Origin of the sequence: Jeotgalibaca sp. A127, from assembly GCF_052266745.1 — a bacterium.
Lineage (GTDB): Bacteria > Bacillota > Bacilli > Lactobacillales > Aerococcaceae > Jeotgalibaca.
In genome coordinates, this window is record NZ_JBQPRC010000001.1 from 115,343 (window position 1) to 173,013 (window position 57,671).

General features: G+C 40.0%; 55 protein-coding genes, 1 tRNA gene and 1 other RNA gene (2 of these 57 running past the window's edge). 4 read left to right on the plus strand and 53 right to left on the minus strand.

What is annotated here, in order from left to right:
• The 4 genes in view from ACTVAI_RS00605 to ACTVAI_RS00620 are tightly spaced (at most 41 nt apart) and all read right to left on the minus strand, a layout consistent with a single transcriptional unit that may run on beyond the window.
• Positions 1-193, minus strand: the 5' portion of a protein-coding gene (locus ACTVAI_RS00605) for a hypothetical protein (RefSeq protein WP_443474025.1). It extends 182 nt beyond the left edge of the window; only the first 193 of its 375 coding nucleotides appear in the window; it begins with the start codon at positions 191-193; the stop codon falls past the left edge of the window.
• A gap of 41 nt (positions 194-234) precedes the next feature.
• Positions 235-1,431, minus strand: coding sequence for a CaiB/BaiF CoA transferase family protein (locus ACTVAI_RS00610; protein WP_443474024.1), 1,197 nt, complete (start codon positions 1,429-1,431; stop codon positions 235-237).
• A gap of 8 nt (positions 1,432-1,439) precedes the next feature.
• On the minus strand, positions 1,440-2,618 hold the full coding sequence (locus ACTVAI_RS00615) for an acetyl-CoA acetyltransferase (RefSeq protein ID WP_443474023.1): 1,179 nt from the start codon (positions 2,616-2,618) through the stop codon (positions 1,440-1,442).
• A complete protein-coding gene (locus ACTVAI_RS00620) occupies positions 2,608-4,056 on the minus strand; it encodes a zinc ribbon domain-containing protein (protein WP_443474022.1) in 1,449 nt (482 codons plus the stop codon). Before ACTVAI_RS00620 ends, ACTVAI_RS00615 begins: the two co-directional genes overlap by 11 nt.
• Positions 4,057-4,191: 135 nt before the next feature.
• Between ACTVAI_RS00620 and ACTVAI_RS00625 the strand changes: the two genes are divergently transcribed.
• Positions 4,192-5,802, plus strand: coding sequence for a PucR family transcriptional regulator (locus tag ACTVAI_RS00625; RefSeq protein WP_443474021.1), 1,611 nt, complete (start codon positions 4,192-4,194; stop codon positions 5,800-5,802).
• A gap of 50 nt (positions 5,803-5,852) precedes the next feature.
• Here the strand turns inward: ACTVAI_RS00625 and ACTVAI_RS00630 are convergent, their stop codons facing one another.
• From ACTVAI_RS00630 to ACTVAI_RS00670, 9 genes are all read right to left on the minus strand, one after another.
• Complete coding sequence (locus ACTVAI_RS00630) at positions 5,853-7,055, minus strand: FtsW/RodA/SpoVE family cell cycle protein (RefSeq protein WP_443474020.1); 1,203 nt, start codon at positions 7,053-7,055, stop codon at positions 5,853-5,855.
• Between the two features lie 147 nt (positions 7,056-7,202).
• On the minus strand, positions 7,203-8,204 hold the full coding sequence (locus ACTVAI_RS00635; RefSeq protein WP_443474019.1) for a YihY/virulence factor BrkB family protein: 1,002 nt from the start codon (positions 8,202-8,204) through the stop codon (positions 7,203-7,205).
• A 69-nt stretch (positions 8,205-8,273) separates the two neighbouring features.
• Positions 8,274-9,308 carry a branched-chain amino acid aminotransferase gene (locus tag ACTVAI_RS00640; protein ID WP_443485670.1) on the minus strand — a complete coding sequence of 345 codons (1,035 nt, stop codon included), beginning with the start codon at positions 9,306-9,308 and terminating at the stop codon, positions 8,274-8,276.
• 15 nt (positions 9,309-9,323) lie between these two features.
• Positions 9,324-10,349, minus strand: a complete 1,026-nt coding sequence (locus tag ACTVAI_RS00645) for a PTS transporter subunit IIC (RefSeq protein WP_443485671.1) — start codon at positions 10,347-10,349, stop codon at positions 9,324-9,326.
• A gap of 472 nt (positions 10,350-10,821) precedes the next feature.
• Positions 10,822-11,340, minus strand: a complete 519-nt coding sequence (locus ACTVAI_RS00650) for a DUF2179 domain-containing protein (protein ID WP_443474016.1) — start codon at positions 11,338-11,340, stop codon at positions 10,822-10,824.
• 11 nt (positions 11,341-11,351) lie between these two features.
• Complete coding sequence (locus ACTVAI_RS00655) at positions 11,352-11,837, minus strand: hypothetical protein (RefSeq protein ID WP_443474015.1); 486 nt, start codon at positions 11,835-11,837, stop codon at positions 11,352-11,354.
• A 43-nt stretch (positions 11,838-11,880) separates the two neighbouring features.
• Complete coding sequence (locus ACTVAI_RS00660; RefSeq protein WP_443474014.1) at positions 11,881-12,792, minus strand: metallophosphoesterase; 912 nt, start codon at positions 12,790-12,792, stop codon at positions 11,881-11,883.
• Between the two features lie 170 nt (positions 12,793-12,962).
• Positions 12,963-13,727, minus strand: coding sequence for an ABC transporter permease (locus ACTVAI_RS00665; RefSeq protein ID WP_443474013.1), 765 nt, complete (start codon positions 13,725-13,727; stop codon positions 12,963-12,965).
• The gene (locus tag ACTVAI_RS00670) at positions 13,724-14,419 is read right to left on the minus strand and encodes an ABC transporter ATP-binding protein (RefSeq protein WP_443474012.1); all 696 of its coding nucleotides are present in this window, start codon (positions 14,417-14,419) and stop codon (positions 13,724-13,726) included. The genes ACTVAI_RS00665 and ACTVAI_RS00670 overlap by 4 nt, the downstream gene beginning before the upstream one ends.
• 121 nt (positions 14,420-14,540) lie before the next feature.
• Between ACTVAI_RS00670 and ACTVAI_RS00675 the strand changes: the two genes are divergently transcribed.
• Positions 14,541-14,906, plus strand: coding sequence for a PH domain-containing protein (locus ACTVAI_RS00675; RefSeq protein ID WP_443474011.1), 366 nt, complete (start codon positions 14,541-14,543; stop codon positions 14,904-14,906).
• A 264-nt stretch (positions 14,907-15,170) separates the two neighbouring features.
• Here ACTVAI_RS00675 and ssrA read toward each other — a convergent pair.
• From ssrA to ACTVAI_RS00855, 36 genes are all read right to left on the minus strand, one after another.
• Positions 15,171-15,537, minus strand: a transfer-messenger RNA (tmRNA) gene (ssrA, locus tag ACTVAI_RS00680).
• A gap of 62 nt (positions 15,538-15,599) precedes the next feature.
• Positions 15,600-16,370 carry a histidine phosphatase family protein gene (locus ACTVAI_RS00685; RefSeq protein WP_443474010.1) on the minus strand — a complete coding sequence of 257 codons (771 nt, stop codon included), beginning with the start codon at positions 16,368-16,370 and terminating at the stop codon, positions 15,600-15,602.
• A gap of 18 nt (positions 16,371-16,388) precedes the next feature.
• The gene (locus tag ACTVAI_RS00690) at positions 16,389-18,371 is read right to left on the minus strand and encodes a fructose-1,6-bisphosphatase (RefSeq protein WP_443474009.1); all 1,983 of its coding nucleotides are present in this window, start codon (positions 18,369-18,371) and stop codon (positions 16,389-16,391) included.
• A 160-nt stretch (positions 18,372-18,531) separates the two neighbouring features.
• Positions 18,532-18,990, minus strand: a complete 459-nt coding sequence (gene smpB / locus ACTVAI_RS00695) for an SsrA-binding protein SmpB (RefSeq protein WP_443474008.1) — start codon at positions 18,988-18,990, stop codon at positions 18,532-18,534.
• Positions 18,991-19,007: 17 nt separating this feature from the next.
• On the minus strand, positions 19,008-21,347 hold the full coding sequence (gene rnr, locus ACTVAI_RS00700; protein ID WP_443485672.1) for a ribonuclease R: 2,340 nt from the start codon (positions 21,345-21,347) through the stop codon (positions 19,008-19,010).
• 2 nt (positions 21,348-21,349) lie between these two features.
• A complete protein-coding gene (locus ACTVAI_RS00705) occupies positions 21,350-22,111 on the minus strand; it encodes an alpha/beta hydrolase (protein ID WP_443474006.1) in 762 nt (253 codons plus the stop codon).
• A gap of 116 nt (positions 22,112-22,227) precedes the next feature.
• Positions 22,228-22,461, minus strand: coding sequence for a preprotein translocase subunit SecG (gene secG, locus ACTVAI_RS00710; RefSeq protein WP_443474005.1), 234 nt, complete (start codon positions 22,459-22,461; stop codon positions 22,228-22,230).
• 50 nt (positions 22,462-22,511) lie between these two features.
• Positions 22,512-23,774, minus strand: coding sequence for a DUF1015 domain-containing protein (locus ACTVAI_RS00715; RefSeq protein ID WP_443474004.1), 1,263 nt, complete (start codon positions 23,772-23,774; stop codon positions 22,512-22,514).
• 1 nt (position 23,775) lies between these two features.
• On the minus strand, positions 23,776-24,954 hold the full coding sequence (locus ACTVAI_RS00720) for a phosphoglycerate dehydrogenase (protein ID WP_443474003.1): 1,179 nt from the start codon (positions 24,952-24,954) through the stop codon (positions 23,776-23,778).
• A complete protein-coding gene (serC, locus tag ACTVAI_RS00725; protein WP_443474002.1) occupies positions 24,951-26,039 on the minus strand; it encodes a 3-phosphoserine/phosphohydroxythreonine transaminase in 1,089 nt (362 codons plus the stop codon). Before serC ends, ACTVAI_RS00720 begins: the two co-directional genes overlap by 4 nt.
• Positions 26,040-26,529: 490 nt before the next feature.
• Positions 26,530-27,828: a phosphopyruvate hydratase gene (gene eno, locus ACTVAI_RS00730; RefSeq protein ID WP_443474001.1), complete on the minus strand. Its 1,299-nt coding sequence runs from the start codon at positions 27,826-27,828 to the stop codon at positions 26,530-26,532.
• A gap of 91 nt (positions 27,829-27,919) precedes the next feature.
• Positions 27,920-29,452: a 2,3-bisphosphoglycerate-independent phosphoglycerate mutase gene (gene gpmI / locus ACTVAI_RS00735; protein ID WP_443474000.1), complete on the minus strand. Its 1,533-nt coding sequence runs from the start codon at positions 29,450-29,452 to the stop codon at positions 27,920-27,922.
• Positions 29,452-30,207 carry a triose-phosphate isomerase gene (tpiA, locus tag ACTVAI_RS00740; protein ID WP_443473999.1) on the minus strand — a complete coding sequence of 252 codons (756 nt, stop codon included), beginning with the start codon at positions 30,205-30,207 and terminating at the stop codon, positions 29,452-29,454. Before tpiA ends, gpmI begins: the two co-directional genes overlap by 1 nt.
• Positions 30,208-30,236: 29 nt before the next feature.
• Positions 30,237-31,427, minus strand: a complete 1,191-nt coding sequence (locus ACTVAI_RS00745) for a phosphoglycerate kinase (protein ID WP_443473998.1) — start codon at positions 31,425-31,427, stop codon at positions 30,237-30,239.
• Between the two features lie 81 nt (positions 31,428-31,508).
• Positions 31,509-32,501: a type I glyceraldehyde-3-phosphate dehydrogenase gene (gap, locus tag ACTVAI_RS00750; protein WP_443473997.1), complete on the minus strand. Its 993-nt coding sequence runs from the start codon at positions 32,499-32,501 to the stop codon at positions 31,509-31,511.
• A 35-nt stretch (positions 32,502-32,536) separates the two neighbouring features.
• Entirely contained in the window at positions 32,537-33,574 is a 1,038-nt protein-coding gene (locus tag ACTVAI_RS00755) for a sugar-binding transcriptional regulator (RefSeq protein WP_443485673.1), read from the minus strand.
• Positions 33,575-33,903: 329 nt separating this feature from the next.
• Entirely contained in the window at positions 33,904-34,497 is a 594-nt protein-coding gene (clpP, locus tag ACTVAI_RS00760) for an ATP-dependent Clp endopeptidase proteolytic subunit ClpP (protein WP_443473995.1), read from the minus strand.
• A 174-nt stretch (positions 34,498-34,671) separates the two neighbouring features.
• A tRNA-Arg gene (locus ACTVAI_RS00765) sits at positions 34,672-34,743 on the minus strand.
• 121 nt (positions 34,744-34,864) lie between these two features.
• Positions 34,865-35,044, minus strand: a complete 180-nt coding sequence (locus ACTVAI_RS00770; RefSeq protein ID WP_443473994.1) for a DNA-directed RNA polymerase subunit beta — start codon at positions 35,042-35,044, stop codon at positions 34,865-34,867.
• A gap of 18 nt (positions 35,045-35,062) precedes the next feature.
• Positions 35,063-36,088 (minus strand): rod shape-determining protein, encoded by a 1,026-nt coding sequence (locus tag ACTVAI_RS00775; protein WP_443485674.1) that lies wholly within the window; start codon positions 36,086-36,088, stop codon positions 35,063-35,065.
• Between the two features lie 37 nt (positions 36,089-36,125).
• On the minus strand, positions 36,126-37,436 hold the full coding sequence (gene murA, locus ACTVAI_RS00780) for a UDP-N-acetylglucosamine 1-carboxyvinyltransferase (protein ID WP_443473992.1): 1,311 nt from the start codon (positions 37,434-37,436) through the stop codon (positions 36,126-36,128).
• 116 nt (positions 37,437-37,552) lie between these two features.
• Positions 37,553-37,789 carry a DUF1146 family protein gene (locus ACTVAI_RS00785; RefSeq protein WP_443473991.1) on the minus strand — a complete coding sequence of 79 codons (237 nt, stop codon included), beginning with the start codon at positions 37,787-37,789 and terminating at the stop codon, positions 37,553-37,555.
• Between the two features lie 332 nt (positions 37,790-38,121).
• On the minus strand, positions 38,122-38,547 hold the full coding sequence (locus ACTVAI_RS00790; RefSeq protein ID WP_443473990.1) for a F0F1 ATP synthase subunit epsilon: 426 nt from the start codon (positions 38,545-38,547) through the stop codon (positions 38,122-38,124).
• A 1-nt stretch (position 38,548) separates the two neighbouring features.
• Positions 38,549-39,973 carry a F0F1 ATP synthase subunit beta gene (gene atpD / locus ACTVAI_RS00795; protein WP_443473989.1) on the minus strand — a complete coding sequence of 475 codons (1,425 nt, stop codon included), beginning with the start codon at positions 39,971-39,973 and terminating at the stop codon, positions 38,549-38,551.
• Positions 39,974-39,990: 17 nt separating this feature from the next.
• Positions 39,991-40,911: a F0F1 ATP synthase subunit gamma gene (locus ACTVAI_RS00800; RefSeq protein ID WP_443473988.1), complete on the minus strand. Its 921-nt coding sequence runs from the start codon at positions 40,909-40,911 to the stop codon at positions 39,991-39,993.
• An 11-nt stretch (positions 40,912-40,922) separates the two neighbouring features.
• Positions 40,923-42,434, minus strand: a complete 1,512-nt coding sequence (gene atpA / locus ACTVAI_RS00805; protein ID WP_443473987.1) for a F0F1 ATP synthase subunit alpha — start codon at positions 42,432-42,434, stop codon at positions 40,923-40,925.
• A gap of 19 nt (positions 42,435-42,453) precedes the next feature.
• Positions 42,454-42,747 (minus strand): F0F1 ATP synthase subunit delta, encoded by a 294-nt coding sequence (locus ACTVAI_RS00810; protein ID WP_443473986.1) that lies wholly within the window; start codon positions 42,745-42,747, stop codon positions 42,454-42,456.
• A 1-nt stretch (position 42,748) separates the two neighbouring features.
• Positions 42,749-43,255 (minus strand): F0F1 ATP synthase subunit B, encoded by a 507-nt coding sequence (atpF, locus tag ACTVAI_RS00815; RefSeq protein ID WP_443473985.1) that lies wholly within the window; start codon positions 43,253-43,255, stop codon positions 42,749-42,751.
• 35 nt (positions 43,256-43,290) lie between these two features.
• Entirely contained in the window at positions 43,291-43,503 is a 213-nt protein-coding gene (gene atpE / locus ACTVAI_RS00820) for a F0F1 ATP synthase subunit C (protein WP_076765617.1), read from the minus strand.
• A gap of 21 nt (positions 43,504-43,524) precedes the next feature.
• Positions 43,525-44,235 carry a F0F1 ATP synthase subunit A gene (gene atpB / locus ACTVAI_RS00825; RefSeq protein WP_443473984.1) on the minus strand — a complete coding sequence of 237 codons (711 nt, stop codon included), beginning with the start codon at positions 44,233-44,235 and terminating at the stop codon, positions 43,525-43,527.
• A gap of 274 nt (positions 44,236-44,509) precedes the next feature.
• Entirely contained in the window at positions 44,510-45,145 is a 636-nt protein-coding gene (gene upp / locus ACTVAI_RS00830; protein WP_443473983.1) for a uracil phosphoribosyltransferase, read from the minus strand.
• 77 nt (positions 45,146-45,222) lie between these two features.
• Positions 45,223-46,443, minus strand: a complete 1,221-nt coding sequence (glyA, locus tag ACTVAI_RS00835; RefSeq protein ID WP_443473982.1) for a serine hydroxymethyltransferase — start codon at positions 46,441-46,443, stop codon at positions 45,223-45,225.
• 69 nt (positions 46,444-46,512) lie between these two features.
• A complete protein-coding gene (locus ACTVAI_RS00840; protein WP_443485675.1) occupies positions 46,513-47,532 on the minus strand; it encodes an L-threonylcarbamoyladenylate synthase in 1,020 nt (339 codons plus the stop codon).
• A 206-nt stretch (positions 47,533-47,738) separates the two neighbouring features.
• A complete protein-coding gene (gene prmC, locus ACTVAI_RS00845; RefSeq protein WP_443473980.1) occupies positions 47,739-48,596 on the minus strand; it encodes a peptide chain release factor N(5)-glutamine methyltransferase in 858 nt (285 codons plus the stop codon).
• Positions 48,583-49,662: a peptide chain release factor 1 gene (prfA, locus tag ACTVAI_RS00850; RefSeq protein ID WP_443473979.1), complete on the minus strand. Its 1,080-nt coding sequence runs from the start codon at positions 49,660-49,662 to the stop codon at positions 48,583-48,585. Before prfA ends, prmC begins: the two co-directional genes overlap by 14 nt.
• A 48-nt stretch (positions 49,663-49,710) precedes the next feature.
• The gene (locus ACTVAI_RS00855) at positions 49,711-50,283 is read right to left on the minus strand and encodes a thymidine kinase (RefSeq protein WP_443473978.1); all 573 of its coding nucleotides are present in this window, start codon (positions 50,281-50,283) and stop codon (positions 49,711-49,713) included.
• Positions 50,284-50,507: 224 nt separating this feature from the next.
• Between ACTVAI_RS00855 and ACTVAI_RS00860 the strand changes: the two genes are divergently transcribed.
• Together ACTVAI_RS00860 and ACTVAI_RS00865 are read left to right on the plus strand one after the other, a co-directional pair.
• Positions 50,508-51,851, plus strand: a complete 1,344-nt coding sequence (locus ACTVAI_RS00860; protein ID WP_443485676.1) for a MurT ligase domain-containing protein — start codon at positions 50,508-50,510, stop codon at positions 51,849-51,851.
• A gap of 2 nt (positions 51,852-51,853) precedes the next feature.
• Positions 51,854-52,519, plus strand: coding sequence for a type 1 glutamine amidotransferase (locus ACTVAI_RS00865; protein WP_443473976.1), 666 nt, complete (start codon positions 51,854-51,856; stop codon positions 52,517-52,519).
• 51 nt (positions 52,520-52,570) lie between these two features.
• Here the strand turns inward: ACTVAI_RS00865 and ACTVAI_RS00870 are convergent, their stop codons facing one another.
• The 4 genes from ACTVAI_RS00870 to ACTVAI_RS00885 form a co-directional block, all read right to left on the minus strand.
• A complete protein-coding gene (locus tag ACTVAI_RS00870) occupies positions 52,571-53,704 on the minus strand; it encodes a DUF1648 domain-containing protein (protein ID WP_443485677.1) in 1,134 nt (377 codons plus the stop codon).
• Positions 53,691-54,092 (minus strand): GntR family transcriptional regulator, encoded by a 402-nt coding sequence (locus ACTVAI_RS00875; RefSeq protein ID WP_443473974.1) that lies wholly within the window; start codon positions 54,090-54,092, stop codon positions 53,691-53,693. The genes ACTVAI_RS00870 and ACTVAI_RS00875 overlap by 14 nt, the downstream gene beginning before the upstream one ends.
• 336 nt (positions 54,093-54,428) lie before the next feature.
• On the minus strand, positions 54,429-56,234 hold the full coding sequence (locus tag ACTVAI_RS00880) for an ABC transporter ATP-binding protein (RefSeq protein WP_443473973.1): 1,806 nt from the start codon (positions 56,232-56,234) through the stop codon (positions 54,429-54,431).
• A protein-coding gene (locus ACTVAI_RS00885; RefSeq protein WP_443473972.1) for an ABC transporter ATP-binding protein crosses the window boundary here: on the minus strand, positions 56,231-57,671 show its 3' portion. It continues 293 nt past the right edge of the window; only the last 1,441 of its 1,734 coding nucleotides appear in the window; the start codon falls outside the window, past its right edge — the gene reads right to left on this strand; its stop codon occupies positions 56,231-56,233. Before ACTVAI_RS00885 ends, ACTVAI_RS00880 begins: the two co-directional genes overlap by 4 nt.

Sequence of the window (57,671 nt, forward strand, 5' to 3'; positions counted from 1 at the left end):
AACCTGTATTTGGCATGCCTTCTTCTATGTCAATTAATTTCCCCTTATGGAATGATAAAGTGTAGGTTTTGTCATCTTCAGTTAAGGAAATATCGCCACTGAAAAACTTCCCATAATAAAAATTCAAAAATTTGTCGGCTTCCTCACCGTTGATTAGTTCTTGCAATTGTTGCATTTTTTCTAATGTTAGCATGTGCTTTTTCCTCCTCAGTGCTTTTTTGTTTATCTTCCCTGTTAAATAATCCCTTCTTGTGTAAACCTTTCAATCTCCTCCTTTGAGAATCCGAATTCCTTAAGTACTTCCGTATTATGTTGTCCCAACGTCGGGGAAGAACTTCTGACATAAGGTGATGTTGCAGACATCTTGATACCTTGATTTGTAATTTCAACTTCGCCCACAACTGGGTGGTCAATTTTAGTAAACATCTCCCGGGCATCTCGGACATGAGAATCATTGTAAACTTGCTCCATATTCAAGATTGGTCCAGCTGGTAATCCTGAAGCCAGTAGTGTTTCAACTGCTTCATCCACTGTTAATGTTGCTGCCCAAGCATCAACTAAGCTATCAAGTTCTTGATAATTATTTACACGATCATTATTTGTTTTAAATTGGCCCATCTCACGTAAATCTTCTCTACCCATTACCTCAGTAATTTTTAGCCAAGCACGCTCGCCTAATGCTAGAGTCACAACATAGCCATCTTTACATTTGTATGCTCCTCCTGGTGCGCCTGCTACATATCCGTTCCCTCTACGGTTAGGCACTTGTGAATGGTCGGTCAAGTATACTTGGGAAACAGAAGCCAAACTCACGATTGCGGAATCAATCAAGGCAACATCTACCCACTGGCCTTCGCCTGTTCGATCGCGATGTTGAAGCGCTGCCAAAATTCCGATGACTGCATTTTGGCCAGCCATGATATCTGCAATTGATGCACCTGCACGAACGGGAGGCTGGTCTGGGTATCCAGTAACACTCATAATCCCACTCATAGCTTGTGCCAATGGATCGTAGCCTGCACGGTTTTTATACGGCCCGTTTTGACCGAAACCGGAAACAGAAGCCATGATAATTCTAGGGTTAACTTGCTTCAGTTCTTCATAGCTATATCCCAGTTTATCCATAACGCCTGGTCGGAAGTTTTCTAAAACCACGTCTGCTTCTTTGACCATTTTTAGGAAAATGTCTTTTCCTTTTTTCATATCTAGCGTGATACCACGTTTACTTCGGTTAAAATTCATGTAATACGTGGATTCACCATCTTTCATTGGAAGGTTATCCCGTGCATTATCACCTGCACCAGGCATTTCAACCTTTATGACATCTGCGCCTAGGTCAGCCAAGATTGCTGCTGCGAAAGGAGCAGCAATCACGCGACCAAGGTCCAATACTTTCAAGCCTGCTAAAGCTGAACCTTTTTGAAATTCCATTTGTCTACCTATCCTTTCTCATTACCTAGTATCAATGCTGCACTGATTTGTGGTGGTCCACCAAACGTGTGACTCAAACCGATATTCGCGTTTTTAACCTGACGCTTTGGATTATCCACTTCATGCAGAACTTGCTTGTAGATTTCATATGTCATACGGATACCACTCGCACCGACTGGATGTCCAAATGATTTCAAACCACCATCAACGTTCACTGGTAAACCACCATCAATTTCGAAGAATCCGTTATCTATGTCGACTTTAGCCCTTCCGCGATCCGAGAATCCAAAATCTTCATATATCAACATCTCTGTAATCGTGAAGCAATCATGTACTTCTGCCAAGTCAATCTCGTTACGCGGGTTCTTGATGCCTGCCATATCATACGCTTGTTGCGAAGAAGAGCGAAGTGCATTGAAGCTGGTCCATGAGAAATTCGGACGATATAGTGGTGAAACAGCATCCATTGCTACACCATAACCTTTTACATAAGCAAACTTATCTTTGATTGTTTTTGCGATTTCTTCTGTCGTAATAATTGCGCAAGCAGAACCGTCACTATTACCAGCACAGTCATATAATCCAAGTGGATCTGCAATAATCGGAGCGTTAAGAACTTGTTCCAATGTCACTTCTTTTTGGAAATGTGCTTTTTTGGATAACGTACCATTTTTATGGTTTTTAACTGCAATTTTCCCGATTGTTTCGCGCCCTTCTTGGTGTGAAAGACCGAATTCGTGGAAATAACGTGTTCCAATTAGAGCAAAGGAACCTGGAGCAGTTCGCCTTGCTTCTAAAACTGGACTTTGTCCACGACCCACGCCTAAACCCGGATAACCTGTATCTTTAAGCTTTTCAGCTCCCAAGGCCATAACAATCTTGTGTCGTCCACTTGCAACATCCTGAATAGCTTCAATTAAAGCAATGTGACCAGATGTACAGTAGTTTTCGTTTCGAACAATAGGAATGCCTTCAACTTTTAATGTATCTGCAACCGCAGTCGCTGCAATATTATTCTCAAATCCATTTCCATAATAAATAGCTTCGATTTGGGAAACGTCTACTTTAGCGTCATCAAGAGCTTCGGTTGTTGATTCGATGATCAAATCTGATATTGATGCATCCCAACGCTCACCAAACTTTGAACAACCCATTCCTAATATGACAATTTTATCTTTAATTTCCAAAGTTATTCACCTTCCTTCTTATCGGTCTAACTTTCCAATAGTAATTCGGAAAATCCGCAAGATCATGTATTTTCCTGAATGTGAACTCTAAATCCATGCCTACACTTACATTATCCTTATCAAAATCCGTCATATTCAGATAATATCTTGTTCCATCTTTATCTTCTGTTATGGATTGCACAATCACAGGGTCGTCACTCCGACCAGCAAGGTTATCAATAGAATAAGTAAAGAGCTGAGATATTTCTTCCGATTTATTTACTTTCGTATAATGATCCAGTGATTTACAATTCGGACAAATTCGATTTTGAGGGAATATATGTTGTCCACAATCATCACATTTACTTGCATAGAGCTTTAAATAGGTTTCTTGTTCGCGCCATGATTGTGATGTCGATGCTGGAATTTTATAATCTTCCCCAGGATTCGCTTCAATTATGCCTCTAAAAGATAAGAAACGACCATATTCTTTAAATTCTGATCGATTATTTAAATATTTTTCAACTGAATTTTCTTTGATCACTTTGTTTTTCTGTTCGGTGACTGTAAGAACTACAGCGTCTGCGCCATTCCCATAATTGATTAATAAAATTCGATCATTCGTTTCGGCTTTCTCAATTGCCTCAACCAACCCGAATAGAGGTTGCGAAACACCGAGCACGCCAGTGTGGCTAAAGTTAGCATTTACGATTTTTTCGGTAGGGATTTTCAATTTTCTAGCTGCTTTTAAATGACTCTTTTCGTCCACAGAGACCAGTACTACTCCGTTAAAGTCATCAATTGTCAGACCTGTTTCGCTTAAAACATTTCCATAAACTTCTTTAACCGATTCCAAGTAACCCTCTTCATAAGCAAAACGTCCTTCTGCATTGCGAACGTAGACATCTTCTGTGTTTCGCCACATATCTACAATTTCAGTTTGTACACTTGAGAATGCATCGATGGTAGCGATTACATTTCCTTTACCAACAACGACTGCCGCGGATCCATCACCAAAATATTGTTCTTGACCTGATTTCGGATAGCCATTTCTTGTATCAGATGCAACGACCAATACGTTATCTGATCCACCTGATTTAACTTCTGAGTAGGCAGCTCGTAACGCACTTGTTGCTGATCTCATGGAGGAAGTGAAATCAGAAGTTATGATATTTTTCTTTAAATCTAAAACTGTTCCTATTAAAGTAGCATGCGATTTTTCTGCATAAGGAACTGTCGTTGAGGAAAAGTGTAACCCATCTATATCTTTACGATCAATATATCTAAAACAGTCCATGGCTGCTTCAACTGCCATAGTGACAGAATCTTCATCGGAATTTCCAAAACTTTTCATTCCTTTACCACGAATTCCCCATGCTGCTCCTAGGTTTGAGCGATCAAAATAGTAATAAGGAAGGTATGCACCTAATGATGTGATTCCGATCTTATTATTTTCCAAATCTATTCCCTCGTTTCTATTTTGCAAATTGTATTTTGTTTACGCTTTCAGTATAATGAATATTAGCTTACAACGAAATACTAAAAAAAAATGAAAATATTCAATTATTTTACTACTTTTATAGGAAGTGAGACTATGAACCTTGTCCCAGTGACAATTAAAGAAACTTTAGAACAAACATTTTTCAAAAACGGGTTCAAAGTTGTAGCCGGCAAATCTGGAATTAACAATCTAATCCAATCAGTATCTGTCATGGAAGTCGTAGATTTTGTGAAATTCGATTTGGGAAAAGATTTGTTGATTCTTACCACTTTTTCGTTCTGTGAAAAAGGCGGTGAGGGAACAGTAGCCATTTTTCGAGCATTGGCGGAAAAAGGAATTTCAGCTATTGTGGTCAAATTAAATCGATTTGTTGAAAAGCTACCGGATGAATTTTTTGATATCGGTAATGAATTTGGGATTCCTGTTATAATTTGCGATTCTACAATTCCCTTTCGTGAAATTATTAATGAAGTTTCCAAAAAAATAATAAACTCGCAGTTAGATACAATTGTGTCAATGAATCAGATGTATAAAAATCTCTATCGGTCCTTAATAAGTAATCATACTACCGAAAAATTTATCGAGTCACTCCAAATATCGGATGAAATTCACTTCTATGTTAAATTAGAAGGCTCGATTGTTTATGATTCAAAAAGTAATACGAAAATTGAAATAAGTGAAATGACTAAAAAAATCGAACGTATTGATACTTCTACTCAAGCATCTAGTGAATCCTATGACGACTATTATGAGGTCCAAAAAGAGGATCGTGTTTTACTTGTTTATCCAATAGGTGGTGCAAATCATACTTTCGGTAAAATAATTGTAGATACAAAAGATGTTTGTATCACTTCATTAATAAAGATTGCCTTTACACAAATGGCCAGTTATTTGACGATTAAGTTAACTGAACATCGACTATCTCAAGAAGAAAAGATTAACAATAATAGTCGCATTTACAACGATTTATTGGATAATACTAACTTTTCAAATCAACGCGCCTTGAATTTACTTCACCTTGGTGGTTTCGGTAATTATTCTGCTTATCATCTTATTTATGTTTCAATAGATATTTCTTCATATTCTTCTTTTGAAGTATTAAAGAATACTTATACTTCGATTTTCTATGAAGAAGCACCAAACCATTTTATTTCTCTGCACTCAAATGGTTTTTGTATAATCTATGGAATGAAAAATAACTTACAAACTAACAATTCGGATTTCGAAAAGTTCATTAGTCGTCTAAAAGAATTATTCGACAGCGAAGATTATCCCTATAAGATTGGGATTAGTAATATTTTCACTGATTATTCTAAAATTTCATCAGCCCACCGCCAAGCTAAAAGGACAACATTCATTAGTCAAAAGGTTAAACAATACAGTGAAACAATTTTCTACAATGAAATCTGGGAAGTAGATATGCTTCGTAATCTACATAATTCGCCGCAAATAAATAATTTACGAGAACAAGTCATTCAACCACTGATAGAATATGATCAGACCCACCAATTGGATTTAATCGGGACATTGGCAGAATGTATTCAGACTGACTCGTTAAAAGAAATCGCTGATAACCTATTTATCCATACTACAACATTGCGTTATCGTCTAGACCGCATAGACAAAATTACGGGATACAATTACCTCACAAATAAAGGTAAATTTGTACTGACTTGTGCCTATTTTCTATATATGTTGGACTAATAAAAAAGCCCTAGAGCAATGTTTCTTTGCTTTAGGGCTTTCAAGTTATTTTAGCGTATCCCATAATGCTCTTCTTCATCAGAGAACATATAACTCTTGTAATGATAACGCATGGACATAACCAGTCCGATTGCCATCATATTTCCCAATAGTGCAGAACCACCTTGCGAAATAAAAGGAAGTGGGATACCGGTGATCGGTAGTAAGCCGATTGTCATGCCTACGTTCTCAAGTACGTGGAAGAGAATCATCATGATAACTCCTGTACTCATGTATGCATAAAATTCGTTTTTAGTGTCGAAGCAAATGCGTACCATTTGATAAATCAGCAGGAAGTAAACAAAAATCAGGAAACATCCTCCCACAAATCCAAAGTTTTCACCAATCGTTGAGAATATCATGTCCGATTCTCGTACAGGCACATACACTTCGGATGCTCCCAAACCTTTCCCGAACAAACGGCCAGAACCGATGGCTTTCATACTTTGTGCAAGTTGGAAAGCATCTCCCCGGCTATCTTCGAATGGATTCAGCCAGGAATCAATACGGGCAAATTGATAAGGCATAAATCCCAGGTTCAGAAGGATGTCCCGGTTATAAACAACTAAATAAATCAATATACCACCGATTAAACCGATAGCCCCAAAGACTGGTAACAGGATTTTCCAACTCACACCAGACAACAACGTCATTCCGATGATAATAGCCATATAGACGAGCACGGTACCCAAGTCATTTTGGGCCATAATCAAAACGAGCAAAGGCAAGGACCATAAAGCGATTTGAAGCAGCAGCTTCCAGTCAGTGTTAACCGTTCGTTCGGAAGTTTCCATATTGTGTTTCGTTATCACTCTGCCAAGCATCATGATAAGCGAAATTTTTACAACTTCGGAAGGCTGAAATGAAACCGGCCCAACGACAAACCAACTTTTAGCACCTTGAAGCTGATAACTGGTACGGTCATAAAAAATCAGGACAAGGACTAATAATAAAATCCCTAATCCATAAGCTATCGGAGCAAGTTTCCAAAGTTGTTCAGAATCAAACTGCATAAGCACGATGACTGCGATGCCACCAATAATATACCAGAGGACTTGCATGATGGTGGGTCGTAATGATGGCATGCTACTCATCATATAAGTTGTTGAATAAATTGTTACAATACTAATAATTGCCAATAAAAAGACGGATAATATAATTCCATAATCAATTTTGGATACGTCTGAGGCAGGTTGTTTTGATTGATTTCTCATGCTTCTTTCCTTTCTTATAACAGAGACATGTTCAAGTATACATTATATAGAAAAAAGAGCCATAAAAAAAGGGCAAGTCATTTAAGATTTGGTTAGTTCGGTCCGAACAAAAAGGCAACCTCGAAAACGAAGCTGCCCTTTTGTTCTTTATTCACCAATCCAATCGTTAGGATCCGTTTGGCCCGGTAAATAGTTCATTTTAATTTTATTATTTTCTTTCGTCAACGTTCTTCGAAGAGGTTGCTTCTTGAGCATCAATTGCTTGCCACGTTCAGAAAAAATATGGGATACGTATGGAAAATCCTCATCAACTACTAGCTCATCTTGATGCGTATAATCATAGTAGATAACATTGACGGCGCCACCGATAATAAAGACATTACCGAGTAAGAATAGCCAAATCATGAGAACAATGAATACTCCAATTGTACCGGTTCCGATTGATGCGCCACCTGCTATACTGATGTATAGGGAGAATAGCTGGGAAATCAACAAGAAGCCCACTGTCGCAAAAACGGCGCCTGGTAAAGCATACTTTATGCCCCATTTGACATTTGGTATAAAGTAATACACAAAAGCCAAGATCATTATTAATGTAGCAAACGCAATAATCCAACGTACTTGTTCAAATGCTGTGATGACTCCCAGTATGTCAACGGGAAGCAACGATTGGACAAGTTCCAGAATTTCACGCCCGAATACAAAGATAAATGCGACAACCGCCATTAACGATACCATAAGAACTGCCGTCAAGAATGAAAAAATCCGCGTGATAATGAAGTTTTTTCGTGGCTCAGTATCATACACTTGATTTAAAACCCTTTGAAAGACGGAAAAAGCTTTAGATGCTGGCCACAATGAAATGATGACCCCTAACGAAATAGCTCCCCCACTTCCCCCACTTAGATACCCTTCCAAGATTGGCAGAATCACTGTACCCACTTCATCCGGTACAGCCATTTGAACATATTCCAAAATCTGTTCTGTCGGCAACGGCAACAAAGGAATTACATTTGCCAGTGCTAAGAGAACAGGAAACAAAGCCAGTAAGGTATAGTAGGCTAGCTCCGCTGATTGTCTTCCAACTTCAGCCCTTTTAAAATGTTTCTGCGCAATCTTGATGGTCTCCGAAAAAGTATAATTTTTCATAGATACCACCTCTTCTTACTTTTCTACGCTAATCATATCAAAGTAAGAAGCTGGAAAAAAGCAAAACGATTATTCGGTAACTTTTACAATCCAGCCTTCAGGACCTTCAAGATCCCCGAATTGAATGGCAGTCAGCGTATTATACAATTGACGTGTTACTGGGCCAACTTCTGTTTCTGAATAGAACACATGGAAATCGTCGCCGTTCTGAATGCCACCAATTGGAGAAATAACTGCAGCAGTTCCACAAGCGCCCGCTTCTTTGAATTCATCCAAACCATTCAAATAAACATCTCGTTCGGATACTTTCAGACCGAGATTGTGCTCAGCCAAGTGAAGTAAAGAATATTTCGTGATACTTGGCAAAATAGATGGTGAGTACGGTGTCACAAATTCATCATCATGGGTGATAGCAAAGAAGTTAGCTGAGCCTACCTCTTCAATTTTTGTATGTGTGGCTGGATCGAGATAGATACAGTCACTGAACTGACGCTCATGAGCTAAATGCCCCGGTAATAAACTGGACGCATAATTACCACCTACTTTAGCTGCACCAGTTCCATGCGGAGCAGCGCGGTCATAGTCGGAAACAATGAAGTTTGTTGGAGTCAGACCACCTTTGAAATAGGGACCAACCGGCATCACGAAAATCGAGAAAATATATTCTGAAGCAGGTTTTACTCCGATATTTTCGCCAACACCAATCATGTAGGGACGAATATAAAGAGTAGAGCCAGATTCGTAAGGTGGTACCCATGATTCATTGGCTTTAACGACTGCTTTTACAGCTTCTACAAACTTGTCAACTGGGTATTCCGGCATCATCAAACGTTCGCAACTTTTTGTCATGCGCTTGCCATTTTCATCAGGACGGAACAATTGAATGCTTCCATCTTTTGTACGATAGGCTTTCATGCCTTCAAATACTTGTTGACCATAATGTAGAGCTGGTGAGCCTTGGTTAATCGTAACAGTATTGCCGGTATCCAACGTACCCTCATCCCATTTTCCGTCTTTCCAGTAACTGATGAAACGATAATCTGTATCCATATATGAAAATCCTAAATTTGCCCAATCAAGATTTTGTAATGTTTTTTCAACCATTTTAATATCCCCCTATTAATTAACTGAAAGTGCCATATCTCCAACTGCAATTTTCTTTTTGGCATATAGAACTTTATTAACTGCCATAGTGATTAGAATCGGTAGAACTGCACCACATAGCAAGTATACTCCTAATGCATACCAACCATTATTATTAATGATAAACAGCGGCGCAACCAAGGAACAGAATCCCATACCGCCCATCGCAGGGATTGTTGTAAACCCAAATCCAATTGTCGCTAAAGGACCTACGATTGCTGATGATAATGTTGGACCAATCAAAATTGCTGGATTCTTAATGATATTTGGAAGTTGAACTTTCGGCGTACAGATCCCTTGAGCCAAATAGCCACCTAAGTCATTTTCTTTAGCCGAAACAACAGAGTAAGCGAAATATTGTGCCGTGGTTCCAATTAACATAGCACCATTTGATACCGGATCAAGTGCCAATGCAACGGACAAAGCTGCTGAGGAAGCTGGTGACATTAATAACAGTCCCCATACAACGGAAAGAACGACTGATCCAACAAGAGGATTACTGGCAACAGCACCCGAAATAGCTGTACTTATTGTCAACACCAAAGGTCCCATGAACTGTGCCAAGAAAATGGCTGCAACACCACCAACTGTTAAAGTTACAACTGGAATTGCCATCATGTCAAGAGGTGTTTTCCCTGTTACTTTCTTACCAATCCAGGTTGCGATTGTACCGGCTAACAAAGCTCCGATAGGTTCTCCCCCAATAATCGTCATCATGCCTTCCGATCCCATTTGAATCGCACCACCACCGATAGCAGCTACTGCCATGGCACTAAAAATCGTTAATGTATTTCCACCCTCCATGACTGCGATACCTGCACCTAGCGCCGGAGCCAAAAGTACTTTTGCAACGCCACCAATCGTTACCAATAAAGGAATATTGGCCATATTACCAATTGTTTCTAAGAGGAAACCAACCCCAATAGTCAGAAAGACAGCATTTGCAATCCCCGATGATACTTTCAATGAATGTGTCTTGATATACTCTGTTGTTTTACTCATAATAATTTCTCCCATGATAACTATTTTTAATCGCATCTCGTAAATTTAGCATCTTTATCCTGCTCTAGCGCTAGAAAAAACAGGATAAAAAAAGATGAGCCTCTCAATTGAGAAGGGCTCATCCGTAAAAGAGCCCTAAACAACAGTAAATAGGACTCTTAATTTTGCTGGTTGGCAAATTAGAATCCTAGGGCTCGACTAAAATAATGACGAAAGAAGGTGTTGAAAATGCAGTTAGATCTTGAAGTGATGGTATCATTGCCTGAGTCGAAGTTTTCTTCATTTTCATTACCTCCTTTGTCGTACTTGATTTTGATTATGTTGTTATTCTAGACTCTCGATTAGGATAAGTCAACCCTTTTCTAACCTTTTCCTAATCTTTTTATCGACAAAAATACACTAATATATCTTTAGCGTTTTCATTATGCGAAAAAAAGGAAGCCCCGGATGACTTCCCAAGGCTTCCTTTTTGTTATTTTCTGACGCGTTTGGACCAAAATCCGCCCCGCACATATTTGGGGTCTGAAGAAAATACAAATGCTTTTTCGTCAATTTCCAAAATCTGGCTAACCAGATGACGCTCTTTTTTACGAGTGGCAAGAACATTAAGGACCATACGACTTCCGTGACGTCCTCGTGCCTGCGTAATGGTAACGCCATAGCCCTCTTCCCATAATTTCTCGGCCATGCGGTTGTTTTCGTCGGCCGTCATAACCGTCACCATCGTATAACCTAAAGCCAGCCAATCCTCTATTTTGATTCCAAGGGCAATACCTACCCCGTAGCCAATAGCATAAGAAGCTAAATTAAGAGGATTGTCCAAACTACTCATCACGATACTCAATCCCGTCACATAAATGACAATCTCAATCATGCTGAGTAAAGGTGCCAATACCCGGTACCCTTTCATCGTAAGCATCAAGCGGATGGTACTCAAAGTGACATAAACAAAACTTATCAAGAAAATTTGCAAGATTAAACCTAGATTCAAACTAACACTCCTTATTCCGCTGGATAATCGACATATTCTCCTGTAACGATATCCATTTGCTGTACAGCTTTTGTATCATCATTGTATTTATACATACCCATTAAACTGGCTGTTTCTTCTTGATTTTCACGAACCTCAATTGTTACAATATTTCCTTCAATCGGATGAATCATAAACAGATAGCCGTCCTCTTCAGCATAACCCGTTAAATCAGAAATAGTCGTCACGGCACGATCAATCATGGCTGCTTCGTCTTCGTTTAATTGTGTTTCCGATTCGCTTTCGCTTGTTTCTTCTGGTGTCGACTCTACACTTGATGTTTCTTCACTGGAAATTACTTCGCTTGATTCTATAATTTCAGAAGATTCACTGTTGATTACCTCTGACTGGGATTCAACTTGAGATTCTGTATCTGAACCTTGATCTAAACTACCACCACACGCAGCCAACACGAATGATGCTGCTAGTAGCATGGACCATTTTTTTACTGTCTTCATACTTTATGACCTACTTTCAATATTGGTTTATTTATATTATACATTAAGTTGCCTCTTTTGTTTCTCTTAAATCAAATTCAGCCACATTTACAGGGCCACGCATGATTTGGCGGACAATTCTTAAGTTCCCATCTTTATCACTCTGCACATGCCAACGAACAAGTATGATTTCTTCTCCAATTAACTCCAAAGCAGTGATAATCGTTGGGTAAACACAGCATCCCGTATTAAAATAGGGTAAAGCATTCTTTTTAGGGAACTTGAAGCGGTGCGTATGCCCACAGATAAGAATCATTTTATTTTCAGCAATCCATTTGGAATAATTTTTCTCGATTTTGTGTCGCCTACTAATATTTTTGACAGGGCTGGAGGGATTTCGAATTCCAAAAGCATGCAAAAAGCGCCAAAAATATTTTAAGGAAAGCATGGTAAGTCGCCAAAACTGGTCATTCGGTGCATCACCTTGATGGCCGTGGACAGTCAATATTTCCTGACCCGTGCGTTCATTCTTTAATACCAAAGCTTCAATCGGTTTTAAATCAGGCAAAAAATCGAAAAAAGTCTCATGGTATTCGTCGTAGTTTGTAAAATAGTGTTCTTCGACGTATGCCGGATCTTTAAGATAGATATTATGATTGCCCCACATCATAATGAATCGATCGTCATCATAAAACTTCTTTATCGTCTCGAATACCCCCGGATGGGCATTTTTTATATGCTTAAAATCTTGGTACTCCCAAAGTTCATCGCCATCACCAGCTTCAACATACGTATAATCGTTTTGATAATAATAATCAAGCGCATATTGAAAGATATTCCGGTTACGTGCAAACTCATCCGACAAACTGCCATCCCCACGATGGTGGTCGCTGATAAACACATATTTCGTTGTTTCATCAAACTCTTTTACTACAGCCCCTTCATAGGCGCCGTCTAACCTTTGCTTTGTAAACATACTCTCACTCCTATATGTTTCCATGTTAGTTTAAGTATACTTCAAACACGATAAAATCCAAAAAGATTCCGGTTGCGGTTGGAGATTTTTTGGTGGATATGTCGAGATATTTATTTTTTCAATAAAAGAGACACTTTCCGCTTAAACGGGAAGTGCCCTGAATTTTATTATTATTTAATAACCAGTTGGGTCTGCTCATTGAAGTAGCTGCGATAAGCTAAGTAGCTCGCTATCATGGTTGAGAATGCCGTTGTCGCAACAATCATGAACATGACGACAATTTGATAACGGATGGCTTCGGTTGGATCAATACCTGCGAACATCAGCCCGGACATCATACCCGGTAAACTAACCAAGCCGACTGTTTTGGTGCTGTCCACGGTTGGCGCTAGGGCTGCCTTGATACTTTCTCTGACAATTGCTTTTGAGGCTTGTGGAGCCGTAGCACCCAATGCCAAACGTTCGAGAACTTGTTGGCGTTGATCGGTATATTTTGAATGCATGGTGCGGTATCCAATTCCAATGGCTGTCATGGCACTACTCGCCAACATCCCGGTTATGGGAACAACTTGTGATGGCGTCCATTTCAACGTCCCCGAAAAAAGTAAAACAAGAAGTGAAACGATTGTCCCAACACTTATGGCAGCTAAGGAAATTGGAAAGGCATTTACAATATTATTTGCCCGTTTGGAGGCGTGGTAGGCTGCATTGAGGATAATGAATCCCGCCATTACCGAGGTGACAAATAAATTATTCAAATCAAATACATAGCCAAGAACATAGCCGATAACGAATAATTGAATAACTGCTCGAACAGCCGCGATGATAATATCCTTACCTAGTTCGAGTTTCTCTTTACGATCGATGATAAGTGCAATAACGATTAAAAAACCTGATAATACTAAAGACATATTTGAAATTGATAGTTCTTTCATTTTACAATACCCTCCAGTTGCCCTGCTCTCATTTCCAGCGTATGTTTAGCATTTTTGATTTCTTCAGCATTGTGAGTCACCCACAATACAGTCACACCATCTTCGCGGTTCAGACGCGCAATCGCCTCCCCAATCACCTTGCGATTTTCCGCATCCAAAGCACTGGTTACTTCATCCAATAAAAGTATTTTTGGTGTAAATAAAACATTTCGTATCAAAGCAATCCGCTGCTTTTCACCCCCGGACAAGGAGGTGATTTTTTGATTCAGGTAAGATTCGGATAACTGTACCTTTTTTAATAAATCAATCGCCCGTTCACGATCAAATGGCTGCTCCCTAATTTCATAAGGAAATGTAAGGTTCTCTTCTACTGTTCCACCGAATAATGAAGCGTTTTGGAATGTATAGGACACTTCTTTTCGATAATCCGGCAAGTTATACTCTGACAAAGATTTTCCCTTATAATAAATTTCTCCTGAAGTCGGACTCAATAATGACCCTAATATTAATAATAACGTACTTTTCCCACTACCTGAAGAACCTTTGATTGTTAGAAAATCCCCTTCCTGAACTGAAAAGGTAACATTTTTAAGAATATCTTTCTCCTCAACAACATACGAAACATTTCGAACTTCTAGAATTGTACCCATCTCATCACTCTTTTCATTGTATTCACTTCTTTCATTATACATTATAATCATTCTAATTTGGTAGTAATTGGATTGTTCACGGGGAAATCTCCCACCTTTCATTTTCCAAATTTGTTACAATAATGATGGTATCTAAATTCGAACTTTTAATGGAGGTTTTAAAATGGCAACAGGAACAATATTGGAGTGGACTTTTATTTCAGAATGCAGCATTCCTAAAGATGTGAATAATATTTTAATCGAGGGCGAACAAGCAATTGCTGCCTACCAAACAATTCGGGACAATGCAGTCTTTACCAATAAACGTATTATCATCCGAGACTCCCAAGGTATCACCGGTAAAAAAGTAGAAATGTACTCTATCCCTTATTCTTCAATTAATATGTGGTCCACTGAAAATGCAGGAACATTATTTGATTTCAACGCTGAAGTCGAATTATGGACACGTGCGGGAAACTTCAAAATCAATTTGAAAAAAGGCGTCGACGTGCGTACATTTGACAAATTGATTGCTGAAGCTATTCTCTAGATTTTGATTTCACTATTTTTCTGAGTGAGATGAAATGATTAAACCATTTGGGCCTTAAATTTTATGTCAAATGGTTTAATTATTCAGAATAAAACCATTTCGCCTTAATTTTTTGCCTCAAATGGTTTAATTAACCATTATTAGACCATTTTAATCTAAATGTAAGGGCCAAATGGTTTAATTAAATGACAAAATAAAAAAAAAGCTATCCCCCATTATGGTGGGAATAGCTTTTTTACTACACAGGGGCTAAATTTCAGCCTCATATGGAGATGGCGGGAGTCGAACCCGCGTCCAAACATATCGGCACTTCCAAGTCTACGCTCATATCCGAACTATTTGGATTTCGCTTCCGGCTAGCCGTTCAGCAGGCATTACAGGAAGCTAACCTGATTAATCTCTTCCGATTCCTCCAGGTGGAAAGTCACGGCGTAGTCCACTAGTTATGGGACCCTTACTTGAGCACATGGACGATGCCAAGAGGATCTTAGCTAGCTGTTATTAAGCAGCGAAAGCTAAAGTGTTATTATTTGTTTTGTCAGTTATATTTAACTGGAACGTTTTAACGTAGTCGTAACCTACGAAGCGCGTCAAAAGCTCGACCTATGCCTGTCGAATCCGTAACATCCCCTCTATAAAAATAAAGGGTACTCTTACTGAGTACCCTTTATTATACACCTTTTTTGGTTATTTTCAAGTTTTAGGCTTTTCCAGTGGAAGCTCATCGTCTTCATCAATATCTGTTGGGATAACTTTATGAACTTCAGGCTCTTTTTCATCTGGATGAACATTTTCAGGAGCAAAATGTTCAATACTGTTGAATTTCTCTAAATGGTAAAAACCATCATAGTAACTAACCACGGAAATGCTGGCATTATCCAAGTGGCGATCAATTTGGAAGTCTGGAATCAAGGCGTGAATCATATTGCGGATTGTCATACCATGACATACAACAAGTATGTTTCGGCCCGTTTCACGGTGTTCACTGATTAATTTAATTAACCCTTTTTCTACACGCATCCAAAAGGTTAAATAATCTTCAGCTTCGTGATAAGGATCCATTGCGCGCATACCATTCAGTTCTTCAACCACTGATTTATTATCCTGGTAATCCATCCCATCCTCGTATCCAAGGAATTTCCATAAGTTGCCCCATGTTTCCTTGGCGTCCAAACCTTCAAAAGATCCAAAGAAAATTTCCCTAAATTCAGGCATGGCTTTTACAGCTGGTGTATCTTTATGTTCATTTTCATTTAGGATGATTTGTGCGGTTTCAAATGTTCTTCTCAAATCACTGCAGTACACGGCATCGAACTTAATGTTTGATAAACCAGCGCCACTGCGTGCCACGTCTCTTTTTCCTCGATTGGTAAGTGGTGTGTCGGACCAACCCTGCATCCGATTATATTTATTCAAATATGTTTCACCGTGACGCATGAAATAAAATGTAACTCCTTTAGACATAATCCACCTCTAGCTCATTTATTTACTAACTTTCTCTACTAATCTACCATCATAGTAGGCTGCAAGCAAGGCTTGTAAGTCATTTACTTGTTGCATCAAGCGTACGCCTACATCCGTTTCGCGTACGGTTTTTCTCTGTAATTCCTTGTCAACGATACGTCTGGTCGACACAATATCAATTTCATTTACCATCGCATCCTGAACAGACGTAAAGGGTTGGTGAGATACCAACTGCATACCGAAGGAATTATACAGCAGTGTATAACCAGCTAAACCTGTTGTTGATTGATAGGCTTTAGAGAAACCACCATCAATGACAATTAATTTTCCGCCTGCCTTCAAAGGGTTCTCCCCACGATTTTCTTTCACTGGTGTATGCCCATTGATGATGTGCCCTTTACTTGGATCCAATCCAAACTCGGTCAAAATCATGTTGCACATTTCAACATTATCGCGTTGTTTATAATAGGCATTTTTACGTTCGACATGGGTGGCTTTATCCTCAATATATAATCGCTCGAATGTCGTCATTTTGTCCTTGCCGAATAGCGAAGAAGCCTTTCCTTCCCATTGATACCACATATAATCGGAATAACGTTGATTATCCGAGCCAGACTCACGGTTCAGGTAACCTTTTCTTAAAATATCTTCATATTTATCAAGTAACGCTTTACCCTTGTAGGATTTGTTATTGATTGTCATTGACATGAAAGTCATGTCATCATTCAACGGCACACAACCATGGAACAGCAAATTATCGTTGTAGCGAAGATATAGTGAACCTTTGCTATACAGGAACTGAATATGTTTTTGGAGACGTTCACTGTTCAAGAAACCTTCCATAAGACGCTTCACTACCATTTTTTCATCCTCTGTCAGAGCATAGGGATCGTTTGGATCGATAGTCGGGAAATAATTGCAGCGAAGCGGGTATATTTTCCCATCAATACTAACGGTACCGGCCTCAAAATCAATCTTGTCTAGGAATAAGCTATTTTCCATTTCAAATTCAGGATGGCGTTTAATGATATTTCCTTCCAGCTTGAATTGGATGATGGAAATAGCTTGATTCATTTTTGCGATTTGGCGAATTTCTTCCGGGTATATTTTATCTTCAGAATCCGGATTTATTTTTGGTAAAAACGGTTCATAGCGATCTTCAGGGTAACACATTTCCGAGAAAATCATCAATGGGCGTAGTGAGATACCATAAGCATCTTCAATAATTTCCAGATTATCATAACGGGCACAAATACGAATCACGTTTGCCATGCAGGCAGCGGAACCACTGGCTGCTCCCATCCATAATACGTCATGGTTTCCCCACTGAATATCAAGTTCATGGCCATCCATTAATGTATCGATGATTTTATCAGGATAAGGTCCCCGGTCATAAATATCTCCCACCACATGAATATGATCGACGACCAAACGTTGGATAACATGGGCAAAAGCCGCAATCAACTGTTTACCACGATTTAGGGAAATGACGGTATTAATGATTTTGTCATAATAATGCTCTTTATTGGACATGATGGTATCTTTGAACAGCAGTTCCTCAATAATATAAGCATAGTCTTCTGGAAGTGCTTTTCTAACCTTGGAGCGTGTATACTTTGATACAACAAAAGCACATAATTCAGTGATGCGTGTCACTGTTAACGTATAAAATTCTTCGATTTCCTCGCGCGTACTTAGTTCAGAAACAATCAAATCCACTTTCTCATCAGGATAATAAACGATGGTAGCCAATTGATTCATTTCTCGCGTGCTAAGACGACCCTGAAATATTTCCCTGATTTTTTCCTTCACGTTCCCGGAACCATTTCTCAACACATGTTGTACGGCATCATATTCCCCATGCAAATCACTTATGAAATGCTCAGTAGCTTTCGGCAAGTTCATGATTGCTTCGAGATTGATGATTTCCGTCACTGTATCTGCAATAGTCGGATACTGCTTCGATAATAACTTTAAATATTTATCCTTATCTACAACCACAGAAACCACCCTTTTTTTCATTTAACTATCATTATTTTGTAATTTACCCTTCTATCATATCTTTTTAATGGTAAAAATAACAGACCCAAAAACAAAATAATCAAATATTATCATAATATCCATCAAAAAAGACCCAGAAATTAATCTGGATCCCTCTTTACTAGCGATTCTTTAATGCACGATCGATTTCGCGCTTCATATCTTTTTGTTTTAATGCTTCACGCTTATCGTACTTCTTCTTACCTTGTGCCACGCCAATTAATACTTTGGCAAACCCATCCTTCAAATACACTTTTAATGGAATAATGGTTGTTCCTTGCGTTTTAACTTCACCCGCTAGATAATTTATCTGCTTTTTGTGAAGCAACAACTTGCGGCTACGAAGTGGATCATGGTTAAAAATGTTCCCTTGTTCAAATGGACTAATATGCACATTTTGCAGTAATGCCTCGCCATTATGGACGGAAACATACCCGTCGCGTAAATTTAGTTTACCATTACGGATTGATTTGATTTCAGTCCCTTTTAATACGATACCTGCTTCAAAGGTTTCCAAAATAGTATATTCATGACTTGCCTGACGATTTTGTGCTAGTACTTTCCCTTCCCCTTTTGGCATATCCCCAACCTCAATTTCTATCTTTGTTTCTTTTTACCTGTTTTCTTTTTGCCGGTATTTTTCCCATCTTTGGGACCACTGCCTCTTACTTTTTTCTTAAAATCTTTCGGTTTATCGGCAGTTTTCTTGTTGCGTCTGCCGGATTTTTTCTTTTGTTCTTTGTTCATCTCATTGTCATAGACATTTAATTCGGCATCTTCAACTAAAGCAAAATCAATCTCACGCGTCGCAACGTCCGCTTTTGTCACTTCGATTTTAACACGTTGACCAATGCGGTAGACAATCCCTGTGCGTTCTCCTAATAATACCATATGACTTTCGATGAAGTTGAAATAATCTTGGTCCATTTTCGAAATGTGAACCAATCCTTCAACCGTATTCGGAAGTTCAACAAAGATACCAAACTTGGTTACGGAACTAATGACACCCTCGAATTGCATCCCAACTTTGTCCACCATGAATTCCGTTTTCTTCAATGCATCCGTTTCACGCTCGGCATCGACGGAACGTCTTTCATTAACGGAACTCTTCACAGCGATATCCTCAAGTTTCCCTTCCCATTTTTCTTTCTTAGCGGAAATATTACCTTGAGAATATTCACGGATCAAGCGGTGCACGATTAAATCGGGATAGCGACGAATTGGTGAAGTAAAGTGCGTATAGTCTCGTGTTGCCAAACCATAATGTCCAACCGGGGTCATATCATACTTAGCCTGCTTCATCGAACGCAACAAGAATGTCGATACCACCGCATCATATGGCTCACCATCTGTTTGTCTTAAGACGTTTTGAAGTTGTTTTGGCTTAATGTTTTCATTTGAACCAGTCATTACAATACCAAAGGTCGTTACAAACTCCATAAAGCGGAGCATCTTGGCAGGATCAGGCTGCTCATGAATCCGATAAATAAATGGCAGTTTTTTCTTGTCATAATTCGCAGCAATAGTCTCGTTAGCTGAGAGCATGAATGATTCGATTAATCGCTCACCGACGCCACGTACTACCACATGAATTTCGAGCGGATGGCCTTCCTCATCGACAATGATTTTTGACTCGCTCGTATCAAAGTCAATCGAGCCGCGTTGGCGACGTTTACGCTCTAAAATATGATGCAAATTGCGCATTCCTTCCAACATGGTTACAAATTCTTCGTATTCACGACGCAATTCGGGATTGCCATTTTCCAGAATCTCATTTACTGCTGTATAAGTGAAACGTTGGTTAGAATTAATAATACTTGGGAAGATATCGTAATTAACAACTTTCCCGGTGTCATCGATTTCCATTACACATGACATCGCCAAGCGGTCTTCGTTTGGTAATAAGGAGCATACGCCATTTGATAATTTTGTCGGTAACATCGGTACAACACGATCGGTTAAATAAACACTCGTCCCCCGCTCATAAGCTTCTCTATCAATAGCTGAATTTTCAGTCACATAATAAGAGACATCAGCGATATGGACGCCTAGTTGATAATGGCCGTTTTCCAGGATTTTGAATGAAATGGCATCATCCAAATCCTTTGCATCGGCACCGTCAATGGTAATGATTTTTTCCTCACGCAAATCAACCCGGTTGTCAATTTCTTCCTGTGGGATTTCAAACGGGATATCTTCAGCCTGATCCAGAGCATCCTGCGGAAATTCAGTTGGAATTCCTAATTTGTACAGAATGGAGAGAATATCAACCCCCGGGGCATTTTTATGACCAATTTCTTTGGTAATGAACCCTGTCATCCCTACCGGATTTTCTGCGGTTGGATACTCTTTTACTTCGACTAGAACAATACTGCCCTCTACCGCTTGCAAGCCTTCTGGAAGCGCGTATACGACCATATGGTTAATTTTATTGTCTTGCGGAACTACGTACCCTAAAAATCCAGTTTCTTCCCGTCTATCTGAGTCATATGGGAAAAACTCACCAACAATCCGATTGGTACTACGTGTGATAATTGCAATGACGCGTCCTTCAGGTCCTTTACTGTTCCAAGGTTCTGGTTTCCCCGTAATTTTAACCTCAACAGTATCACCTTCCATTGCACTTCCGGTAAACTCTTTGGAGACATAAATATCATCTTCATTTGGATCATAGTCCACAAATCCAAAACCTCTGTCATTCGCGCGAAACTTACCAATGATGGTCCCAGATTCTCTTTTCAGACGGAATTTTCCTTCTTTATTAAGAACGATTTGTTCTTCACGCTCTGCTAAAGCAATTGCTTTAATCAATTGTCTAAATTGAGAAGCATCCTCATAATTTAATGCTTCACTCAATTGGCGAACGGAATAACTTGTCGGTTCATTTTCTTTCAAAAGTCCTACTATTTCAGATCGAATCGTTTCAATATTACTCATGCTCATCCTTCTTTCCAGTTTAATTTTTCCAGGAATGCTTCTACGGATGCTTCAAACGGCTCTCTGTTGGCTCCAACGGTTATAACATGTGTCATTTCAGGAAAATCATTATAATCAACTTCAGTATAAGGGTTCAGGGCATCTCGTAAAACGGCTCCATTTTTAGAATCGATAAGCTCATCTTTTCCTGAAGAAGCGATATAGTAAGGAACCCTGATCTTTTCCAGTTCAGCGATAACCTCATTTGAAAATTCCGTTATAGCATCGAGTTGATCGTTCATTTTTTGTTTTACACGAGGCATGTTGGATTCAATTTCCTCTTTAGACATGCCTAGTCTTTTATTAAAGTTGCGATAATAATTAACAAAAGCGGCTGGAACTTTGCTATCACCAATATGCATGATAGGCGAGTTAAAAGATCCTCCTCCAACATAGCTATCTGTTTCCAGCGCTCTTGTCGCCATAATACCGCCCATAGAAAGTCCAAATACGGCAATTTCACCATAACCTTTTTCTTTCAGGAATGCCGTTGCTTCTTTAACATCTAGAAGCCATTTTTCTGGGTTGCCTAGATCAAGGATATCCTCAAAACGTTCAGTTGCGTGTCCCGTAAAATTCGGCGCATACACGGTATAGCCTGCTCGCTGCAGGTTTCTTCCCAACATCCGCACATCGTTGGCACTTCCAGTATAGGCATGTAACAGGAGTACCGCTTTCGGACCTGCTTCAAAGAAAAAAGATTGTGGTAATTTAATATTTGTCATTTGCGTCACCTCGTCATTTGTAGCTACTTCTATTGTACTTTAAGTCCTCAAAAAAACCAAAAAAAGGAGCTGAGACTAGAGTCCCAGCTTCATTTTCAATACTGCTTTTCTAATGATTAGTTTGAAGAAAGATAAGCCAGAGCCAATGCCAGAACAATAAAAGCTGTTCCCAATGCGGCAGCGATTCTTCTAAGGCCTGCTTCAAAACCTCTTGCTTTTTGTTTACCGAATAGCGCTTCTGCTCCACCGCTCAAGGCACTTGCTGCATTCGTTTTAGATGGCAACATCAAAACGGTAATAATCAACAAGACTGATACGATGATTAGTGCGATTAATAAGACGTCGTACAATGGTGGACCTCCTTTAAATACTACCGTTTACTATAGCACAAATAGCAAATTTATTCCACATTGGACTTCACGTATTTTTCTGATTCAAATTGATGAACAAAAAGACCGCTGAGAAGTTTTGGTTCGAACCATGTCGATTTTGGAGGCATCACTTCCCCGCTATCAGCGACCGTCAATAGTTGCTCAATTGTTGTTGGATAAAGAGAGAAAGCTACCTTATCTTCCCCGGTGCGGGCCATTAATTCGGTAATGGGATGAATCCCGCCTACAAAATCAATGCGTTTATCGGTCCGGGGGTTTTCAATACCAAAAACAGGTGCCAATACATAATTTTGCAGTAAAGCCGCATCCAAAGATGCCACCGGATCGGCAGGGACTTTGTCGGATTTGATGGTTAATTTATACCATTCGTCATCAACATACATACCGAAAGTTCCTCTTTTTTCCGGCGTGTAGACTTCTTCTTTTAATTTCTCAACTACAAACGATTCAGCGATTATTTTTTTGTCTGTATCTGACAACTTTCCTTCAACGATTCGATTATAGGGTAAAATCGTCAATTCATTTTCCGGGAAAATTACCCCCAGAAAATAATTGAATTCAGCATCATCTGGAGCATCAGGGTACTCTTCCCTTCGCATTTGTGCAACCTTTGCCGCTGATTCCATACGGTGGTGCCCGTCCGCAATATACAACGCATCAATATCATTGCTAAAGGCTTTCGTAATTGCTTCAATCATTTCTGGATCTGTAATTCTCCAGACACAATGATTTGTGTCATTGTAACTATCGAAAGTATAGATGGGTAGTTGTTCATCCCTGACTTGTTTTGAAACATCGGCAAACACTTCATGGTTTCGCATCGTAAGAAAAATTGGACTGGTATTTGCATCTGAAGCGTCGTTATGTTTGATGCGGTCCAGCTCTTTGTCCGGTCTCGTAAATTCATGTCGTTTTATTTTGCCAGTCAAGTAATCGTCCACTGCAATGGTAGCTACTATTCCGTATTGGATACGGTCCCCTTGCATCAGGCGATAAATATAATAAGCAGGTTTTTCTTCCTTGATTAACCAACCCTGGTTTAAAAAATGAGCCAAATTTTCTTTGGCCACTTGATATATTTCATCTGAATCTTTAGGTACTTCTTGATTAAATTGGACGTCGGTACGGTCAATGTTTAAATATGATTTTGGATTGTTCTCAGTTAATTTCCGTACTTCTTCGTCTGTTACAACGTCATAAGGTAAACTTGCAACTTTTTCCACATCAAATGAATTAGGTCGAATCGCTTGGAATGGCCTAATGCTTACCATATTAAATATCCCTCCTATAAATGATTCTCGTTCTTAAAACACCATCAATGTTATCCATTTCCGTAACAATTTCTTTTAATAATTTTTCATCCATCCCGGGAGTATCGATGATTGTGTAGGCAAAATCACCACGACTGCGGTTCATAATATTGTCAATATTCACAAAATGCTTAGCCAGAATGGCTGATATTTGGCCAACCATGTTCGGGACATTGCGGTTAACCAGCGTAATCCGTACGGGAGATTGTTGGGGGATATCAATGGTTGGAAAATTAACCGACCGCAAAATATTACCTGTTTCCAGGAAATATTTAAGGGTTTTAACGGCCATGATGGCACAGTTTACCTCAGCTTCTTCCGTTGAGGCGCCCAAATGCGGGAATATTAATGCTTTTGGATGGCGTACAAACGCTTCATCGGCAAAATCGGCCACGTATTTATTTAAAGAACCGTCATTCAAAGCCTCTAATATATCATCCCTCACAATAATGCCATCGCGTGCGAAGTTCAATAACGTCGCACCTGGCTTCATTTGATTCAGGAAATCAGAATTAACCAGCCCTTTGGTATGGTCGTTAACGGGAACATGGACAGTTATATAATCGGCATCACGTAAGACTTCTTGCAGAGTATTCGCTTTTTTAACACGACTCGTGATATTCCAGGCGGTTTCTACAGAAACATAGGGGTCATAACCGATAACATCCATCCCTAAATTATAGGCATCATTGGCAACCAAGGATCCAATCGCTCCTAACCCAATTACGGCCAGTCGCTTACCAGCCAGTTCTGTTCCCGCAAACTGGTTTTTGTTGGCTTCTACGATTTCGGGAAGATTATCTCCTTCCATATGTTCAACCCAACGTAACCCTTGATAAATGGGGCGTGCAGACATGACCAAGGCCGCTAATACTAATTCTTTAACTGCGTTTGCATTCGCACCGGGTGTGTTAAAAACCACAATACCGTGCTCCGAACATCTTTCTAGAGGTATGTTATTGACCCCGGCTCCTGCTCTGGCAATTGCCACCAAGGAATCATTGAACGTGATATCGTGTAAATCTTTACTTCTTAAAACAATGGCATCTGGATCCTGACTTTCATTTAAGACATATTCAGTTTTATCCAAGAGTTCTAAGCCTTCTGGTGCAATACGGTTATATGTTTGAATGTCCTTCATTTTTCAAGTTCCTCTCTTTGTTCGAACTCTTTCATGAATGTTACCAAAGCCTCAACCCCTTCAATTGGAAAAGCATTGTATAGACTGGCCCGCATCCCTCCTACTGAACGATGGCCTTTAAGATTGACAAAGCCAGCAGCAGTGGCTTCAGTTATAAACTTCTTGTCAACTTCTTTGTCACCTGTAATAAAGGGAATATTTGTCAAAGAACGATAATCAAGGTGAACAGGTGACTTGAATAAATTAGATTCCTCGATTGTTTTATATAGTAATCCCGCTTTTCTTTCGTTCAACGCGACCATGCTATCAATACCACCAAAATCACGTAGCCATTCAAACACTAACTTGGATACATATATAGCGAATGTTGGTGGTGTGTTATACATAGAGTCGTTTTTAATATGTGTTTTGTAATCAAGCATTGTTGGGATAGTAGCGGTGTGCTCTTTGATTAAGTCTTCACGAACGATTACAAGTGTTAAACCCGCTGGACCGATATTTTTCTGTGCACCTGCATAAATTAAACCAAAATCACGCACATCATAATTTGCAGAGAGTATATTGGAGGACATGTCCGCAACTAAAGGAATATCTCCGTATTTTGGTATATTTTGATAGGCCGTTCCTTCAATGGTATTATTTGTCGTGATATGGATGTAATCAAACTCAGAAGAATCTTCTATTTTCACATCTGGTATTTGCGTATAGTGATTGTCTTTGGCATCTGCGATAATCACTGCTCGTTCTGGGAATAACTTGTGTGCTTCTTCATATGCTTTCTGTCCCCAGGATCCCGAAATAATATAACCCGCTTTTTTATCTTCAAGCAAGTTAATCGGAACTGCCGCAAACTGCAAACTTGCACCACCTTGGAGGAATAAAACGTGGTAATTATCCGGAATGTCCATGAGTTCTCTCAAAGTAGTCTCGGCATCAGAAATAATCTGTTGGAATAACGATGATCGATGACTCAACTCCATCACGGACATCTCACTACCTTTATAGGATAGCAGTTCCTCTTGTACTTCTCTCATTACTGCTTTAGGTAACACTGCAGGGCCTGCAGAAAAATTCCAACATGTCATACGGGACACTCCAATCATATTCTCATATTTATTTAATATTAAAGTAATTATAACAAAGTTAATGATATTTGAAAGGTTTATTTAGAAGCTCTGTTTACTTGGTGCAGTTTGTTTTTGCGTACCTATTCCCTATCTGTCTGCACAATTATCTTGGGTTGTGCAGGCTATTCGAAAAGTACGCACAACTCTGGTTTAATCGGTTCTTGGTTATCTGGTGTTGGTGAAGGAAATGCCCTTCGGCCTGCGTGTTTGCTTGTGTACTGCCGTGGGACCGCCCGGAGCCTGTAGTCTCCGGGCTTGCAAGCCTCAAAGGGACCGTAGACGCTGAAGCATCAACGGTCCCTACTTTCGCATTGCATCCTTGACACGGCCACAAGCAACCCCACCGTCCTTCGGGATTTTCGAGAAGAATACTAATACTACCAACACCATAAATAATAGAACCTACAGAAAAAACCCTATCCAGCTGGATAGGGTTTTTGATTTGAAATTATTTGTTTTCTAGGTTGTAGAATGCTTCTAGACCTTCGTAAACAGCTAATTCTCCCAATTGATCTTCAATACGTAGCAATTGGTTGTATTTAGCGATACGGTCTGTACGGCTCAATGAACCTGTTTTGATTTGTCCAGCGTTAGTTGCAACAGCGATATCAGCGATTGTTGCGTCTTCTGTTTCACCAGAACGGTGAGAGATAACAGCTGTGTATCCAGCTTTCTTAGCCATTTCGATAGCTTCAAAAGTTTCAGTCAAAGTACCGATTTGGTTAACTTTGATTAGGATTGAGTTACCAATGTGGTTTTTGATACCTTTGCTTAGGATTTCAGTGTTTGTAACGAACAAGTCGTCACCAACTAATTGAACTTTTTCGCCAAGACGTTCTGTCAATAGTTTCCAGCCGTCCCAGTCGTTTTCGTCCATACCATCTTCAATTGAGATGATTGGGTATTTAGATACCAATTCTTCCAAGAAAGCAACTTGTTCTTCAGCGTTGCGTTTTGCTCCGCCTTCGCCTTCGAATTTAGCGTAGTTATAGATACCGTCTTCGTAGAATTCAGAAGCTGCACAGTCAAAACCTAAGAAAACATCTTTACCTGGCTCTAGACCAACTGCTTTAATTGCTTCAAGAATTGTTTCTACTCCGTCTTCAGTTCCTTCAAAACGTGGTGCGAAACCACCTTCGTCCCCAACTGATGTTTCCAATCCACGAGATTTAAGGATTGAAGCAAGTTTGTGGAAGATTTCAGCTCCCCAACGTAGTGCTTCCTTGAATGTAGGTGCGCCTACAGGAAGAATCATGAATTCTTGGAAAGCGATTGGTGCGTCAGAGTGAGAACCACCATTGATGATGTTCATCATTGGAGTTGGCAACACTTTAGCGTTGAATCCACCTAGGTATTGGTACAATGGCACATCTAGGTATTCTGCTGCTGCGTGTGCAACTGCGATAGAAACAGCTAGAATTGCGTTTGCTCCCAATTTGCTCTTGTTAGGAGTACCATCTAATTCAATCATAACTCTGTCGATAGCTAGTTGGTCTCTTACGTCAAAACCGATGATAGCGTCAGCGATTAGCTCAACGTTCTCAACTGCTTTTTGAACACCTTTTCCTAGGTAACGGTCTTTGTCACCGTCACGTAGTTCTACTGCTTCGTGTTCACCTGTAGAAGCTCCTGATGGAACCATACCGCGACCAAATGCGCCGCTTTCTGTGTAAACTTCAACCTCAACAGTTGGGTTACCACGTGAATCAAGTACTTCTCTAGCCAAAATATCTGTAATGAATGGCATTCTATTCTCTCCTTTTTGAAAACAATGATTTGTTTTACAATTTTAATTTTAGACAACTTTCGTGTTCTTTGCAACTTAATCTCGTAAATGATTAATCTTTTACGATTAAAGTCTCGCCTGTCATTTCTTCAGGTTGAGCGACACCCATCAAATCAAGCATTGTTGGAGCCACATCAGCCAGTTTTCCGTCTGTGCGCAATGTTACACCAGGTTTTGTAACAATTACAGGAACAGGAACCGTCGTATGAGCAGTATGTGGTGTTCCCTCAGGTGTAATCATCGTATCTGCATTACCGTGGTCAGCAAAGATAATTGCGTATCCACCGTGGGCAATAATATTATCGACTACTTTTCCTAAGTTTTCATCAACTGCTTCGATCGCTTTGATGGTTGGCTCCAGCATACCAGAGTGCCCAACCATGTCCGGGTTCGCGAAGTTCAACATGATTGCATCATACTTGTCTTCGTCGATTGCAGCACTCAAAGCATCTCCAACTTCATAAGCGCTCATTTCAGGTTTTAAATCGTAGGTTGCCACTTTCGGAGAAGGAATCAAGATACGATCTTCCCCTTCAAATGGATCATGTTTTCCACCGTTCATAAAGAAAGTAACGTGTGGATATTTTTCTGTTTCCGCAACATGTAATTGTGTTTTACCGTTGTTACTCAACACTTCAGCCAATACGTTTTTCAATCCGATTGGTGGGAATGCAACATCAGCAAGAACGGTATCTTGATATAGTGTCATTGTCACAAATTTAATATTTTGTGGACGAACACCACGATCAAATTCTGTCCATGTTTCATTACTGAAGGCATTTGAGAGTTGAATTGCACGGTCTGGTCGGAAATTAAAGAAGATAGCAGCATCGTTATCTTTTACAGTTCCTACCGGCACGCCATCTTTTACGATAACGCTTGGTAAAACAAACTCATCGGTAATATTGTTTGCGTAGCTATGTTCAACAACAGCCTGTGCAGATGGGAATTGAGGGCCTTCACCATGCATCACAGCATTGTAAGCCAAATTCACACGTTCCCAACGTTTATCACGATCCATCGCATAGTAACGACCGGAGACAGTTGCAATTTCGCCTAAGCCGACTTCAGCCATCTTATTTTCAATTGTTTTAATGTATCCTGGTGCAGCGTGTGGATCTACATCGCGACCATCCAAAAATGCGTGTAAACAAAGTTTCTTTACGCCTTTATGTTTAGCACTTTCAATCAAGGCCAAGATGTGACCCAATTGACTGTGTACACCACCGTCAGATACTAAACCGAACAAATGGAGTGTAGAGTCATTATCGATTGCATGTTGATAAGCACCTTTCAGTGCATCATTGGTCAGGAATTCACCATCTTGGATTGCTTTGTCAATACGTGTCAAACTTTGGTAAACAACGCGACCAGCCCCAATATTCGTATGCCCTACTTCTGAGTTACCCATTTGACCTTCAGGAAGTCCTACGGCTAAACCAGATGCAGCCATTGTTGCATGCGGGTAGGTATTCCAATAACGATCAAAGTTAGGTTTTTTTGCTTGTGCCACAGCATTACCAATGATTTCGTCACGACAACCGAAACCATCAAGAATGATGATTGCTACAGGTTTCTTATTCATTATTTTACTGCCTCCAATAATTTCAAGAAGGACTCTGCTTCAAGACTTGCGCCTCCAACTAAAGCACCGTCAATATTAGCTTTTGCCATATATTCAGCGATGTTTTCTGGCTTAACACTACCACCATATTGGATACGAACCGCATCCGCTACAGCACCATTGTACAATTCACGAACTGTTTCACGAACAACGCCACAAGTTTCATCTGCATCTTCAGCCGACGAAGATTTACCTGTTCCGATTGCCCAAATTGGTTCATAAGCAATAACAAGTTCTGAAACTTGTCCTTCTGTTAAATCTTTCAATGCATTAGTTATTTGGCCTTTAATCCATTCAGCAGTTTCTCCCGCTTCACGTTGTTCTAAAGTTTCGCCACAACATAGGATAGGAACCATTCCATTACGGAAAATCGCAAGTGCTTTTTTGTTGATGTCTTCGTCAGTTTCGTGGAAATATTGTCTTCTTTCAGAGTGACCAATGATAACATAGTCCACACCCAGGTCACCCAGAGCTTGTGGGCTAATTTCACCAGTAAAAGCGCCTGAATCTTCAGAGTAACAGTTTTGCGCTGCTACTTTTAAATCAGTTCCTTCACGATCAGCCACCATTTTTTCTAAATATAAAGCCGGAGATCCAATAACAGCATCTACAGCATCGTTACTTGGAATTGCGTTTTTAACTGCTTCAACGAAAGCTTGCGCTTCAGCAGCAGTTTTGTTCATTTTCCAGTTACCTGCAATGATAGGTTTACGCATGATTTTCCTCCTCTAGCTAAATCCAACGATTATTTATCTGAAATCGAAGCAACACCCGGTAATTCTTTACCTTCCAAATACTCAAGTGATGCGCCACCACCAGTAGAAATATGCGTGAAGTCGTCTGCATAACCTAATTGCATTGCTGCTGCAGCAGAATCGCCACCACCGATGATTGTTGTAGCATCTTCTAATTTAGCGATTGCTTCACAGACACCAATTGTACCTTTGGCAAAGTTTTCGAATTCAAAAACTCCCATAGGGCCATTCCAAACGACTGTTTTAGCACCCTCTAGTTCTTTTTCAAATAGCTTGATTGTTTCTGGTCCGATATCCAACGCTTGTTTGTCAGCTGGGATTTCGTCCATTGAAACATAACCAACTAAAGCATCATTGCTGAAACCAGATGCAATAGCAGCATCGATTGGCAAGATAAGTTTATCGCCTGCGCGAGCCATCAATTCCTTAGCCAAGTCCAGTTTGTCAGCTTCTAGTAAAGAGCCACCGATTTCTTTTCCTTGTGCTTTAGCAAATGTATAAGCCATGCCGCCACCGATAATGACTTTATCAGCTTTTTCCAACAAGTTTTCGATAACACCGATTTTGTCAGAAACTTTGGCACCACCCAAGATTGCAACGAATGGGCGTTGTGGTTCGTCAACAGCACCACCGATGAACTTGATTTCTTTATCCATCAAGAAACCAGCTGCTGAATCTAAATGAGAAGCAATTCCGATATTTGAAGCATGGGCACGGTGAGCAGTACCGAAAGCGTCGTTCACAAACAGGTCACCTAGGCTAGCCCAGTATTTACCAAGTTCTGGATCGTTTTTGCTTTCTTTTTTACCGTCAACATCTTCAAAACGCGTATTTTCGAACAATAGAACTTCGCCATCATTTAATGCATTGATTGCTGATTCCAATTCTTCTCCACGTGTTTCGGCAACAAATTTCACTTCTTTATTCAATAGAGAAGCTAAACGTGTAGCAACAGGACGCAAGCTCAATTTAGCTTTGTCTTCTTCTGTTTTAACTTTTCCCAAGTGAGAGAAAAGAATAACTTTTGCATTGTTTTTAATTAAGTGCTCGATAGTTGGCAAAGCTTGTACAATACGATTATCGTTTGTAATTTCCCCGTCTTTCATCGGCACGTTGAAGTCTGCACGAACCAGAACTTTTTTACCAGCAACATCTAAGTCTGTAACAACTTTCTTTGTCATAAAATAAAAACCTCCGCTTCTTAATCATGTAAAAAGGCAGGAAGCGCGACGCTTCCCGCCTATTTTACGAGTTAATTTAAATTATTTTGAAGCCATGTATGCTAGAGTGCTTACCATGTTTGCAACGAAACCGTACTCGTTATCATACCAAGCAACAGTTTTAACCAATTGGCCGCCGTTAGCTTCCATGATTTTTGTTTGAGTAGCATCGAAGATTGAACCAGCTGGAACGCCGATTACATCTGAAGATACGATTTCATCTTCTTCGTACAAGAATGCATTTGAAGAAGCTTCTTTCATTGCTGCATTTACTTCTTCTACAGTAACGTCTTTTTCAAGTACTGAGTAAAGTTCTACCATTGAACCAGTGATAGTTGGAACACGTACTGCAGTTCCATCGATTTTACCGTTCAATGCTGGAATTACTTTACCTACTGCTTTAGCAGCACCAGTTGATGCTGGAATAGCGTTAGCTGCACCGGCACGGTTTTTACGTCCGCCTGGAGCATCTTGCATAGCTTGTGTAGCTGTGTAAGCATGGATTGTTGACATCAAAGCACGTTGAATACCGAATTTTTCGTTCAATGTGTTTGCCAATGGTGCCAAGCAGTTTGTAGTACATGAAGCTGCAGATACGATTACATCTGAAGATTCGATTGTTTCGTGGTTAACTCCGTAAACGATTGTTTTCAAGTCGCCAGAAGCAGGTGCTGAAATCAATACGCGTTTTGCACCAGCATTGATGTGCGCTTGTGATTTTTCGTCTGATACATAGAAACCAGTACATTCTAGAACGATGTCAATTCCTAACTCGCCCCATGGTAGGTTGTTAGCATCTTTTTCAGCGAAAGATTTGATAGCTTTACCAGCTACTACTAAATCATCGCCTTCTACTGCTACTGAGTGAGGGAAACGTCCTTGAGCTGTATCATATTTCAACAAGTAAGCTAAATCATCGTTATCTGTTAAGTCGTTGATTGCTACTACTTCCATGTTTGTGTCAGATTCCATAATACGGCGTAGGGCTAAACGTCCAATACGGCCAAAACCATTAATCGCTACTTTTACTGTCATTATAAAAAATCCTCCTTCAGGATAATTAATATATTTTAAAGGGAAATCCCTTTTAAAATCTGGTTAGCTGCACCTTCATCTGTTACAAGCCATGTATGTTCTGGTGCAATGTGTGAATAAGCTTCAATTGCGTTTGCTTTCGAACTTCCCCCTGCTATGGCTATCGCATAGGGAATCTTTGCAACGTCTTCTATCTGTAGACCGAAGCGCGACAAGCGATGTACAATTTGACCTTTTTCGTCAAAATAACATCCAAATGCTTCTCCGACAGCTTTTTTCTCAATCAGATCCGCCTTAAACCCTGTCGCCATCTTGCGACGATCCATCATAACTTTAGCATTTCCGATGCTATATAACAAGCAATTCGCGCGCTTCATCAGATTCATCGTCTGTAGAATCGAGGGCTCATTTTTTAACATATTCAACGCTTCTTCGCTCAAATCATCAGGTACAAACAATGCTGTGTTTGTGCCTCCCGTAGCTTGGGCCATTGAATCACTGACGGAGTTTGCCTGGATTGCCATTAGGTCACCCAAACCGCCTCGTGCCGGTACAAAAGTAAAATGCCTTTGTTCAGATAGTTTCGTAGTCATATGTCGCGCCATTGCAAGCATAGTACTACCACCCGCAACAGCAACTATGAACTCACCTTCCGGTAACAATTCATCAAAAACTTCGACTGCCTGTTTTCCTAAATCATCAAGAGCATCACTCGATTCATCTGTATCACCTGGTATAATGCGACAAAATTGGAGGTTCAACTTCTTAGCAAGTGCCTCTTCTTTTCTGTCCATTGTCAGCATGCGATCAAGAACGTCTTCAAGCTCATGGAATACTTTCTTTCCCTTTAAGGTGAGTGACATTCCGGACTTAGAACTAATGAGCAAACCTTGGTTCTTCAAAAAGTCCGTTTCGGTGCGTAATGACCTTTCGGAAATGCTGGTGATTTCGGACAACGAGCGTCTACCGATTGGCGCATGTAAGTGAATAACTTCCAGGATATGATAGCGATGAGTTAAATGTGCTAATAAATCCGGAATCACTTTTTGTAAGACAGAAATAGCATCTTTCATATCATCCCCCACTTTCCTAGTAGGTCAAAAAACGACCAACCATGCAGAAAAGTCTAGGCCATCATACTACCCAGAAGCAGTACAGGAGCTCTAAAAGCTTAATAGCGGTGCATCTCTTTCCCTTACAACGTTTATTCTATCAATTCCGAACTTTTTTTTCAACTATTTTGTATCATTTTCTTAAAAAACCCAATATTTTTTTGGGTCGTTTTTTGTCCCGCAAAACAAAAAAGCAAAAGCCCCTTGTTGTTTCCGCTTACATTTTACCACAACAAGAAAAAAAAAAGACAACCAACTTTAAATTGTCGGTTGTCTTTCGTCTTAAATGCTTATTTCAGGTTTTTTGAACTTTCCATTACTTGATCAATCAAACCGTATTCTTTCGCTTGTTCAGCTGTCATGTAGTTATCACGATCAGTATCACGTTCGATTACTTCGATCGGTTGACCTGTTCTTTCAACCAAGATTTTATTTAGGCGTTCACGCGTTGCCAAGATATGTCTGGCCGCGATTTCGATTTCAGTTGCCTGACCTTGTGCTCCACCCAGTGGTTGGTGAATCATGATTTCAGCATTAGGCAAAGCGAATCGTTTACCTTTGGTTCCAGCCGTCAATAAGAAACTTCCCATTGATGCAGCCATACCCATTGCGATTGTTTGAACGTCTGCTTTTACAAAATTCATGGTATCGTAAATAGCCAGACCAGCAGATACGGATCCACCCGGAGAGTTAATATAAATATAAATATCTTTTTCAGGGTCTTGCGCATCCAAAAATAGCAATTGTGCAATAACCGAGTTTGCCAAGTTATCGTCAATGCCACCAGAAATCATGATGATACGATCTTTCAAAAGGCGTGAATAAATATCATAGGCGCGTTCACCGCGAGAAGTTTGTTCAATTACTGTAGGTACTAGATTCATTTAATTATCCTCCTAATCAAGAAATATTTTTCATTTACAGTGATAATTGTACACCATTGGTCAAAAATGGTCAATTCGTTTGGTTGACCTTTCACCTATTTTATCAAAGTTAATAGGCTATGGATATAAAAAAGCCCCCACCTTGAACAGACAAGATGGGGGCACCGTTAAAGACGTCGCCTGAGGGAATCGAACCCCCATTGCAAGAACCGGAATCTTACGTGATATCCATTACACTAAGGCGACAGCAGTGTTATTATTATAACACTAAACGCGAACTGTTGGCAATAACTTTTTAAAATCAGAGCACCCTTGTCATAAAAGCACCCTGATTCTTCGTTCGGATGAATCCAACTAACCTAATTGATTAACGAATATAGTCAAGTATATGTTGCCAAGTGTCATATTTGAAAACATCCATCATTTCACCATCTCCTAAGACACTATATCCCACAGCTAGGCCCACAAAAAATAAAACGGCTGCCAAGACTATGAAAAATATAATCCAAAATAGAGCTCTAAATATAGGTTTAACGTCGAATTTCATTACGAACTTCCTTTACATTTAATTTGTTTGGAGAATTCTTCTCAGGAATCCAATCTTTTTGCGACGGGACTTGCCAATGTTTTCTAGTAGCAGACCTGTTCCCAAAACAACTGAATCTAAAGCTTCTGTTGCAACGAACACAGGAACACCCAGCTCATCGCTGAATAATTCTTCGATACCTTCGATCAAAGAACCCCCACCAGTTAAAACAATCCCGCTATTAATAATATCTGCACCAAGTTCTGGAGGTGTTGTTTCCAGTACCTCTTTAGCTTGATTAACAATATTCATCAATGTTTCATGCATGGCTTCGTATATTTCAGCCGAATTAATCGAAATGGTACGTGGTAACCCAGTCACCATATCACGACCACGAATTTCCATTGCAATAATCTTCTCTGGGTAAAGCGCAGTACCTACTTCTTTCTTGATTTGTTCTGCCGTTCTTTCCCCAATAAGTAATTTGTGTGATCGTTTAACGAAGTTCATGATGTCTGCATCAAGTTTATCCCCTGCTTGTTTCAAAGAACTGCTTGTTACGATACCACCCAAAGAAAGAACAGCAACATCACTGGTTCCTCCACCGATATCAATAACCATATTACCATTTGGCTGGAAAATATCCAAACCAGCGCCGACAGCGGCAACTTTAGGCTCTTCTTCTAAATAAACGTTTTTACCGCCACTTTTTTCAGCAGCTTCAATAATTGCTTTTTGTTCTATTGCTGTAACGTTTGTCGGGCAGCAAATCAGAATATTTGGCTTAGTCATTAAGCCTTTCACGTTCAAACGGTCAATAAAGTGTGTCAGCATTGCCTCTGTAATGTCAAAGTCTGCAATAACGCCACCTTTTAGGGGACGAATAACTTTGATATTAGAAGGTGTCCGCCCTACCATTCGGTAAGCTTCAGACCCCACAGCAAGCACGCGGTTCGTCGCAGTATCCACAGCAACAACGGAAGGTTCGTTCAATACGATTCCTTTACCCTTCACATGAATCAATACGTTAGCAGTACCCAAATCGATACCTATATCTTTAGCCAAGTTTTTTCCCCCTGAAAATAAATCGTAAATATTTGTATTATGCAAACAAGGCATCAAGGTCTTGAGAAGAAAGTGATTTTTCAGCACTCTCATCGATTCTCTCAATATCAGCTCCAAGATTTCTGAGCTTTTTGTCAAATTCATAATAACCACGATCTAAATGTGTTAAATTTGTTACGCGTGTATAGCCTGTTGCTACTAAACCAGCAATGATAAGCGCTGCTGCTGCACGCAAATCTGTCGCGGCAACTTCTGCTCCCTGGAAGGAAGAATTACCGTACAGCAGTACAGTTTGACCTTCTACTTTGAAATTCGCATTCATCCGACGCATTTCTTCAAGATGCATAAAGCGATTTTCAAAAACAGTTTCCGTCATTGTGCTTGTTCCTTGGGATACTAGTTGTGCAATAGTCATTTGTGCTTGCATATCCGTTGGGAAGCCAGGATGTGGCATTGTCTTAACATCAGTGGCACGCAATTGTTTTGGTCCAATAATTCGTAGACCACTTGCTTCTTCCTCAATCGAAACGCCCATTTCCTTCAATTTCGAAATCAACGGTTTGTTGTGTTCAGCAATTGCATCCTCAATTAAAACATTTCCGTTAGTTACTGCAGCAGCAACCATGAATGTGCCTGTTTCGATACGGTCAGGAATAATAGAGTGTGTTACCCCTACAAGCTCCTCTACCCCTTCAATGCGGATTGTTTCAGTTCCAGCACCAAAAATTTTAGCACCCATGCTGTTTAATAAGCGTGCTAAATCAACAATTTCAGGTTCACGTGCAACGTTCTCCAAAATAGTAGTTCCTTCAGCATAAACAGCACCCATCATCAAATTCTGAGTTGCGCCTACACTAGGGAAATCAAGGTAAATTCTTGCTCCATGTAATTTTTCTGCCACTGCTTCTACATAACCATTTTCAATCTTAATTGATGCTCCCATTGCTTCAAAACCTTTTAAATGCAGGTCGATTGGCCGTGTCCCAATCGCACATCCACCCGGAAGTGCAACTTTTGCTCTACCTAGGCGACCCAATAATGGTCCCATAACAACTATAGATGCTCTCATTTTACTGACATATTCAAAAGGTGTTTCCCAGCTTACTTCATCTGTTGCATCCACAACAATTGTATTAGTGCTTTCGTCAAACTGTGTATCAATATTAATATTTTTCAAAACGTTATTAATTGTGTATACATCAGACAAAACTGGAACATTTTTTAATACTGTTTTACCTTTAGTAGCCAAGATTGTAGCAGCAACAATTGGAAGCACAGCATTTTTTGCACCTTCTGCTTTCACTGTCCCGACAAGTCGGTTCCCGCCTCTGACAATCATTTTTTCCATTCAAATATCCCTCCGAAATTCGTGTATCGCGTCTAGAGTTGCTCACAACTCTATTGTATTTATCGTTTGTTTAGTTTGCGTCATTTGCACTTGTCATGAAATACGTAGTCATAGGTTTAGTTAGTTATTAGAAAAGCCAAGTTTCGTGAAACAGTCACGAAATCAATAAAGAATGAACTCACTGTATATCCTAAAGCAATTGCAATAAAAAAATATAAGATTCTCGCTTCAGGTATATGGTTCTTTCTGATCCAAGTTTCAATCCTGATGGCTTTTATAGCCCAAAAAGACAAAAAAATAAATACCATATGAGAGATGATTTCCAGCATTCCGAATGAAAACATTGTATCCATCCTGCCCCTCCCCCCTATAGCCTTCAACTATACTAACATAAATTAAATCAAAAAAGAATAGTAGCTTACATTTTTAAATAAATTGAAATAAATAAATAATTTCATTACATTAATAGTGTAAAAAAACACCTTTATACTTCGTATTATAAATGCAAATTCCGCTATTTCAAACTGATATGGTTTAAAAATATATTTTTTTTACAATTATTTTGATTTTCAAACTCAAAAAATTCTATAAAGCACGATTTCGATATGTTTTCTTTTATTATTAAAAGAGAGAAAAAGCCAGAACCGCTGCATCAAATACGCAGGATTCTGGCCTAATGATGAGATTATAGTCTTTTTTTAGATACGCCGATACGGTTAATTGCTTTGGCAAGAGAAACACGCGCGCGATTGAACTCAACGAGATTCTTTTGGTCACGCGCTTCAGCCATTAATTCCTCGGCAGCTTTTTTGGCCAACTCCGCTCTATCCAAATCGATATCGCGTGAGCGTTCAGCTGTATTGGCAATAATATTGACTTGATTCCCTTGTACTTCCATTATTCCGCCGTTTATTGCGACATAATTTTTATCGTCATCACTATCAGTGACACGCGTCACTCTTAGTTCACCAATTGCGAGTGGCACAATGATCGGTATATGGCCCGGTAAGATTGTAATACCACCATCTGTCGTTTGGGCATCGACCGCTTTGGCTCGATGATCAAAAACAGTACCCTCAGGTGTAATGACAGAAACATGCATCACAGCCATATTAAGACACCCCTTTATAACCTAGGCTCTCAGCTTTTTTCAAAACTTCTTCAATCGTTCCTACATTTCGAAATGCCTCTTCTGGTACATCATCGTGTTTTCCATCAATAATTTCCTTAAAGCCTTTTACAGTTTCTTTTACTGGCACGTATGATCCCGGAATACCTGTAAATGACTCCGCAACATGGAAGTTTTGAGAGAGGAAGAATTGAATGCGACGTGCGCGCCCAACTATTTCTCTTTCATTCTCGGATAGTTCATCCATACCTAAAATGGCGATGATGTCTTGAAGTTCACGATAACGTTGCAGAATATGTTGTACTTCCGTCGCCACCTCATAATGTTCTTCACCCACAATATCTGGTGAAAGCCCACTTGAAGAAGATGCCAATGGGTCAACCGCTGGATAAATACCTTGTTCCGTCAAACGACGTTCCAGGTTGGTTGTAGAATCAAGATGGGCAAATGTTGTCGCGGGAGCCGGATCCGTATAGTCATCTGCTGGAACGTAAATAGCTTGAATAGACGTAATCGAACCATTCTTGGTTGATGCAATCCGTTCTTGCAGTTCACCCATTTCTGTTGCCAATGTTGGTTGGTATCCTACAGCTGACGGCATCCGTCCCAAAAGTGCAGATATTTCTGACCCCGCTTGAGTAAAGCGGTAGATATTGTCGATAAATAAAAGCACATCTTGATTTTCTTTGTCACGGAAATGTTCAGCCATCGTCAAACCCGTCAAAGCTACCCGCATACGGGCACCTGGCGGCTCGTTCATTTGACCGAAAACCATTGCTGTTTTCTTACCAACACCGGATTCCTGCATTTCATTATAAAGGTCATTTCCTTCACGTGTCCGCTCACCAACACCGGTAAATACAGAAATACCACCGTGCTGTTCAACGATATTATGAATCAATTCCTGGATCAAGACCGTTTTCCCGACACCGGCACCGCCAAACAAGCCTACTTTCCCACCTTTTAAATAAGGTGCCAAAAGGTCGATTACCTTGATTCCTGTTTCAAGAATTTCATAGTTACTGCTCAATTCATCATACGTCGGTGCAGCTCTATGAATACCTTCGCGTGGATAGTCCTCAGGAAATGGTTCTTTCAAGTCAATGGGATCGCCCAACACATTGAAAACACGACCTAACGTTTCTGTCCCTACCGGAACCCTGATAGGTTTGCCAGTATCAATCACTTCCATCCCGCGTTGCAGTCCATCAGTGGATTGCATTGCAATGGTACGTACTTCTCCGTTTCCAATTTGCAAGGCTACCTCCAGGACGATTTTTTCGACTTCACCGTTTTGACGCACTCTTTGGATTTGGAGTGCATCGTGAATATTCGGTAGTCCTGCATCAGGGGGAAAGCCGACATCGACGACAGGCCCAATAACTTGAACGATTTGTCCTTTTCTCATGTAATTTTGCATCCCCTTTACTTCTCTTCTAACGCATTTGCACCGGATACGATTTCCGTAAGTTCTTGCGTAATTGCACCTTGGCGCATTCTGTTTTGTTCTAATGACAAGCGTTTGATTAAGTCTTTCGCATTGTCCGTCGCACTTTTCATGGCTGTCATCCGTGAAGCATGCTCTGATGCTTTCGCATCGATGATTGCTCCATATATTAAGCTTTCTGCGTACTGTGGAAGAAGAACTTCCAAAATGTCTTCCTTCGTTGGTTCAAATAAATATTCGACTTCATATTCTTCTGCTTCGCGAACATCCAAATCAGAAAGAGGCAACATTTTTTCAGCACGGAATTCAGAGCTTATGGCGTTAATATGATGGTTATAACAGACATACAACTCATCAAATTCTTCATTACGATAATATTCCACAACCAGAGAAACTATTCCACGTACATCTTCAAAAGATGGCTGGTCGCTCAAATCCGGAACAATACGCTCAACCGCTATTTGATGTTTCTGTAAATCACGTGCCAATGTTTCTCCAATGGAAATAATCGTGTATTCTCCGGAGGTTTTATGATCATCTTCAATCATTTGACGGGTTGATTTAAAGATAGATGAATTGTAACTACCCGCTAATCCTTTATCCGTCGAAATAATTAAGTAACCTGTTTTTTTCACTTCACGCTCAATCAGCAAATCATGAAAGTCTATGAGTTGTTCTTGACTTAGGTTTGAGCCATGTTCTTCCAACATAGATAATTGTTGGCCGGCAATATGGGTCACGATTTCCCGGATTTTATCCGCATAAAGCTGATATTTTTTTACTTTTTGTTCTGCTCTAGACAACTTTGACGCAGATACCATATGCATGGCATTGGTAATTTGACTTGTCTTTTGAGTAGAGATAATTCGTTTTTTTATATCAATCAATGACGATGCCATGTATTCACCCCTTAATGACTATGTGGGACAAAGCTATTCGCAAAAGATTCAATGGCTTTTGTCAATTCTCCCTCATCAGGCAGTTGTTTTGTTTCCCGTATGGTTTCCAACAGATGAGGTTCAGAGATTTCCAGACGACTCATAAGTTCGGATTCAAAACGCGCGATATCACGAACCGGAACCACATCTAAATATCCTTTTGTTAAGGCATAAAGAATAACTACTTGCTCTTCAACTGGAAGCGGAGCATGCAGATCTTGTTTGAGCACTTCAACAGTTCTGTGTCCACGGTTCAAGCGTTGTTGCGTTGAAGCATCCAGGTCGGAACCAAATTGTGTAAAGGCCTCGAGTTCACGGTATGACGCTAAATCAAGACGTAAAGTACCGGACACTTTCTTCATCGCTTTCGTTTGAGCGGATCCACCTACCCGTGAAACGGATAGACCGGCCGAAATGGCTGGACGAATACCACCAAAGAACAAATCGCTTTCCAGAAAAATTTGCCCATCTGTGATTGAAATAACGTTTGTTGGAATATACGCGGAAATATCGCCTGCTTGTGTTTCAACGATTGGTAAGGAGGTAATGGAGCCGCCTCCCAATTTATCATTCAATTTTGCGGACCGTTCCAGTAGACGAGAATGCAAATAAAAGATATCCCCTGGATAAGCTTCACGGCCAGGTGGTCTTCTCAGCAATAGAGACATTTCTCGATAAGCTGCGGCCTGTTTGGACAAATCATCATAAATAACTAAAACATGCTTACCATTATACATATATTCTTCAGCCATCGCTGTGGCTGTGTAAGGAGCTATATATAGCATGGGTGCAGGTTGAGAAGCACTAGCTGATACAATGATTGTGTAATCCAAAGCACGGTGCTTTTTAAGTGTTTCCGTTAAGTTACGAACAGAAGATTCTTTTTGTCCAATAGCAACGTAAATACAGATAACATTTTTTCCTCGTTGATTCAAAATTGTATCAACAGCAATTGTGGTTTTACCTGTTTTACGGTCACCGATGATTAATTCCCGTTGTCCTCTCCCAATTGGTACGAGAGAATCAATCGCTTTGATACCTGTTTGCAAGGGTTCTGCTACTGATTGACGGTCCATAACACCAGGTGCTTCTGCTTCTACAGGACGGGTCTTGGTTGTTAAAATAGGACCTTGTCCATCAATTGGACTTCCTAAAGCATCGACTACTCGGCCGATCAGGGATTCTCCAACTGGCACTTCCATGATACGACCTGTTCTTTTGACGATGTCTCCTTCGTGAATATCGGAGTAAGGTCCGAATATGACGATACCCACATCTTCTTTTTCCAGGTTTTGAGCCATACCAATGGTGCCATTTTGGAATTCCAATAGTTCACCACTCATGACATTAGTTAAACCTGTGGCACGGGCTATACCGTCACCTACATAAGTCAGCTTTCCAATTTCCTCAATTTTTGGAGTCGATTGAAAAGAGCTGATTCTTTGCTTGATCAAAGAATGTAATTCTTCTTTATTCACTGCCACATTCTTCACCTCTTCAATCTCATTGGCCTTCTAAAATATGTTGTTGCAATTGCGTTAAGTCATGACGAATTGTATTATCGAAGAAATGATTATCAGACTCCAAACGGACACCGCCCAGAAGGGTCTCATCTACGATTTCAACAACTTCAAAATCCTTAACATAATTGGTTTTCTTCACAAAAGCTGCTATAATCCGATTCTTTTGTTCCGGACGCAAAGCCACTGCGGAAGTCAACGTTATAGTAGTCGGTTGCTTTTCTTCAAGATAGTCATCGATGTATTGGTCGATGTTGATTTCCTCTTTTTTATCCATATTAATCTTCCAATCCTTGAATGAACTCATCAACTAATCGCTCTTGGTCAGAAGTATTTAATTCTCTTTTAATGACTTTTTCAGCGATACTGATGGATAATTCACTGATTTCAGAACGCATGTTATTCAAAGCACGTACGCGCTCAGCTTCGATTTCACGTTGCGCTTGTTGACGAATACGTTGTGCGTCTTCATTTGCTTCTTTGATAATAGATTTGTGTAGTACATTTCCCTCTATTTGGGCTTTATTTAATATTTCATTGGCATTTTTTCGTGCTTCACGTAACTGTTCTTCTGTTTCAGCTCGTTGTTGTAGTGAAATTTCACGATCTTTTGCTGCTTTATCTAAATCAGCATTGATTGCTTTTTCTCTTTCATCCAACATACTCATCAATGGTCCCCAGGCGATGCGTTTAACTAACCAAAATAGTAACAAGAACGAAACGAGGGTAACGATTGTATTTCCTAGCGCTGTGGATGTCGCGCCTAAAATGAATAGTGGTTTCATCTATATCCTCCTATTTATTTTTTTCATTCCCTCTTTTATTGGAATATAAGCAAGAATGCAATTACGACCGCCATAATAGGAACGGCCTCGATCAAGCCAACTCCGATAAACATCAAAGTTTGTAGACGGCTTTGTAGTTCTGGTTGTCTTGCGATAGCTTCAATTGTTGTAGAAATAACTTTACCGTTACCCAATGAAGCGCCAATTGCTGCTCCGGCAACTGCTATTGCTGCTGCTATAAAGTTCATTTTGTTTTTCCCCTTTAATAATTAATGTTCAATTTTGTGTGATAGGTAAACCATTGTCAAAGTTGTAAAAACGAAGGCTTGAATAGAACCGATAAAAATCGAGAAACCTTGCCAAACCATTTGTAAAGGAATACCAATGGCCCATGTCCATGGACCAGCCATATTTGCCAAAGAGGCAATTAGACCAAGTAAAATCTCTCCAGCATAAACGTTTCCGTATAGACGTAGTGCCAATGTCAACGTGTTCGTGAACTCTTCAAGAATCTTGATTGGCATCAAAGCTGCTACCGGTCTTACATAACTATTCATGAAATAGCCTTTAAAACCTTGTTCCCGAACGCCAAAATAATGCGTCATCAAAATAATGAGCAGCGATAGGGCCAATGTTACAACTGGACTGGCAGTAGGACTCTTCCAATAGGAAAAACCACCTATATTCAGGATTAAAACTAGACCTAACATATTTGCAACCCAGATAAACAAAAATAGTGTAAAACCAAGTAGGTAGAATTGTTCTCCCACTTTCCAATCCATTGAGCTAGAAATCATATTTCTAACAAAACCTGCAATGTACTCAATAACAAGCTGTCCTCTTCCTGGTCTTATTGACAACTTACGTGTACACACGTAACAGAATAAAAGAACCAATACACAGGTAGCAACTACACTGATAATGATATTCAAGTCAAAGCCAATCCCCATGAATTCAACAACAACCGATTCATGTTCCAATTGTTTCACCTCTTTTCAAACGTAATTTAACAAGCCAATGAAAAACATGAAAAAAACATTGGCCTGCTCGCATTGCCAATAATACCATCTTGTATTAAGATTAGCAAAGATTTTTGAAACAATTACGAAATTTTCTTTACCGAAACCTATAATAATATTGCGTTCTCAACTTTGTGAAATGTTTGATTAAAATTTAGCGAGGCAATATTTTTAGATATGTTTAATCCTATTGGAACAAAAAAAGAGACAAAGGTTACCCTTTGTCTCTTACACATTATTTCGTACCAAATAGGCGGTCACCAGCATCTCCCAATCCTGGAAGAATGTAACCCGCTTCGTTTAGTCTTTCATCTAAGGCCGCAACCACGATTTCTACACCTGGATAAGCGTCATTCAATGCTTTAACACCTTCTGGCGCAGCAACTAAACAGATAAATTTAATGTTGGATGGTTTTGCACCACGTTTTTCCAAAGCCTCAATTGCTGCAATTGCAGAACCACCTGTTGCTAACATTGGGTCCACAACAAATAATTGACGTTCTGGAATATCAGCTGGCAATTTAACGAAATACTCATGCGGTTCAAGTGTTTCTTCATCACGATAAAGCCCTACGTGTCCAACTTTAGCTGCAGGCAACATTGCCAAGAAACCATCTACCATCCCTAATCCTGCACGAAGAATTGGAATAATCGCGACTTTTTTACCACTTAAAGTTTTTTGTACTGATTTTACAAGTGGTGTCTCGATTTCAACATCCTCTAAAGGCATGTCGCGTGTTACTTCATAAGCCATCAGCATTGCAATTTCACTGACCACTTCACGGAAGTCTTTGGTTCCTGTTGTTGTTTGACGAATAATTGTTAATTTATGTTGGATTAATGGATGATCCATAACGGTTACTTGTCCCATTTGTATTCCCCTCTCAATTTTCACTTTTTCTATTGTAAAGGATTGGAGCTAGATTTACCAGAATTTATTTTATAATCTTATTTGTATAATGGGAATTGAGCAGTCAGTGCCTGAACCTCGTTCTTGATTTCATCAAGCAGGGTTTCATCTTCTCGGTTTTCAACCGTTTTAATAATTAACTCTGCAACTTTAATCGCTTCTGCTCTACCGAATCCACGGGTCGTTATTGCTGGAGTACCGATACGAATGCCGCTTGTCTTGCTTGGGGGCAATGTATCAAATGGTATCGCATTTTTATTCGCCGTTATTCCCACAGAATCCAATAACGTTTCCACTTCTTTCCCATTCAAATCAAATCCAGATACGTCCAACAGTAATAAATGCGTGTCAGTTCCTCCACTGATGACCCGGAATTTTGAATTTTTAAATACATCTGCCATCGCTTTTGCATTATCCAATACTTGGCCAATGTAATTCTTGAAGGAATCGTCTAAAGCTTCATTAAAAGCAACTGCTTTTGCAGCGATAACATGTTCCAAAGGTCCACCCTGAATACCTGGAAAAATAGCAGAATTCAACTTCTTGCCGTATTGCTTCTTCGCCATGATGACACCACCACGAGGACCGCGTAACGTTTTATGGGTCGTTGAGGTCACAATGTCTGCAAATTCGACGGGATTTTGGTGATAGCCTGTTGCACAAAGGCCCGCAATATGAGCCATATCCACCATCAACATAGCACCGATTTCATCGGCAATTTCTCTAAATTTTTTGAAGTCCAGTGCACGCGGATAGGCACTTGCTCCTGCGACAATTAATTGGGGTCTTTCTGCCAAAGCGATCTCTCTTACTTTTTCATAATCGATTATTTCTGTCTCTTTTTCGACACCGTAAGCCACGAAATCATACATTTGACCACTGAAGTTAACGGCCGATCCATGTGTCAAATGACCGCCGTGGTTTAAATCCATACCCAATATTTTACTACCTGGTTCCAGGATGGCACGATAGGCTGCCATATTCGCTTGGCTACCAGAGTGTGGTTGAACATTTGCATACTCTGCCCCAAATAGTTCCTTCAAACGATCAATTGCCAGATTTTCAATTACATCAACAAATTCACATCCGCCATAATAACGACGGCCTGGGTATCCCTCGGCATATTTATTAGTCAAGATACTTCCCTGCGCAAGCATGACATCCTTGGATACGAAATTCTCGGAGGCGATTAGTTCTATCCCATTTTCTTGTCGTGCTTTTTCATTTTCGATTGCTTCAAATACTAATTTATCAAACATACCCATCCTCCTGAAACCGATTCATAATTAAAATACAATTAAAATATTAACGTAAGTATAGCACAAATGCTATTGGGGATAAACTGCCGATGAAGCTTTTTCAAGTCTATTCATGAAGGCAATCCCAATGCCATCTTTCGGATATGCCTCGGCCAATATGACATCGACATCCTGGTTATCAAAATACCTCAGTCCTGCATATAAACGTTGGGAAGCAATGCGTGCATCCGTTCGTGAACCCAATGAATAAGGTATGATTTCGTCTTTTATCTCGATTTCAGCTATTTGTTCATCCGAAGCCAAAACCCCTATTACTTTCTCCTCAGCCAGAAGCTCAGATATTTTTATGGACCAATCTGCCCGCATAAGAATAACCGGTTGGTTCGGTGAATAATGAGTATATTTCATACCAGGAGCTTTGGGAGCTTCCTCAGGATTTAATACCTTTACTTCATCATTCATCCAAACTTTTTGATCGGTAACAATTTGGAGTTGTTCTTTGGTTACGGCACCAGGTCTGAGAATAATCAATCCCCGCTCGTCCGTTAAGTCCAGAACTGTGGATTCGACGCCAATTTGCGTTTCTCCCCCCTCGACGACGCCAGCAATTTTTCCACCTAAATCATGAAGGACATGTTGTGCAGTGGTCGGACTTGGTTTCCCCGAAGTATTAGCACTCGGCCCTACGAGTGGAAAGCCCGCTTCCTGAATTAAGCGTAAAGACAAATCTTGAGCTGGCATACGCAGTGCGACTGTACTTTGCCCTCCTGTAACAGCTGGAGCGAATACACCTGGTTTAGCATTGAATATCAAAGTTAAGGGACCCGGCCAAAATACTTCCATCATCTTTTTAGCTACGTTTGGAATCTCAGCCACATATTGCCCGATTTCGTGAGAGGCCACATGAACGATCAGAGGATTGTCGCTCGGACGCCCCTTTACCTGGTAAACTTTTTTTACGGCCGCATTATCAGAAGCAATTGCTCCCAATCCATAAACTGTTTCGGTAGGAAAAGCCACCAGTTCGCCTTTTCTCAAAAGGGCTCCTGCTTCTGGCATGTTTTCCTTGTTGAATAGTTGTGTCTCCATTATTAGTCCATTCCTTCCAAAAAAAGGGTTTGGGAAATAACTCCCGGCCCCGGCTATTTAACCGAATATTTGCTTCGTAAACGTGCTCAAAAAGGCAGCCCCGGCGTCACTTCACGAATAATGCTCAGATAGTCTGCGACCATCTTCCGCTTATTCGCTCCATTGATCCGGGGCTAAACGCCTTTTTTTCCACTCTCTGTCTAAATCTATTTTACTATTAACATACGGTCGAGACCATTAATATCTTGTTGAATCGTTACTTCTTTATCCGGAAATGCTTTCTTGTACAAATCCTGCAGTTTTTCACCTTGTTGATAGCCGATTTCCATAAATAGGCAACCGTCTGTCTTTAGGTGGAAGGGCAATGTATAAGCGAGCCGTTCATAAAGGCTCATACCTTCATTTTCGGCAAACAAAGCTGTATGAGGTTCATAATTCAAAACTGATTCATCCATAACATCAGTTTCGTTGTAACTAATATAGGGTGGATTACTGATGATGCAATCAAAGGTTTCTAGCGAAACTGGTTCCAGTAAATCACCTTGTAAGAAACGAATCTGTAATTGATGTGCTTCAGCATTTTTCTTGGCAACGTCGAGCGCTGCTTGCGAAATATCAGTTGCCGTCACTTCGTCTTGGAGACGTTCATTTTTCATTGCGATGGCAATGGCTCCAGAACCTGTACCGATATCCAGGATTCTTAACGATTCAGAGCCTTTTTCCTCTTTGAGATGGTGCAAAGCCGTATGAACCAGCTCTTCCGTTTCCGGCCTTGGAATCAAGGTGTCGGCTGTCACCATCAAGGGCAAGCCATAGAACCATTCTTTTCCCACGATATATTGCAGTGGTTTGCCTTTGATAAACTCGTTCAAATCATCAAGGTATTGGAGATAGATAGCTTCAGGCATCTCCTCATTTAAATGATTGATTAATTCGGTTTTGTTCCAATCTAAACGATCAATCAATAGGCGTTCAGCGATATGAGTGTTCATTTGGCTTGATTCCAATAAATGTGCTGCTTGTTGGATTACTTTTTGGTATGTTTTCAATTTAATAACTTCCATTGTTTAATTTCTCCAATTTTTCAGCTTGATCAGCCAAAATCAATGCATCAACAACCTCATCTAATTTACCACCCAAAATCTGATCCAATTTTTGAATCGTTAAACCAATACGGTGATCTGTTACGCGGTTTTGCGGAAAATTATAAGTCCGAATACGTTCTGAACGGTCACCCGTTCCGACTGCAGACTTTCTGCTGGCATCATATTCTGATTGCGCCTCGGAAGAGATTTGGTCATAAACACGTGCCCGCAGAACTTTCATTGCTTTTTCACGGTTTTTAAGTTGGGATCTTTCATCCTGCATCGCAACAGCTATACCCGTTGGGATGTGTGTCAAACGTACTGCTGAAGCCGTTTTGTTAACGTGTTGTCCACCTGCTCCTGATGCATGATAAATATCTACACGGATATCTTTATCAGCCAGATCCACATCCACTTCTTCCATTTCTGGCATGACAACAACTGTTGCCGTTGAAGTATGAACGCGACCTTGTGATTCGGTAGATGGCACCCGTTGCACGCGGTGTGCACCACTTTCGTATTTCAGTTTAGAAAAGACATTTTGTCCCGTAATCATTAAAATGATTTCTTTGTAGCCACCAATACCTGTAATGTTGGCATCCATGACTTCGACTCTCCAACCTTGAGACTCCGCATATTTACTGTACATTTCATATAAATCCCCAGCAAATAGTGCCGCTTCATCTCCACCAGCTGCCCCACGAATCTCCATAATAATATTTTTTCCGTCATTTGGATCTTCTGGCAAAAGTAAAACTTTAATGCGTTCTTGTAATTCTTCTCTTTCACTTTTTAGCATCGCAAGCTCTTCTTTAGCGAGCTTTGCCATATCGTCGTCAAGATTTTCAGAAAGTAATTCTTCAGTTTCGGCCAGTTCTTCTTCCACTCTTTGATAGCGGCGGAATACTTCAACTTTAGGACGTAAGCCTGCTTCTTCTTTTGTCAATTCCATGAAACGACGTGTATCAGAAATCACTTCCGGATCACTTAATAATTCTGATAATTCTTCATAGCGAATAATGAATGAATCTAATTGGTCAAACATAATTTCAAAACCCTTCTATTTTTCAAATACGTGCATGCGCTTATCATCCTATCCCAAAGGAGGATGGAAATAATGATTGCGGCAAACAGGCACGTAAGCCTCGTTGCCACCTATTTGAATTTGTTCTCCTTGGTAAACCGGTCGGTTGTCTACAATACGCATGTTCATTGTCGCCTTTTTATGACAATACCAGCAAATTGTTTTAATTTCTTCTATCTTATCTGCGTATAACAATAAATATTTAGAACCATCAAATAGTTCATTTGTAAAATCGTTTTTCAAACCAAAGGCCATTACTGGTATGTTTAATTCATCCACAATTTTAGCCATTTGCAATACGTGTTTTTCTTTTAAGAATTGGGCCTCATCAACCAAAATGCAATAGGGTGTCTTCTCTTCTTTTTTTACAACTTCATACATATCCGTTTCAGGATAAACCGGGATGGCTTCTCTTTTCATCCCGATTCGACTTGCGACAAAACCTATTTCATCGCGGTCATCTAGTGCGCTGGTGAAAATCAAAACGGGTTTATTTTGTTCCTCGTAATTGTGGGCAACTTTTAAGATTTCAATTGTTTTCCCACTATTCATTGCACCATACTTAAAAAATAACTGCGCCATTTTACACCCCGCTCATATTTCGTTCAAAACTTGTCTTGTAATATAATAGTAATAAATGGGTCCAAAGTCAATATTTCGATCTGGATTTTGGTCCAAGAACATTTTTTTGTTAAGAAAAGCTAAAACTTCATTTCATCTGCTTTTCTGAAGGAAGGTAGTACTTCCAGAAAGAACAGCTTTTATGCTATGATGTCAAAGAGAATTTTTATGGAGGAGAGATGACATTGAGTATTCGAGGATCATTGGCCGTCACGGTCGGAAAAGGAACGCAATGGGCATTGCGTACATTTACAAAAGGTGGTACGAGTTTGCCGGGTAAACTTGCAGCAAAAATTGATCCATCTGTTCTTGCTCACCTCGCAAAAGATTACGAAGTTGTTATCGTAACGGGGACAAACGGTAAAACCTTAACGACTTCTTTGGCTTTCCATGTACTACAACAAAAATACCCAGATATATTAACGAATCCAACCGGCGCAAATATGGCCCAAGGAATTATTTCCACATTCCTGGAGAAACGTTCTGGAAATGATAAAAAAGTAGCGATTCTGGAAGTCGACGAAGCAAGCTTGGTTCATGTTACGAAACATATTAAACCGCGTATTATAGTGAATACAAATGTGTTTAGAGACCAAATGGACCGCTTTGGTGAAATTTATACGATTTATGACAAAATGGTTGAAGGCGCTGCGCAGGCACCAGATGCAATTATTTTAGCAAATGGTGATAGCCCGATGTTTAATTCCAGAGAATTGGTTAATCCCAGCATTTACTTTGGTTTCAACCACGAAGAAGATGGCGAGACGATGGCACACTTCAATACGGATGGTGTCCTATGTCCAAATTGTGACAGTATTTTACATTACAAATTTAATACCTATGCCAACCTAGGGAAATACTATTGTCCTAACTGCGATTTCAAACGTCCGCAATTAAAATATGCCGTCACCGCAGTCGACCATTTGGATTATAATTCATCAACGTTCCACATTGATGGGCATCCTTTTAAGATTAACATTGCCGGATTATATAATATTTATAATGCATTGGCAGCTTATTCAATAGGTCGAGAATTCGGTTTAACACCTGAAGAAATCCAGGCAGGCTTCTCAGCAACTGAATCAAAATTCGGGCGTCAGGAAACAATTAAAATTGGCGACAAACTTGTCATCTTAAACTTGATAAAAAATCCGGTTGGGCTAAATCAAATTATCGCACTATTGGATTATGAAGACGATCCCTTCTCCCTGGGTGTTGTATTGAATGACCGCCCTGCTGATGGAACAGACGTGAGTTGGATATGGGATGGGGAATTTGAGAAGCTGAATGACTTTGATATTCCTTATGTTGGTGTCAGCGGTATTCGCAGAGAAGAAATGGCATTGCGTTTGAAGGTCGCCGGCATTTCTGACGAGCGTATGACCACTACGGATTCAGTTGAATCGTTAATTGCCTCTTTCCAAAATGCACCAACCGAAAAAATTTATGTGATGGCTACTTATACAGCCGTTTTAAACCTTCGTAAAGCTCTGGCTGAAAAAGGTTACATCCAAGAAAGGATGAAATAGTCATGAAACTAAAAATTTGTCACTTATACGGGAACCTTATGAATACATATGGCGACAATGGTAATGTGCTGATGCTACAGTATATTGCGCGCCAAAAAGGTGTGAAGGTTGAAACGGAAATTGTCAGCCTTGATCAGCCTTTTAATCCTGAAGATTACGACATCGTATTTTTCGGCGGTGGGCAAGATTATGAACAACTGATTGTTTCAAAGGATTTACAACATAAAAAAGAAGCTATCACTTCCTATATTGAACATGATGGTATCGTCTTGGGAATATGCGGTGGTTTCCAGTTGTTGGGCCATTACTATATCAATGCAAAAGGTGTTCGTCTAGAAGGTATTGGGGCGCTTGACCACTATACGCTCAACCAGGTAAATAGCCGCTTCACTGGTGACATTGTCATTTATGACGAAGAGACCGGAGATACTTATAAAGGGTTTGAGAATCATAATGGCCGTACCTTTTTGGGCGAAGGTGTCCAACCACTTGGTATTGTGCAACAAGGGGAAGGGAACAATGAGAAGGATAATACTGAAGGCGCACGTTATAAAAATGTCTTCTGTTCCTATTTTCATGGTCCTTTATTGGTTCGTAACCCACACTTGGCTGAACGCATTGTCGATTTAGCTATCAAACAAAAACAACAAAAAACGTTGTTGGCATAAAATAAAGAGGTTGATATAGCATGATTTTAGCTATTTCAACCTCTTATTTTTTTACATAACCCAGTAAGACCAGAAAATAGTTACCAGGATAAATAAAATCAACCCTGCAACTACTGCCCAGGCTTGCCAACGGGCCAGATTCATTGTTGATCCAATGCCAAATCTTTTTTCAACAAAGACAGCTGGGTCTTCCTTATTATAGTAGAAAACGCCTAGTTTCCAATTTTTGTCTTCTTCGGCATCTGTGTAATAGTCTTCGCTATCATCGTCATCCTCTGATAATTTCAACTTTTCCCCTGCTTGCCCATATTTAAATATTAAATAAAACATCCCGCCCATAATGACAACCAAATAAATCATTGTCGCAACCATCATCCACGATGGAGATATTTGTAGGTTGAATACTGAGAAGAATTGAATGACGGTAAACAACAATTGCGTAGACATGGTCATGATAAACATATACGTAGACCAGGCTTTACGAAATAACTGGCTCTTCTTTTTAGAGACAATCGGTTTATTTGGCGATAACTTTTGTTTTGATCTAATAAAAGCATAGTGGGAATAGTTAAGCACCGGAACCATGATTAACTGCATAAATGGTAAGCTCATGGCTGTCAATAAACTTTTCTCCGCATAGCGATCGACATTAAAATTTACATCCCAATGAACAGGTATTTGTTCAGGAATGCGGTCATAAAAATATAATGTCAAGCCGGCTGTAATGGCAATGATAGCGAATTGGCCTATCAACAGTGTTTGATTTGAGACCACTTCAAGTGTTTCTTGATAAGTGGTATCAATCGTGATTTTTGCCCTTTTTTCCGGCTGAGGCAGGGTTTCTTTCCAACGCAGAAGTTCTTGGCGATACTTTAATTGCAGCAAGAAAGAGATGATGATGAAGACAAACATCGCTACCGTTAGATAGACACCCACAATCATTTCAGATTCTTTAGTATCTTGAATAAAAGGAGCAATAAAGAGTGGCAGGCCCAATAATACACTAATCACCACATTAAGAATCGCAAAACGTTTCTTACGGGTTTCAACAAAAGAATCTGTTTGTTTCTCAGCAGGGATACCGACACCAAATGGCGTGGATTGGCGACTGAATAATGGCGTCAAACCAATTGAAAATCCCATCAAAATCATAATTAAGAACATAAAAATACTAAAAGTCCACATTCGGCTTCTCCCCTTTCTTCAAATTTTCCATAATTGTTTTTGTCCATGCTTCTATTTCATTCTCAGATAATTGATGAATATAAGCATCCACAATCAACGTTTCTAGACGTCCCTTCATTTCATTCCTTACTTCTTCGCTTACGGTCCGTTGGAAATCATCTTGGATAAAATAGCCCTTTTGGGATTTAACCAAGATGCCATCGTCGGTCAATAAGTTATAGGCTTTATTGATGGTATGCATATTTATCCCTAGTTCTGAAGCCAATGAACGCACGCTTGGCAAGCTATCCCCCGCAGAAACGTATCCTTGGACAATTGCTTTTTTAATCTGAAACATGACCTGCAGATAAATAGGCGTTGAACTGGTTGGTTCAATTTCGATAATCATATCAGCACCTCCTGTTCGTTTGTTATATAACAAGTATAACACCTTTGCAGTAAGATGTAAATTTTTATTTTGGTGTGGCTTTACTGAACAACAGCTATTTTAAACGCCGCACTTATAGCTTCAAGTGCGGCGTTTAATATATTTCGATGTGCTTAACGCCGCTTTTTTTGTGTAAATGCGGCGTTTATAACGCTTGTTTTATTTAATCGCCGCATTTGAGGGGCTCGGTGCGGCGTTTAAATAAATTTCCCCTGGCAACGCCGCACCTCAGTCATCTGCTCTCGTTTAATCTACAAAAAAAGACCAAGACAAAATGTCTTAGCCTCAAATTAGTTATTAAGATGCGTCAGAGAATTGGCTGTTATATAAGCCTGCGTAGAAAGCACCTAGTTCCATCAATTCATCATGTGAGCCGGTTTCGATGATATCACCATGGTTCATGACAATGATATTGTCGGCATCACGAATCGTGGATAATCGGTGGGCAACCACAAAGCTGGTCCGACCTTCGAGCAATCGGCGCATAGCTCTTTGAATTAATACTTCTGTACGTGTATCAACACTTGAAGTTGCTTCATCGAGAATCAAGATTTCTGGATCGGTAATAAATGCACGGGCAATTGTCAATAATTGACGTTGTCCCTGAGAAATATTACTGGCATCCTCATTCAAAATTGTATTGTAACCTTCTGGCAGCGTCCGGATAAACTCATCCGCGTGGGCCATTTTAGAAGCTCGGTAAACATCTTCATCACTGACATCCTCATGAGCACCATACTTGATGTTGTCAAAAATAGTCCCGTTAAATAACCAAGTATCTTGAAGAACCATCGCAAAACGTCTTCTTAAATCTTCACGTTCAATGTTACGAATGTCTTCTCCCTCTAACTTGATGCTACCGCCCCTGACATCATAGAAGCGTTCCAATAGGTTGATAATTGTTGATTTACCTGCGCCAGTAGGCCCCACAATTGCAACCATTTGACCGGGTTTAACACTCAAATTGAAATCTGTCATCAAATCATCTTGACCTGCATAACCAAAACGAACATGCTCGAACGTCAATTTATCATCAGTTTCAACAATCGGTTCGTCAGTGGAAGTATCCAGCATTTCTGCTTCGTCCAACACTTCAAAAATACGCTCAGTAGAAGCTACAATAGACTGAATGGTATTCATAATATTTGTCAATTGTTTCATAGGTTCTGAGAATTGGTTTGTATAGGTTAAGAATGCTTGTACATCCCCTAAAAGTAACGAGCCGTTCGCTACATCGATACCACCCATAACAGCAACGATGACGTAGCCCAAGTTTTTTACCATATTCATGAGTGGCATCAATATCCCTGAAAGGAATTGCGCTTTCCAGGAAATGCCAAACAATTTGTCATTTTGAACATCAAAAACTTCTGTAGCATGTTCTTCACGGTTAAAACTTACAATTTCAGTATGACCTGCGAATGTTTCTTCAATATGAGCATTTAACTGCCCCAGTTCTTTTTGTTGCTTTTTAAATAGTTTGCGTGATCTTGGAGCAATGCGTGAGATGATGAAAGCACTCAAAGGAACAGTCAACAAAGCAACCAAACTTAGTTTCCAGCTGATCGTCAGCATCATGATCAAGATACCAAAAAACTGAACAATACTCATGATTGTTTGATTTATCGTTTGCACAAGCTGGCGGGCAATATTATCAACATCGTTGATGGCCCGACTCATGATATCACCGTTACTATTGGTATCATAGTATTCAACCGGAACGCGCGTCATCTTGTTCTTAAAATCTTGGCGTAAATCAAATACCGTAGATTGTACCACACGCACCAGTGTCAGCTGTGCAATGTACCGTAACACAGCATTGGATACATATAAAATCGCAACTGAGATCAAAATTTTGTGAATGGCAGGGAAATCAATCGGATATCGACCATTGACCATCCCTTGGCTAAAACCGTCAAAAATAACGGTTGTTGCTGAACCTAGAATTTTAGGCGTAAAAATTTGAAAAACAGTCGCGATGGCTGAGAGGAGGAATGCTCCCAACATCAACCATTTTCTTACCGACATATAATTAAAAAGGCGCTTAACCGATCCCATGAAATCTTTTGGCTTCGCTGCTACCTGTGGTCCTGCGTTTCTCATCGACCTTCACCTTCCCTAAACTGTGAATTCATGATTTCCATGTAAGTTTCATTGTCTTCAGCTACAAGCTCATCATGAGTCCCTTGGCCGACAACTTCCCCATTTTCTAAAACAACAATTAAATCAGCGTCGCGTACTGTACTGATACGTTGTGCCACAATGACAACAATAGCATCGGTAATTTCAGATAATAAGGCTTTCCGCAAAGCGGCATCTGTCTTAAAGTCCAAAGCAGAAAATGAATCATCAAATACATAGACAGCTGGTTCCTTTATGATTGCGCGCGCAATACATAAACGTTGTCGTTGACCACCAGAGAAATTCGTTCCACCTTGCTCGACAATATGATCAAGGCCATCCTCTAATCCTGCTACGAAATCTTTAGCTTGAGCAATTTCCAATGCACGCCACATTTCTTCATCCGTTGCGTTTTCATTGCCATCCAACATATTGGAACGGATTGTTCCCGAGAATAGATTTGCTTTTTGTGGCACATAAGAAACCCGCTCACGAACATCATGTTGGGTTACATCACGCAGATTTTTACCATTTAAGTAAACGCCGCCTTCTGAAGCATCGTAGAAGCGCATAATTAAATTCGCTACTGTTGATTTACCGGAACCAGTCCCACCAATAATCGCTAGGGTTTGACCTCTATTCATTTCAAAGTCTAGATTCTTTAAAACAGGACGTTCTGCTTCTGGAAATTGATAAGTAACATTATCAAAACGCAATTGAATGTTTTCTTCATTAATGCTTTTCCCATCAAAATGATTCGTTCCATCCAATATAGTACTTTCCAATTCCAACACTTCATTAATACGGGCAGCTGACACCTGTGCCTGTGGAAGCATGGTAAGCATCATTGATAACATCATGAAACTGAACAATAACATCGCGGAATAATTAATAAAAGCAACCAAGTTACCTACCGGCATACTTCCGATTGCAATATACTCGCCACCCGTCAAAATAATCGCAATATTTGTTCCACTTAATACCAGGGTTAAAACGGGCATCAACAAACTTGTGATCGTCATGGCTTTTACGTTATTTTGCATATAATCCGCATTTGCAGCTTTGAAGCGTTCTTCTTCATATTTACTTTTGTTGAAGGCACGGATAACACGTACGCCAGTCAAGCCTTCACGGAAAATCAAGTTCAAACGGTCTGTTTTTTCTTGCATCTTCCGGAAGATAGGAACAGCCGATCCCATAATGATGGCTAATAAAACAATCAGTATCGGCACGGATATAAAGAAAATACTAGCCAAATCCGGGCTTAGTGTATATGACAGAACAGCTGCCCCAATACCCATGATAGGTGCAAACATCATCATGCGAAGCATCAACATGAAGATAAATTGGATTTGTTCCACGTCATTGGTTGATCGCGTGATTAACGAAGCTTGACCCACTTTATCAATTTTATCTTTG

Bases quoted from the DNA above. Each gene is read 5' to 3' on its own strand.
- ACTVAI_RS00610 (WP_443474024.1), bottom strand. From the start codon at position 1,431: ATGGAATTTCAAAAAGGTTCAGCTTTAGCAGGCTTGAAAGTATTGGAC.
- ACTVAI_RS00625 (WP_443474021.1), top strand. From the start codon at position 4,192: ATGAACCTTGTCCCAGTGACAATTAAAGAAACTTTAGAACAAACATTT.
- ACTVAI_RS00630 (WP_443474020.1), bottom strand. From the start codon at position 7,055: ATGAGAAATCAATCAAAACAACCTGCCTCAGACGTATCCAAAATTGAT.
- ACTVAI_RS00635 (WP_443474019.1), bottom strand. From the start codon at position 8,204: ATGAAAAATTATACTTTTTCGGAGACCATCAAGATTGCGCAGAAACAT.
- ACTVAI_RS00640 (WP_443485670.1), bottom strand. From the start codon at position 9,308: ATGGTTGAAAAAACATTACAAAATCTTGATTGGGCAAATTTAGGATTT.
- ACTVAI_RS00645 (WP_443485671.1), bottom strand. From the start codon at position 10,349: ATGAGTAAAACAACAGAGTATATCAAGACACATTCATTGAAAGTATCA.
- ACTVAI_RS00655 (WP_443474015.1), bottom strand. From the start codon at position 11,837: ATGAAGACAGTAAAAAAATGGTCCATGCTACTAGCAGCATCATTCGTG.
- ACTVAI_RS00660 (WP_443474014.1), bottom strand. From the start codon at position 12,792: ATGTTTACAAAGCAAAGGTTAGACGGCGCCTATGAAGGGGCTGTAGTA.
- ACTVAI_RS00665 (WP_443474013.1), bottom strand. From the start codon at position 13,727: ATGAAAGAACTATCAATTTCAAATATGTCTTTAGTATTATCAGGTTTT.
- ACTVAI_RS00670 (WP_443474012.1), bottom strand. From the start codon at position 14,419: ATGTATAATGAAAGAAGTGAATACAATGAAAAGAGTGATGAGATGGGT.
- ACTVAI_RS00675 (WP_443474011.1), top strand. From the start codon at position 14,541: ATGGCAACAGGAACAATATTGGAGTGGACTTTTATTTCAGAATGCAGC.
- ACTVAI_RS00685 (WP_443474010.1), bottom strand. From the start codon at position 16,370: ATGTCTAAAGGAGTTACATTTTATTTCATGCGTCACGGTGAAACATAT.
- smpB (WP_443474008.1), bottom strand. From the start codon at position 18,990: ATGCCAAAAGGGGAAGGGAAAGTACTAGCACAAAATCGTCAGGCAAGT.
- rnr (WP_443485672.1), bottom strand. From the start codon at position 21,347: ATGAGTAATATTGAAACGATTCGATCTGAAATAGTAGGACTTTTGAAA.
- ACTVAI_RS00705 (WP_443474006.1), bottom strand. From the start codon at position 22,111: ATGACAAATATTAAATTACCACAATCTTTTTTCTTTGAAGCAGGTCCG.
- ACTVAI_RS00715 (WP_443474004.1), bottom strand. From the start codon at position 23,774: ATGGTAAGCATTAGGCCATTCCAAGCGATTCGACCTAATTCATTTGAT.
- ACTVAI_RS00720 (WP_443474003.1), bottom strand. From the start codon at position 24,954: ATGAAGGACATTCAAACATATAACCGTATTGCACCAGAAGGCTTAGAA.
- serC (WP_443474002.1), bottom strand. From the start codon at position 26,039: ATGACATGTTGGAATTTTTCTGCAGGCCCTGCAGTGTTACCTAAAGCA.
- eno (WP_443474001.1), bottom strand. From the start codon at position 27,828: ATGCCATTCATTACAGATATTTTGGCTAGAGAAGTACTTGATTCACGT.
- gpmI (WP_443474000.1), bottom strand. From the start codon at position 29,452: ATGAATAAGAAACCTGTAGCAATCATCATTCTTGATGGTTTCGGTTGT.
- tpiA (WP_443473999.1), bottom strand. From the start codon at position 30,207: ATGCGTAAACCTATCATTGCAGGTAACTGGAAAATGAACAAAACTGCT.
- ACTVAI_RS00745 (WP_443473998.1), bottom strand. From the start codon at position 31,427: ATGACAAAGAAAGTTGTTACAGACTTAGATGTTGCTGGTAAAAAAGTT.
- gap (WP_443473997.1), bottom strand. From the start codon at position 32,501: ATGACAGTAAAAGTAGCGATTAATGGTTTTGGCCGTATTGGACGTTTA.
- ACTVAI_RS00755 (WP_443485673.1), bottom strand. From the start codon at position 33,574: ATGAAAGATGCTATTTCTGTCTTACAAAAAGTGATTCCGGATTTATTA.
- clpP (WP_443473995.1), bottom strand. From the start codon at position 34,497: ATGAATCTAGTACCTACAGTAATTGAACAAACTTCTCGCGGTGAACGC.
- ACTVAI_RS00770 (WP_443473994.1), bottom strand. From the start codon at position 35,044: ATGAAATTCGACGTTAAACCTATATTTAGAGCTCTATTTTGGATTATA.
- murA (WP_443473992.1), bottom strand. From the start codon at position 37,436: ATGGAAAAAATGATTGTCAGAGGCGGGAACCGACTTGTCGGGACAGTG.
- ACTVAI_RS00785 (WP_443473991.1), bottom strand. From the start codon at position 37,789: ATGGATACAATGTTTTCATTCGGAATGCTGGAAATCATCTCTCATATG.
- ACTVAI_RS00790 (WP_443473990.1), bottom strand. From the start codon at position 38,547: ATGGCTGTGATGCATGTTTCTGTCATTACACCTGAGGGTACTGTTTTT.
- atpD (WP_443473989.1), bottom strand. From the start codon at position 39,973: ATGAGAAAAGGACAAATCGTTCAAGTTATTGGGCCTGTCGTCGATGTC.
- ACTVAI_RS00800 (WP_443473988.1), bottom strand. From the start codon at position 40,911: ATGGCATCGTCATTGATTGATATAAAAAAACGAATTATCTCTACTCAA.
- ACTVAI_RS00810 (WP_443473986.1), bottom strand. From the start codon at position 42,747: ATGGATAAAAAAGAGGAAATCAACATCGACCAATACATCGATGACTAT.
- atpF (WP_443473985.1), bottom strand. From the start codon at position 43,255: ATGAAACCACTATTCATTTTAGGCGCGACATCCACAGCGCTAGGAAAT.
- atpE (WP_076765617.1), bottom strand. From the start codon at position 43,503: ATGAACTTTATAGCAGCAGCAATAGCAGTTGCCGGAGCAGCAATTGGC.
- upp (WP_443473983.1), bottom strand. From the start codon at position 45,145: ATGGGACAAGTAACCGTTATGGATCATCCATTAATCCAACATAAATTA.
- glyA (WP_443473982.1), bottom strand. From the start codon at position 46,443: ATGTTTGATAAATTAGTATTTGAAGCAATCGAAAATGAAAAAGCACGA.
- ACTVAI_RS00840 (WP_443485675.1), bottom strand. From the start codon at position 47,532: ATGGAGACACAACTATTCAACAAGGAAAACATGCCAGAAGCAGGAGCC.
- prmC (WP_443473980.1), bottom strand. From the start codon at position 48,596: ATGGAAGTTATTAAATTGAAAACATACCAAAAAGTAATCCAACAAGCA.
- prfA (WP_443473979.1), bottom strand. From the start codon at position 49,662: ATGTTTGACCAATTAGATTCATTCATTATTCGCTATGAAGAATTATCA.
- ACTVAI_RS00855 (WP_443473978.1), bottom strand. From the start codon at position 50,283: ATGGCGCAGTTATTTTTTAAGTATGGTGCAATGAATAGTGGGAAAACA.
- ACTVAI_RS00865 (WP_443473976.1), top strand. From the start codon at position 51,854: ATGAAACTAAAAATTTGTCACTTATACGGGAACCTTATGAATACATAT.
- ACTVAI_RS00870 (WP_443485677.1), bottom strand. From the start codon at position 53,704: ATGTGGACTTTTAGTATTTTTATGTTCTTAATTATGATTTTGATGGGA.
- ACTVAI_RS00875 (WP_443473974.1), bottom strand. From the start codon at position 54,092: ATGATTATCGAAATTGAACCAACCAGTTCAACGCCTATTTATCTGCAG.
- ACTVAI_RS00880 (WP_443473973.1), bottom strand. From the start codon at position 56,234: ATGAGAAACGCAGGACCACAGGTAGCAGCGAAGCCAAAAGATTTCATG.